The following is a 57,671-nucleotide window of genomic DNA, read 5'->3' on the forward strand; positions in this document are numbered from 1 at the left end:
GAAAGCCCCGGGCGGGTATAACTATCCGCTGGATGAAATTGGTGTTCCGTTTATTTTCATGAATGCGACTTCGAGTCTGCGCGACGTGATCACGATGCTGCACGAAGGCGGCCATGCGGTGCATTCTTTCCTGACGCGCGATCTGACGTTAAGCGCTTTCAAACATCCGCCATCAGAGGTGGCCGAGCTGGCCTCTATGTCCATGGAGTTGATTTCGATGGACTACTGGGACACTTTCTTCAGCGATGAAGATGAGCTGCGCCGTGCCAAGCGCACACATTTGGAGAGCGTACTCGAGACATTCCCGTGGGTAGCTACCGTGGATAAGTTTCAGCACTGGCTCTATGAACACCCTGAGCACAAACAGGAAGAACGTCATCAGGAGTGGCTCAACATTTTCGGGCGTTTCAATCACTTGGAGGTGAACTGGAGCGGGCTCGAGAAGTATAAGCCGTTCATCTGGCAAAAGCAGCTACACATCTACGAAGTGCCGTTTTATTATGTAGAATATGCCATGGCGCAATTAGGAGCGATAGCCGTGTGGAAGAACTATAAAGAAAATCCTTCGGAGGGATTGGCTGCCTACAAGCGTGCCCTCAGCCTGGGCTATACCGTCACGATCGGCGAGGTGTATGAAGCTGCGGGTATCAAGTTCGATTTCAGCACCGCGTATATCAAGAGTCTGGTGGACTTCGTGAAAGGCGAAATGGCAAATATATAAGGTATAGCTATACCTGATCACAAGGCCCCGTCGTTACCCGAGAGGTAGCGGCGGGGCTTTTGTATGCATATCCGGTTGTCGTCAGCGGTCTGGCAGGTATAGCTTCCTGTCCGTTTCGATTTTTGGGACTCCGACTACCAGTACCAGGAACTTTATCGTAGAGATTCCTATACCTGTTCACGAAGAAAAATGAACCTTCTTAATTGTTTGCTTCCCGTCGGGATTCTCTTGCTGTGCATCGCTACAGCCTGTTCCACCGCGCCAACTTCCGTTTCGCAATCGGATGCGCCTCTGTCGAATGCCGAGGTGGCGCGGGCAGCCGTGGGTACATGGGTCGGCACCATCCCCTGTGCCGATTGCCCGGGCATAGACTATACCCTGGATCTCAACCCGGACAGCAGTTACCGCGAGCGTATGGTGTACCAAGGCCGAAGCGCGACGCCTTTTGTGCAGTCGGGTACGTGGGGTGTAGGCAATGGCAGGGTGCAGCTGAACAAACAAGGCACAGGTAACAACCAGTTTGCCCTGGACGGTGAAGCGTTGTTGATGCTGGATGGCGACGGAAACCAGATTGAATCCTCTCTTGCCGATGCCTATCGTCTACGTCGGAGGAGCCCCGATGAACCGGAGGACAACCCAAGCCTGTGGCGCGAGAAGTACGAACGCGGTATCGACTTTGCGGCTGTTGGCAATGAGCCGTTCTGGTCGCTGGAGATTGACCTGGAAAAAATGATTGAGTTCCGGCTGCTGGACGAAGAAGATGGCAGCGTGCTGACGCCTATACCTGTCGCTGAGAAGCCTGAGACAGGGGAGGGGACGATCTACAGAGTACAGACCGTATCTGGGAATCTGGAAATCAAGTTGATGAAGGAAACCTGCATCAACACCATGTCTGGCCGTGAGTTTCCTTATACTGTAACAGTGTTGAAAAACGATATGGAATACAAAGGCTGCGGCATGTACCTTCGCGACTCCCGCTTAAATGGCACCTGGAATCTGGTTGAGCTGGAAGGAAAAGCTATTAAGCCCAAAGATGCTGAACAAAATCAACCTTCCTTGAACATAAATTTAGATGAAGGCAGGGTTTCGGGAAGAGCAGGCTGCAACAGAATAATGGGCACGCTTGAGCCAATCGGTGATAAAATCAATTTTAGTCCCATCACCGCAACGAGAATGGCTTGTCCGGATATGGAGCTGGAGAGCCAATTTTTGCTGGTGTTGAGTGACGCGGAGTTGAGGTATAGCGTAAGTGAAGAAAGATTAGAATTGTTGTTGGGAGGGAAGGCAGTTGCTGTTTTTGCGAGGGGAGCGTAAGTGGGGTATACCTATACCTTGCTGGCGTAGCTACTGGCTTTTGCAAGTATAGCATAATGAGTTGTTTTATAGCTTCGCCTGTGCAGCGGGCACTCACTTTTTTCCTTGACACTAATCGAGGGCCCCTTCCCCCAAAGTAAGCAATAAGGTCAAGACTCCCCCAAACTCGCTGAACGCTCAAACAGTGGGTAGTCGAAATGGTGCACCTGGCTGAGGTGATTTGTTTAATAACTTAAGGGGCAAGTTACTCTTGCTATACCTGTCAGTGAAATATGACACTCAAGACTAGGTTTATACCTTCAACTGGCAGTTACAAATTCCCCGCCTTGGATAAGGAGGGGTTAGGGGTGGTTGGACCCGGTATAGCAACACATGGACTGCTGCAGCTATGAAGATATACCTGTAATCCGGCTACTACAAAAAACTCCCCCTTCGAAGGGGGCAGGGGGATGTTAATCTTGCACGAGAATAATGGAAATCCGTGAGGGTAGGGGCCCTCTTAAATCCTCAAAATTCAGATTCAGAAAAAAATCGCCTGTCGTTTCCAACAGGCGACTTTTGTTTCTTTCTCAATATAATTACAACGGCTTAAACTGCTCAAACATCTGCCGGCAATCGTTGCAGTAGTGCATGGAGCGGCATAATGTTGGGCCGAAAGGTGTGCGCAGGTCGGTGTTTTCGCTGTCGCAATAGGGGCATTTCACATGTTCCAGAATGTCCAGATCGAGAATCAGGTCATACTTTGGAGGCGGCGCCAAGCCAAATTCCTTCAGGTGCTGACGCCCTTTCTCCGAAAGTTTGTTACTGTCCCAGGGCTGGTCGAAAGACATAATGACGGTATGGTCGGTGATGCCATGCTTGTCTAGCGTGCGCTCCACATCCTTTTTCATGTAGTCCATGGCGGGGCAGCCGGCAAAGGTAGGTGTCATGTTCACCGTCACGTGGCCTTCGTCAGAAATCTCCACGCCCGTGATCACGCCCAGGTCCACCAGCGACAATACCGGTATCTCGGGGTCTTTCACCTCCTCCAACAGGGTCAATATGTTTTCTTTCGTCAGTTCCATTTTTTTGCGTATCACGTAGCATGTATCAAGTATCACGAATCCCTAAAAGATTGCCCGAAGTAAAAAGTCGTGCTACGTGATACGTGTGTCGTGCTACGAAAAAACTACCACTCCGCAGTCGGATCTATCTTAAACACTTCGGCCATCTCGTCGAGAAGCGGCTGTAAGTACTCGGTGTGCTCACCGTTGCGACCGCCAAACTTTGGGTCAATCGTATGCAGATCTGGTAGCTTCAAATCAGTCTTTTCAATAACAGCCTGAATGCGCTTCAACCACTCGGCTTTCACGGCTTCCTCGCCAGCGTATACGCCAGACTCGATTAACTCTTGTTCGAACTTCGATGTCTCAAACATCCCTAATGCGTAAGGTATAGCTTCGGTCAAAGAAGACTGCAAACGCAGGATGGCTTCTTCTGTAGACGAACCCAGGTTCTTGATCCAGGTGTTGGCGTGCAGCACGTGGTATTTCACTTCACCTTTCAGCTTAGTAGCAACTTTGGCAATGGGTTCATAGCTCGACTGGCTCAGCATCTCGAAACGGATGATCTCGGCGTTGTCGTACAGGAAGTGACGGATCAAACTGAAGTCATACTCGCCGTTTGGCAGCTCCACCAACTGGCTGTTGTGAAACTGGTTGGCGTTACGTGTAAAGGCAACTGTGTCCGGGTCAGCTTCGCCAAGGTCCTGTAGCAAGGTATAGAACGCCAGGCTATGGCCTATTTTATCCTGCGCCATCGACGAGAAGGCAATGTCTTCTTCGAGGATCGGGCCGAAGCCGGTCCACTCGGAGTTGCGGTGGCCCAGTATCAGTTGGTCGTCGGCCAGTTTGTATAAAAGGTCTTTTATCGCGAGCTCGTTCATTAGGAGGTAGTCGTTTTGTGTTCTTCTTTATACTTTGTGATTTTGTCCATCACTTTGTAGGCGATGGCTTCGCGGTACTTTTTCTCAGGTATAGTAGTCCACATGTCCTTGTCCTCTTCCGCTGACTGTAGCACATGCTTCGATTTCATCACCCAAACATTCACAATCGGGCCTTTCTCGCCGAATTGTTTGCGTGCTTCCTGTAGTGCTTCCTGATAAGAAGTCGCCATTACGCGACCTACATGGGCATGCGCTTTGCCGCGTTTCTTGAGGTGAAAGATTTCGTAAGCCTCAGCTTCTTCGCTGCGCTCAGTCGGTTCTTCTACACGCATCATGTCGTACACATTTTCCTGGTCGCCTACATAGGGTGTCACCTGAATGTGCTCAGTGCGGACAATCCAAAGGCCTACGCAGGCAAAGCGGCGGCTATACTGCTCTTTTGCGAACAGGAAAGCCACGTCTTCGTTTGGCGCGTGAACCGGTCCGACATAGGTATGGGCGGCTCCGTCTTTTTTCTGATGAAAAGCCTCGTATGTTTCAAACTGGTCCAGTTCCTGCTTTGGCTCAATAGCGGTCGCCTCGCCTTCCGGCAGGTTCAGTCGGGTTACTCTCGGGTCTAATGATTTTAAGCTCATGCTTCGCTAATTATGAATCAAAAATTAGAAAATAGAAATGAAGACAAGCCTTTTGAGAGCCACATACTCCAAATCAATTTCTAATTCATAATTTCTAATTTGCTATTGGCTACGCCAATGGCTTCACGTATTTTGCTTTCGGGTTGAGGAGGGCTCTGCGTACCCAGGCACCACGCTCTTCGGCGGTACGGCGGACGGCAAGTCGCTCGGCGTTGCAAGGACCGTCCCCGTTGATTACCCGTTTGAACTCATCCCAATCCGGCTCCGTGTATTCCCACTGACCAGTTTCCATGTTCTTCTTCAGTTTCGGGTCTGGCACAGTCAGGCCAAGTTCCCAGATCTTTGGCACATACATGTCGAGGAACTGCTGACGGCACTCGTCATTAGAGGCCATCTTCACTTTCCAGCGCATAAGCGTTTCGGTGTGCGTACTCATTTTGTCCGAAGGACCGAAGAAGGTCATAATTGGAGGCCACCAGCGGTTAAGCGCGGCCTGGATCATTTCGCGCTGCTTGGGTGAGCCGGTTGCCATGTGAACCACGGCGTCGTGGCCATACTTCAGGTGGAAAGCTTCCTCTGCACAGATACGCTCCAGCGCCCGGGAGTAAGGACCGTACGAACCTTTGGCATTGGCCATTTGGTTCACAATCGCGCCTGCGTCAATGAGCCAGGAAATGATGTTGGAATCTGCCCAGGTAAAGGCGGGGTAGTTGAACACGTTTGAATATTTGCTCTTGCCATTGATCAGGTCAGTCAGCATTTGCTCGCGTGTTTTGCCCAGTGTTTCGGCAGCACTATATAATAACTGTGCATGACCTACTTCGTCCTGCACCTTGGCCATTTGGGCCATTTTGCGGCGGAAGCCGGGTGCGCGGGTAATCCACGTTCCTTCCGGCAGCGCACCAATAATCTCAGAGTGCGCGTGTTGCTCAATCATACGAATGAGTTGCTTGCGGTAGAGCTCAGGCATCCAGTCGTTCGGCTCAATTTTCTCGCCACGGGCGATACGCGCTTCAAACTCGGCCAGCTTTGCAGGATCTTCAGTCTGCAGGTTGTCGAATTTGGTAGCTTCAAAAACGTTTCCTCCTCCGTACATAATATTTTCAGTTTTAAGGTTTAGTAAAAAGGTGCCGGACTGTTAAGGTGGTCAGTCCGGCTAAGGTTAGGTATAGGTAAACTAGTTAAGGTTCGTCTTTAAACCATTCAGCAGCATGGCCGACAGGTTTCCGGATATTTCCGCAGGTTTCATTTTTCCTTCCGGCTTGTACCAGGTGTGAATCCAGTTCAGGCCTGAGAGTATCGTCAGCACGGCAAACTTCTCGTCCGGCACCTGAAACTCACCGCTGGCTATACCCTGGCGGATGATTTCGCGGAAGTAATTTTCGTACCGGTCGCGCAGGGCCAGAAAATCGGTATGGTAAGGTTCACTTAAGTGGCGCCACTCCTGCAGAAACACGGCAGAGGCCTCGGTATTACGTGTGAGTACCTGTACATGCGCCGAGATTGCGCGTTTCAGTTGCTCAGTAGCGCTGGCATCCTCGTCTTTCACCGCTTCAATCTCTCCGAAAAACTCTTCTGCCATCCGGAAGCATACCCGCTGCAGTATCTCCTCTTTGGAACGGATATGCGAGTAAATGCTGGCCGCCTCTATACCCAGGGCATTGGCCAGGTCACGCATGGATGTGGCCGAAAAACCTCTGCTCTTGAATAAGGCCGTAGCCGTCTGCTCTATCTGTTCTTTCCTGCTCACTGTATACTCCTTATATAGCTAACAACAAATGTAAACAACCTAACGTTCGTTAGCAAGTAATTTTTACGGAGTTTAAGCTCTTGGGTTGAGCTAATGTCCGGCTCCTATACCTTTTCCCCTTTACTTGAATCTAACAGAAGTTTGATTAATGACCGCAGGTTGTGTGCAGGAAAACCCGACTATTGCTTAAGAATTTGTACCTGTTTTGCTGAGACATTCACCTAATTTGCTTATCTTTTTCGAGCATTAGCAATTTGCTCGCGTATACCTGATACCGGCTTGCCGGCGCAAGAAAACTAATTTTAGAAGACATTACCATGACTGACACAACACAACCACCTATCACGCAAACCATGGATTTCGTGCGTTACGAAGTAAAGGAGCGTGTTGGGTATATCACCCTGACCAGATCTGAAAAGCGAAACGCACTGAACGCTGAAATGGTAACTGAACTGAAGCGCGCTTTTGCCGCCGCTGAAGACGACGAAACCTGCAAAGTAATTGTGCTGCGTGCCGAGGGCAAGGTGTTCTGTGCCGGTGCCGACCTCGAGTACCTGCAGCGGCTGCAGCAATACGATTACCACGACAACCTCGCCGACTCCACGCACCTGATGGAGCTCTTCCGTCAGATCTATACCTTAAAGAAAGTAGTAATAGCACAGGTACACGGGCATGCCATAGCGGGCGGCTGCGGACTTGCTTCCATCTGCGACTTTACCTTTACGATTCCTGAGGCTAAGTTCGGCTACACCGAAGTGAAGATCGGCTTTATACCTGCCATTGTTAAAGTGTTTCTGCTGCGCAAAATAGGAGAGGCCCGCGCCAAGCAGCTGCTGCTTACCGGCGACCTGATCTCGGCTGCGGAGGCACAGGAATATGGCCTGGTAAATTACGTGGTGACTGCCGAAGAACTGGAAGAGAAAGTATTTGGCTTCGCCCAGAAGCTCTGCAAAGAGAATTCACGCCAAAGCATGGAGGTGACCAAAGAGATGATAGCCCGTGTGCAGGAAATGTCTTTGGAAGAGGGCTTGCAGTATGCCGCCGAGATGAACGCCGTGGCCCGTGGCAGCGAAGATTGTCAGCGCGGTATCGATGCCTTTTTAAATAAACAGTCTCTGAGCTGGTAGATTTCTGTTAAGTTTTCAAAACCATTTGTTAAACTTGTTGTTTGATGAGTATGCTGATGGGTCTTGGAATCATGTTGATCACTTTTGTAGCGATGGAAGGCGTGGCCTGGGCCATGCACAAGTATGTGCTGCACGGTTTTCTGTGGTTTTTGCACAAGTCTCATCACACGCATCATAAGCACGCTTTTGAGTGGAATGACCTGTTTTTTGCCTATTATGGGACCCTCGCTATGCTGTTCTTTATTTTCGGCAGCGCGCCCATCGATTATAGGTTCTGGATTGGCGCAGGCATTACACTATATGGCGTGGCTTATTTCCTGATACACGATGTTTTCATCCACAGGCGCATCAGGCTTTTTGGTAATACGTCTAATGTTTACCTCAAAGCCTTAAACATGGCGCATAAAGTGCATCATAAGCACACGGCCCGCGACGGCTCAGAATCTTATGGTATGCTGTGGGTGGCACCCAAGTATTTCAGGTCCGCATACTCAATTCTACAAAAACGACAACAAGGGGAACAGACGTGGCGCAGTACACCATCAAAGAGCTAGAACACCTGTCAGGTATCAAAGCTCACACCATCCGCATCTGGGAACAGCGCTACAATGTGCTTTGTCCCCAGCGCACCGACACCAACATCCGATATTACAGCGACGCTGACTTAAAAACACTTCTGAATATCTCACTCCTGAACGAGCAAGGGTATAAGATATCTAAAATTGCCAGGATGAGCCCCGAGCAGCTAAAGCTGACGGTGCAGCAACTGGCCGAACAGGAGAGCACAACGCTTTCGCACCACATCAACAACATGGTTACGGCTATGATCGATATGGACGAGGAGCGGTTCGACAAATCATTCTCTACTGTAACCTTGCAACTGGGTTTTCAGGATGCCATGCTACAGGTGCTATACCCTTTCCTGCATAAGATCGGTATTTTGTGGCAGACCAATAACATAAGTCCTGCGCACGAGCACTTTGTGAGCAACCTGGTGCGGCAGAAACTGATCGTGGCCATAGACGGGCAAGTGGTGAAACGCACAGAAGATACACCTACCTATCTGCTATACCTGCCGGAAGGTGAGCTGCACGAGATCGCTTTGCTTTTTATGAACTACCTGATCCGGGCACACCATCATCAGGTAATCTACCTGGGCCAGAACCTGCCTTTCGAAGATCTGAAGCAAACCTACGAGCAATTGAAGCCCGCAATCATCTGCACAGTTCTGACAATAGTGCCAGAGCGGGAGCTCGTGCAGGAATACATTGAGCGGGTGGCAGTAACTTTTCCGGATGCGCGTATTTATTTCTATGGCTACCAGGCGCAGCATAGTTTTCTCAAGTACCCAAAAAATACGCACCGCCTGAGTTGCATCAGCGATTTTGAAGCAGTGTTGAAAAAAAATATTTAAAAGTTTAACAGGTCCCCGAGACAGGGATAGTTCAACAAAGAAGGTCAAATCCAATTGGGTTTGACCTTCTTTGTTGCCTAAAGTTCTAAAACCAAATTTTATATATAGTTCAATTTGTTTAAATAACTAAAAAAAATGTTAAACAAAACTTGACTTAAGTTTTAATACCTCGTATAATTGTTTAGCAATTTATTATAAAGATTAAACAATATGACGGCAATAGAATTTTCCAATCACATTCAGATGGCAGCTGGTTCGTTGAAGCCGGTAGCCATGAACCTGACCCGCAACGCCGACGATGCCAAAGATCTGGTGCAGGAAACGTTGCTTAAAGCGCTTTCTAACCGAGACAAGTTCAACAGTGGCACTAACCTGAAAGCATGGCTGTACACCATCATGCGGAACACGTTTATCAACAACTACAACAAGATAACCAAGCGCAGCAGCAACATCGACAGCACGGAGTATCTGCAGTACCTGAACACAGACGACAGTTTTGTGACAGTTAACAAAGGCACGGCGGCATTTGTGATGAGTGATATAAAAGCGGCAATTGCCAAATTAAATGAAGAGCATCGCACGCCTTTCATGATGTATTACATTGGGTATAAATACTTAGAAATAGCTGAAAAATTGAACATTCCGATCGGAACGGTGAAGAATCGCATTCACATTGCCCGCAAGGAGCTGAAGAAGTTGCTGCAGGTTTATGGCGACTAATTACAACTAATGCCGGGTTTTTTAGTAAATTTCTAGATGATGTCAAAAAAAGTAATCGTGATTGGTGCCGGCTTCTCTGGTCTTTCGGCTGCCACTAGCCTGGCTGACCAGGGCTACGAAGTGACGTTGCTCGAGAAGAACGCCACTCCCGGCGGGCGTGCCCGAAGCTTTGCAGAGGTAGGCTATACCTTTGACATGGGGCCAAGCTGGTACTGGATGCCCGACGTGTTTGAGTCTTACTTCAACAAGTTCGGCAAAACCGTTTCTGATTACTATGACCTCGTGCGGCTCGATCCGTCTTATACCGTGGTATTTGGGGAGGATGATTTTGTAGACGTACCTGCCTCGCTTGACGAACTGAAGGCACTCTTTGAGCAATGGGAGCCGGGTAGTGCCGCCCGTCTCGACAAGTTTCTGGAACAGGCTTCTTATAAATACGAGGTAGGTATAAACCAGCTCGTTTACAAACCCGGTCGCTCGGTGAGTGAGTTCATGAGTTTGCGCTTGTTGTTGGATGTGCTCCGCATGGATGTGTTCCAGTCCATACATGCGCACATCCGCCGCTTCTTTTCGCATGATAAGATTATCAAGCTGATGGAATTTCCGGTACTGTTCCTTGGAGCGCTGCCGCAAAATACCCCGGCACTTTATAGTCTGATGAATTATGCTGACATCAGCCTCGGAACGTGGTACCCGATGGGGGGCATGTATAAGATTATCGAAGGGATGGTGCAGCTGGCTGAGGAGAAGGGAGTCTCATTTCTGTACAACCAGGATGTGAAGAAGATTGAGGTGGAGCAAGGTATAGCCCGCCGCGTGCGAACTGCCACAGGTATATTCGAGGCCGATGTGGTGGTGGCCAGCGCCGATTACCATCATGTAGAGCTCCATCTGTTAGCGCCGGATTTACGGAGTTATACAAACGACTATTGGGATAAGCGTGTCATGGCGCCTTCCTGCCTGATTTTCTACTTAGGTATAGGCAAGAAGCTTGACAACCTGCGCCACCACAACTTGTTTTTCGACGAGGATTTTGGACCGCATGCGCACGAGATTTATACTGACCCGAAATGGCCTGCCAAACCGTTATTCTATGTTTCAGCGCCTTCAGTAACCGATGCCAGCGTTGCGCCGGAAGGTTGTGAGAACCTGTTTGTGCTGATGCCAGTAGCGCCCGACTTAGAAGATACCGAAGAATTGCGGGAGCGCTATTACGACCTGATCATGGACCGCCTCGAGCGCCTGACCAAACAGGAAGTACGCAGTGCCGTGGTATACAAGCGCAGTTACGCCCACCGCGATTTCATATCCGATTACAACGCTTTTAAAGGCAATGCCTATGGCCTGGCGAACACGCTCATGCAAACCGCCCTGCTCAAGCCGAGCCTCAAAAGCAAAAAAGTGAAGAACCTGTACTATACCGGTCAGCTAACGGTGCCTGGTCCTGGTGTACCGCCGTCGCTCATCTCAGGACAAGTGGTGGCTAAGGAAGTCGCGAAGGAGTATGCGCTGGCTACAGGCCAGCAAAAAGAAGTAAGCAAGTAACGCTCTCAACAGAACTATGGATTTATTTAAAGACACCTGCCTGAAGTGCAGCAAGCTGATTACGGAGGCGTACAGTACGTCGTTTACGCTCGGTATCAAGACGCTGCACAGCAAATTTCATGACCCGATTTATGCGATTTATGGTTTTGTGCGCTGCGCCGATGAGATTGTGGACACTTTTCATGACTTCGATAAAAGGAAATTGCTCGACCAGTTCAGCCAACAGACTTTTGAGGCCATTGAGCAAGGTATAAGCCTGAACCCGGTGCTGCATGCTTTCCAGTGCGTGGTCAATGAGTATAAAATTGACCGTGCCTACATTGAGGCGTTTCTGAAGAGCATGGCCATGGATCTGGATGATCACGTGTATGATCCGGCCCTTTACAAAGAGTACATCTACGGCTCGGCGGAAGTAGTGGGCCTGATGTGCCTGAAAGTATTCTGCGAAGGCGATGACGAACAGTTTGAGCGGCTGAAGAAACCGGCCTGCAGCCTGGGGGCGGCCTTCCAGAAAGTCAACTTCCTGCGCGACATGCAAAGCGACTTTAAGGACCGTGGCAGGGTGTACTTTCCGGCGGTGGATATCCATACCTTTAACAATGTGTGCAAAGCGCAGATAGAGGCCGACATCGCCAAGGATTTTGAGGATGCGTACGCCGGCATACTCGCTTTGCCGCGTTCGGCACGCATGGGCGTATACCTGGCCTACGTCTATTACCAGAAGCTTTTCCGGAAAATCAAAGGGCTGCCGGCAACCCATATCTTAAATGAGCGCGTAAGAGTACCTGATAACACAAAGTTTGCCTTACTTTTGGGCTCCTATGTCAGGTACCAACTAAACGCCATTTAACCACGTGAAGAATAGCTTACCAATACTTTTCGTTTTCCTGTTTTTAAGTTTTACAGCGCTGGCTGATAAATCCAAAGATTACAAATTGTCCGTACTGCGCGTGCAGTTTGTGGAGGCCAGCAAAGACAGCAAGGCCGGCCGCGATTTTTATAAGCTGATGAGTGAGTACGAGGACAACAATCCTGTGGTGCTGGCCTACAAGGCAGTGTCTGAGGCAATAATGGCCAAGCACGTCTGGAACCCTTACATGAAGATGAAGCATTTGCAGCAGTCTTCTGAAATATTTGAAGAGGCAGTGCAGCTGGATGCTTCTAGTCCCGAAATACGGTTTTTGCGCTTCACGGTAGAGCATTATGTGCCGCGCTACCTCAACCTGAGCAAGAACCTCGAAGCCGACAAAGCCAAAATTATCGCCGGTCTGGAACGTCACCCGAAATCCGGATTGTCTAACGACATGGCCCGCGACATCCGTGCTTTTATGCTGACAAAAGACCATTGCACCGAAGAAGAAAAACAAAGACTCAAACGCATACCGATTTAAACCTTGATGCCGCTATACCTATACCTGAACATTTTCACCATCCTGTTCCCGCTGCTGCTCTCTTTCGACAGGAAAGTGGCTTTTTACAAGAACTGGCCTTATCTGTGGCCGGCCATCCTGATCAACGCGGCGCTGTTCATGATTTGGGACGAACTTTTCACGCAGGCAGGTATATGGGGCTTTAATCCGGAGTATCTGGTAGGTATCTATCTCTTCAACCTGCCGCTCGAAGAAGTGCTTTTCTTTATCACAGTGCCTTACGCCTGCGTCTTTATTTACGAGTGCCTGAACGCCTACATCACCAAAGACTTGCTGCAGCCTTATGCCAAGGGCATCACCTTTGTGCTTATACCTGTGCTCTTGCTCCTGGCGGTTTTCAATCTCGAGAAACTCTATACCTCCATCACCTTTACTTTGCTGGCGGCCATGCTGGGCGCTCACTACTACTATTTCAATACCCAAAAGCTGGGGCGTTTCTATCTGGCTTACCTCGTGCACCTGGTGCCGTTTTTGCTGGTGAACGGTGTGCTTACTTACCTGCCCATTGTCTGGTATAACAATAGCCACAACCTAAATCTGCGCATTGTGTCTATACCTGTGGAGGACTCTATGTACTCTATGCTGATGCTTTTGCTCACGATTTCGATTTACGAAGGCTTAAAACAGCGTTTTGCTGTTAAACAATATCAACCTTTGGCTGTATAAAGGAATATGCGGAACCTTCAAGTCACCATCGATTCTAACTCAGGCTTTTGCTTCGGCGTGGTCTATGCCATTCAAATGGCCGAAGACCTACTCGACGAGCAGGGGTATCTCTATTGCCTGGGCGATATCGTGCATAACGACGTGGAGGTGGAGCGGCTGCAGAAGCGTGGCCTGCGCATCATCGACCATGACCAACTGCGGGAGCTGCGCGATGAAGCCGTACTGATTCGCGCCCACGGCGAACCACCTGCCACCTATCACATGGCTTTGCAGAATAACCTGACTTTAATTGACGCTTCCTGTCCGGTGGTACTTAAGCTGCAGAATCGCATCAAGACATCCTACGACAAAGACGAGCGCATCTTTATCTATGGCAAGCACGGGCATGCCGAAGTAATGGGCCTTTTGGGGCAGACGAGCAACAAGGCGGTGGTGTTCGAAAATCTGGACGAGCTGATGCAGCACGAGCTCCCGTCAAAAATTACGCTCTACAGCCAGACCACCAAAAGCACTAACAACTTCTACAATATCAAAGACACGCTCGAGCAAAAAGGCTACGAAGTAGATGCCAACGACACCATCTGCCGGCAGGTATCCAACCGCGACAAAGACCTGCGCAAGTTTGCTGCCCAGTTCGATAAGATTATCTTCGTGTCGGGCACCAAGTCGAGTAATGGCAAAGTGCTTTACCAGGTATGCAAAGACACCAACCCGGCTACCTACTTTGTATCGAAAGTAGAGGAAATTCAACCTGAGTGGTTTGCTGATAACGACACGGTAGGTATATGCGGCGCCACTTCTACACCGATGTGGCTGATGGAGGAAGTGCGCGATTTATTGCTGCGGGGAACCTTTTAGTCAGGTATAGCTTAGCTGCCACAAACAAGGAATAGCTAAAGCTTAAAGTTTCAGTAGTACAGGCGAATCCATCTTGGCAAATGCAGGTATAGCACGAGATAGGCGGCTGATTAAACCATCACGTAACATTGGTAATTAATCCCGTCCTTTGTCAAATTAGCTTTTGTCAAAAAAACCATGGCGAAGACAATCAAACGAGATAACAGAGGTATAGCGATCGCCGCCATCATCGTGGCGTGCTGGTTTGGCCTGCTCGTATACCTGCTGCGCTTCCCGGTTGATTTCGCCTCGCCACTGCCATACCTGTTTCTGTTGCTGCAGATGCACCTGTATACCGGGCTTTTTATTACCGCCCACGACGCCATGCACGGCGTAGTCGCTCCCGGCCGACCCAAACTGAATCGCTTTATCGGTACCGTTACCGCTTTTCTCTTTGCTTACAACTGGTACCCGCGGCTCTTGCCGAAGCATCACCAACATCACAAACATGTAGCCACTGAGGAGGACCCGGATTACCATCATGGTTCCTTCTGGCCCTGGTACTACAGCTTTCTGAAAAACTATATTACCTGGTGGCAAATCGTGCTGATGGCCATTACCTACAACGTGCTCCAGCTTTTTTTTCCGCTTGAGAATGTGGTGATGTTCTGGATGGTGCCTGCCATACTCGCTACGTTTCAGTTATTCTATTTCGGTACCTACCTGCCACACCGCGGCGAACACGCGCCTGATAACCGGCATAAGTCCGGCACGCAGTCCAAGAATCACTTCTGGGCCTTTGTGAGTTGCTACTTCTTCGGCTACCACTACGAGCACCACGACAAGCCCTACCTGCCGTGGTGGCAGCTCTATAAAGCGAAATCCTGAAGGGTTTTTGACAATAGACCATTAGATGGAGGACAAAAGACTTTAGGTATAGGAAAGGCCTACTTCTGGCAGTGCAGGAGTAGGCCTTTTCATATTTTGTAAACTTCGGGGATCAAAAAGAAGGTGTGCTCTTTTGTCCTCTGTCAAAAAAATCTTTTGTCTCAAAGAACCCTAGTGCGCGCCGGCTTCCTTGCGGCAGCAATCGTCTAGTTTGTTGTAGGCACGTGGTGTAGCGGGCTTGTCATCTGCATCGTAGCCGGTGTCGTTCACCGCTTTGCGGATCTTGTCTTCATTGGTCTTTTTCGGATCAAAGGATACTGTCAGCATTTTTGAATCCACATCCAGGTTCGATTTTTTAACGCCCTTCTCGTAGGCCATCGCTTTTTCCAGGCTCTTTTTGCACATATCGCACACGGCTGACGTCTTGATCTGGATTGTTTTCTCTTTGATATTCTGAGCCTGAGCGCCGAGCGTGGCAAAGAACATCACAAATACTACACTGAGGTTTCTGAAGATTTTCATAAGGAGATTTATTATTGGTGAATGTTAATGTATGATAATGAATTTTCTCTTTTAAAGCTGTTGGAGCTGTGCAAATGATGTGCCGCTACTCAATCTTGAAGCGTATACCTGCATAAATTACCCTGCCGGTGATCGGTCCCCACACCATGTTGGCATCGAAGGTCGGACCAAAAGGATTGTCAGCTCCTAAAATAGCATCTGGCTGTCGGAAGTTCAACAGGTTTTCGCCACCCACATAAATTTCCCAGAGCTTGAAAGCCCGCGATACCTGCCCGTTCAAGGTATAGAAAGCATCCGATTTCCGGACGTCCGCTTTCCCACCGTGGCCTTCCATGTAAGCCAGCGGCATCTGACCAAAAAACTGCGTGGTCAGGTCGGCACGCCACTTGTCGAAAGGAGTAGCAAAGCCGAGGTTCACAAAAAAGCGGTGCTGTGGGATCATGGGGCGCTGCTGCAAAACACCATTATAGGCAGTCTGCACATCAAAATACTTATAAGCCGTCTTCACGTCAAAGCCTTTCAGCATCTCGTACTGCAACTCCGCCTGGAAGCTGCGCGAGAAGGAGCGGCCTTGCAGATTATAGAACTCCACTTGGTTTGCACTGCTGTACATGTCGGCCACCACCTGGTTTTGAAACGTGGTATAGTAATAGTCGGTGATGAAAGCGCCCGGCCTGCCGCCCAACTCGAAGTACTGTGTAAAGGATCCGCCCACATTCCAGGCTTTCTCCGGCTCCAGCGCCTCCCGGAACGTAAAGACACGGTTGCTAACCAAAGCTGCCGTGTTCTCCGAAATCGGGTTAGCTACCCGGAAGCCTTTGCCTGCCGCCACCCGGAAAATGGTGTTGGGCGTGAGATCATATTTCACATTCAGGCGCGGGGTGAACACAGTGCCGTACAGGTTGTGAAAATCAGTTCTTGCGCCGGCCACAATGGTCAGGTTGTCAGCATTACTGAAAATGTATTCTGCGAAAATACTCGGCACGCGCTCCGTTCTTGCCAGCCTGGTCTGCTCCAGGCGTTCGGTATAGTCATCGTACAAAAAGCTGGCGCCTACTTTATAGGTATGGCCCGTGTGCCCGATGATGGACTGGAAAATGAATCGCAAATCACCGGTGTTCTGCTCTCCGTTGTACTGCCGTCGGCCATAAAGTGAGTTAAACTTATGGTGCACGCCTGAGGTGATGAAGCCCAGACTCTGGTATGGCCTGCCCGGGAAGGTATAAGAGGTCTTGTTAAAGAAAGAAAGGCGATCGGTCTCGGATTCGGTGCCATAATGCTGCGTCGGGCTCACGGCTTCACCTTTCACATAATCCATCTGTCCGCCCAGTTTTGTTTCGCGCAGCGCATTAAAACCAAACTCCGATACCCAGGTGTCGCCGTGCTTGTACTTCCACTTGTTGTACACGTTGTGGTGCGTACCCAGCGCCAGGTCCATGAAGCCGTCCTTGTTGCGGTCCACGCGGTTACCCAGGTGGTCGCTGTGCAGCATCAGGAGCGTGCTCCACTTCGGGCTCACCTGCGCCGACACGTTAAGGTTGGCATCGAACTTGGCCAGGCTGTTGCCATACATGTTGAAGTATAGGCGTTCGGTTTTCTCCGGATCCCGCAGCTTCACGTTCACCTGTCCCGAAATAGACTCGTAACCGTTGAGCACAGAACCCATCCCTTTGATAATGTCGATCGACTCGATGTAAGTGCCGGACAGGTAATTGAGGCGGTAAGGAGTAGACAGGCCGCGCAGGGCAGGCACGTTGTCGGTGGTGAGCAAGGTATAGGAACCGTCCAGCCCCAGCATCTGGATCTGTTTGGCGCCTGAAACCGCGTCGGTCGTCGTTACTTCCACAGAGGCATTTGTTTCAAAACTCTCGGCCAGGTTACAGCAAGCTGATTTCTCCAGGTCGCGGTTCGTGATGATCTGTGAATTGGTAGGCGTAAGGGCCGAGTAGCGTGTTTGCTGTCCCTCTACCACGACTTCTTTGAGAGAGCCGGTGGAAGTGAGCGCGACAGTGATACTGGTTTTGCCGCTGACGTCTATGGTATCCGGCTTATACCCCAGGTATGAGACTATGATCTGGGATGTAACAGCATCCGCCAGTTGCAGCGTGAAGTTACCAGCAGCATCTGTAGAAGTGCCTTTTGTGGTGCCTTTCCAGACCGCGCTGGCCCCGATCAAGGGGGAATTGTTCGTTTTATCGACCACTCTGCCTGTGAGTTGCTGGGCAGTGGCAGGGTAGAGGATGCTTATAAAGAGTGCGAGCGTGCTGAAGATGCGGTAGAGCTGCTGCGCAGGTATAGAGAAATACATAAATCGTAATCGCTTAAATTTTCAGAATGCAGGTATAGGCACAGGTATAAAAAGCAGTGCGGTTAGGGGCAAACTGAGAATCTAGACGATCAGGATGTGTAGGGAATGCAATAATTGGCGTCCGTAGAGCGGGGGCGAACTGTCGGAATAGGTGAGAATGCGCTGGTCGGTGGCAACAGTCGGTGACCAGGTGGCAAAAAGTGGCGTGAAATTGACCTTAAAGAAAACCGGAAGTTCGAGTGTAAAGCCCTTCAGCGAGGACACAGGCTCCAGCTTTTCGAAGGATAACGCTGTTGTGCAGCAGTCATCTTCATCTCCTTGCTGTTCATTATGTTCCTGCGTACCAGGCTTTTGGCAGCAACTGCCGTCCTGCTCCTGCGGGGTCGTCATCCTCAGGCACAGTTGCTCACTCAGGGCCACTCCAAATGAGCCGAGCAAAATGCTCAGGGTCAGCAGCAGTAAAACCGTATGGCGGATGGTCTGATTCACATCACAAATATACGGATAATCCCCCCACTTTTATCACAACCTTTATCCACTCGCGGGATTGTGCCCCACTTTGTCCCACATTCTCCACTTCGTCCCACTTTTGCTCAAAACATCTTGGAGCAGGGTCCGGCTATACCTGTTTTGAGTTTTAAGTAACTGTATTTCAGCAAGTTGTAATATAAGGGCTCTCGTATATTAACGAAAAGGCATATTTCCTGCAAATAAACTTATCCGCAAAATGAAGGTCTGAAATGTGGATAATGTGGATAAGTGGGGTGGATAACCATAATTTATCCACAAAGTGGTAAAAAGTGGGAGATTGTGGTTGCGAGCATTTGTTGTTTCGTTACATTTGTATACTCCGAAAACTCTACGGAGTCAACAGTCATATACATGAACTTCCTGTCTGGCGAATACGAATGCAAGATTGATCCGAAGGGAAGGTTGGTTTTACCTGCAAAGATAAAAACCAACTTGCCGGAGGCGTCGGGCAATCATGTTGTGCTGACAAGGGGTTTTGAACCTTGCCTTGTGCTCTACCCGAAATCGGAGTGGAAGACGATCTACGACAAGGTGGCGGGTCTGAACGAGTTTAATGAGGAGTACCGCCAGTTTCAGCGCAACTTTTTCCGTGGCAACACGGAGATCGAGCTGGACGGCACGGGCCGCTTTATCGTTCCCCGCACCATGGCCCGCTTCGCCGATCTGGAGAAGGAAGCGATTGTGGTGGGCCTTGGCAACCGTGTCGAGATCTGGAACCCGGACAGGTATGAAGATTTCCTGATCAAGGACCAGCAGAGTTTCTCGCAACTGGCCGAGAAGTTTTTAGGAGATAAACCGGCTGCAGAGCCTTTGATTTAATGGAGTACCACAGACCAGTCATGTTGCAGGAATGCATCGACGCGCTGGAAATCAAACCAGATGGCGTGTATGTGGATGTGACGTTTGGAGGCGGCGGTCACTCTAGGGTAATCGCCAGCAAGCTGACGACCGGTCAGCTTTACTCGTTTGACCAGGACCGCGACGCGGAGGAACAGTCGAAGAAGATCGAAAGTCCGGCTTTCACGTTTGTGCGCGCCAACTTCCGGGATCTGAAAAAGTACCTGCGCCTGTACAAAGTGAAAGAAGTGGACGGCATTCTGGCGGACCTGGGCGTATCGTCACACCAGTTCGACGAAGCCGAGCGCGGTTTCTCGACCCGTTTCGACGGTCCGCTTGACATGCGCATGGATCCGGAGTCAGGTATACCGGCAAGTGAGGTGGTGAACACCTATAGCCAGGAGCAGTTGCATAAGATCTTCGGCATTTACGGCGAAGTGAAAAACGCCAAGACACTGGCCGGTGTGATCGTGTCGCAACGTGCGCGCCAGCCGATCGAGACGATCGGGGAGTTTAAAAAAGCCATCAGTTCCTGCACCCCGCGCGGGAAGGAGAATAAGTACCTGGCGCAAGTGTTTCAGGCGCTGCGCATAGAAGTGAACGATGAGCTGAAGGCGCTCGAGGAAATGCTGGAGCAGGCGGCCGAAGTGCTTAAGCCGGGCGGACGACTGGTGGTCATGTCCTACCACTCGCTCGAAGACCGGCTGGTGAAGAACTTCATCGCCAAGGGCAAATTCTTCGGGGAAGTGGAAAAGGACTTGTTCGGCAACGAGAAAAAACCACTCGACGCCGTCAGTCGCAAGCCGATAACAGCCTCCGAACAGGAATTGCTTGAAAACAGCCGCTCACGCAGCGCCAAACTAAGAATCGCAGAGAAGAGATAGCGAATGTGGAAATAGATTTAACAACAGTGTCGTAACCCAAACTTAACTATGGCTCCTAACCTTATGACTAAGACAGCTGCCGCACCCAAAGGCAACACGCTGCGCGTGAAGCACGAGGAGGAGGCAAAGGCAAAGCCGGAGGTAAAGGCTAAAAAGAAGGGGTTCAGCCTGTTCAAGTGGCTGGACAAATACACCAATGTTGATTTTCTGTTTCAGGAAGGCGTGCCGACCAAGTACCTGCCGCACGTACTTTTCCTGACAGGTATAACGCTCTTCTACATCGGCAACACCCACTACGCCGAGAAGACCATCCGCAAAATTGCCAAAATCAAAGTAGAAACAGAAGACTTACGGGCGGACTATACCACCCTGAAGTCAGATTATATGGGCGCCAGCAAGCAGTCTGAAGTGGCGCGCAACGTGGCACCGCTGGGCCTGGTTGAAAGTTCATCTCCACCTTATCAAGTAGAAGTTGCGGAAGATGAATATTAAAAAGTCCATCGTACTGCGTGTACGGATCGTGTTTTTGCTGGTATGTCTTTTTGCCTGTGCTATCATGTACAAAATCGTACAGATACAGGTGCTGGACGGTACCAAGTGGAAACAGATCTCGAAGGAACGCCGCATCCGCTATCAACCGGTACCGGCTACCCGTGGCAATATCTACTCCGACAACGAGAGCATATTGGCCACGTCGCTGCCATTTTACCGCGTGGCCTTCGATCCGGCCATTGCCCAGGCAGAGACCTTCAACACAGGTATAGATTCGCTGGCCATGCTGCTGTCACGCTTCTACAAAGACGAGTCGCCGGAGTACTACCGCCGCAAGATCAAAAATGCGCGGCATGCCGGCAGAAGGTATATACGACTCAACAGCCGCCAGATCAACTACCAGGAGAAGAAACTAATGGCGAGTTGGCCGATCTTCCGGGCGGGCAAGAACAAGGGTGGCGTGATCTTCGAGAAGGTAGAGAAACGCTTCAAGCCTTTCGGGATGCTGGCCGAACGTACGATCGGTTTTATTAATGAGGATAAAAACGGCGCCGGGCTGGAGTATAGCTTCAACGGCGATCTGGCGGGCACCGACGGGGAGGCCCTTTTCGAGCGTATAGCGGGCGGTAACAAACCAATTTACGATGGTACGGAAGTGGCGCCGCAGAACGGGTACGACATCAAAACGACCATCGACATTAACCTGCAGGACGTGGCGGAAAACGCCCTTTATAAGGCTTTGGTGGAGAAAAACGCCGACTACGGTTGCGTGATCCTGATGGAGGTGAAGACAGGTGAGATCAAGGCAATGGCCAACCTGGGTAAAACCAAGGGAGGTTACATTGAAGACTATAATTACGCAGTTGGTAACCAGGGACGTACAGAGCCAGGCTCCACCTTTAAGCTGGCCTCGATGATGGCCCTGTTCGAGCATACTAACCTCGGACTGGCTGACACAGTGGATGCTGGCGACGGCAGGTACCGCATTAAGAACACGACCATGACCGACGTAAAAATCGGCGGGTACGGAAAGATTTCGATACAGGATGTCTTTGAAAAATCGTCTAACATCGGCATAGCGAAACTGATACAGGAAAACTTTGGAGACAACCAGCAGGCTTTTGTGGACTACCTGCACAAGTTCGGTCTGAGTAGCACGCTGGGTTTCCAGATGGACGGCGAAGCAAGGCCATATATTAAGAACACCAGCGACAAAACATGGTATGGCACAACGCTCACCTCCATGTCTATCGGCTACGAGATGAAGCTGGCCCCGCTCCAGACACTGGCGCTTTACAATGCCGTGGCAAACAACGGTGTGAAGGTGCAACCGATCATCGTGAAGGAGATTCGTCGCGCTGACCAGGTGGTACAGACCTTTCAGACGCGCGTACTGAACGAGCGCATTGCATCGGAAGAGACAATTAAAAAGGTGCGCACGATGCTGGAAGGCGTAGTGCAGAACGGTACTGCTAAAAATCTTAAAAATGCTGACTACAAAGTGGCCGGCAAAACCGGAACTGCCCGGAAGGTGAAAGACGGCAAGTATGTGAGACTGTACTCCACTTCGTTTGCGGGTTATTTTCCGGCCGACAACCCGAAGTACAGCTGCATCGTGATCATCGACAGCCCGAGAGGGGTGAATGTGTACGGTGGCGACGTAGCCGCGCCGGTGTTTAAGGAAGTGGCTGACAAGGCCTACGCCCGTGACCTGGCCATGCACCAGCCACTGCGCGCTCGAGTGGTACCAAACAAAGACAGCCTGCCACAGGTGAAAGCCGGCAGCTTCGATGACCTAAGCCTGATTCTGAATAAGATCGGTATCAGCAACCACTCCACAGCTACCAATGACGACGGGTGGGTACGCGTGACGCCGCAAATGCGCTCGCTGAAATTTGAGCCACACACGATAAGGGGCGGACAGGTACCGGACGTAACGGGCATGACGCTGCGCGACGCGCTCTTCATCCTGGGCAACCAGCACCTGAAAGTGAGTGTGGAAGGGATGGGTAAACGTGTTGTGAAGCAGTCGGTGCAGGCAGGCACTGAAATTAATAAAGAGACTAAAATTACAATTGTACTGAGCTAATGCAGCTACTCCAGGACATATTGAAAGACGTAACCGTGCTGGAGAGCCACGGCCCGCTGAACGTGCAGGTCGAGTCGATCACGTTCGACTCGCGCCAGGTACGTGAAGGGGTGCTGTTTGTGGCCATGCGCGGGGTGCAGGTAGATGGCCATGACTTCATGGCGAAAGCTGCGGATGAGAAAGCTGTTGCAATTGTTTGCGAAAAATTACCGGCAGAACTGGCCGAAGGTGTTACTTATATACAAGTAAAAAATAGCGGTCAGGCCTTAGGCTTGATGGCTTCTGCGCTTTACGGCCATCCTTCCCGCAAACTGAAACTGGTGGGCGTAACAGGCACCAACGGCAAAACTACTTCGGTGACCTTGCTGCACAAGCTGTTCCGCGAACTTGGTTATCATGTGGGTATGATCTCCACGGTACAAAACCAGGTCGACGAGGAGATTATACCTTCCACGCATACCACACCAGATGCTGTGTCGCTGAATGCCTTGCTGGACAAGATGGTGAAAGCCGGTTGTGCTTACGCTTTTATGGAAGTGAGTTCGCATGCCATGGTGCAGCAGCGTGTGGCAGGTATAGCTTTTGCCGGCGGCGTGTTCACCAACATCACCCACGACCACCTCGACTACCACGGCACCTTCGACGAGTACATCAAAGCCAAGAAATCTTTCTTTGATATGCTGCCAGCAGGGGCTTTTGCGCTGATCAATGCAGACGACAAGCGGGGCCCGGTGATGGTGCAGAACACCAAAGCCGACGTGCGTTACTTCTCGCTGCGTAAAATCACTGATTTCAAGGCTCGCCTGATCGACAACACACTGCAGGGCTTGCACCTGGAAATAGACGGACACGAGATCTGGGCGAAGTTGATCGGAGCATTCAATGCCTACAATTTGCTTGGTGCATACGGGGTGGCGGTGTTGCTTAATGAAGATCCTGTAGAAGCCCTTACTGTGCTATCGAGCCTGAATACGGCAGCGGGTCGCTTCGACTACATCGTGTCGGAGACGGAACAGATCACAGGTATAGTGGACTATGCCCATACCCCGGATGCGCTGGAGAATGTGCTGAACACAATTCAGCAAATCCGGACGCCGCTGCAAACGGTGATAACAGTAGTTGGCTGTGGCGGCAACCGCGACGCGACCAAAAGACCGGTGATGGCGGACATCGCCTGCCGCCTGAGCGACAAGGTGATCCTGACATCCGACAATCCGCGTTTTGAAGAGCCGCAAGCCATACTGGAAGACATGCAGAAAGGCGTGAAACCGTTAGACTTCAAGAAAACGCTGAGCGTGCTGGACAGGAGAGAGGCGATTCGCACGGCCTGCATGCTGGCCGGCAAAGAGGACATCATTCTGGTAGCTGGCAAAGGCCACGAGACTTATCAGGAAATAAAGGGCATAAAATACCCATTCGACGATAAACAGGTGCTGCAGGAGACCCTGCAACAGCTTGGTAAATAAGCTATAGAAAACAACAAAAGTACGAACAGACGCTAGATTAAATGCTCTACCATCTCTTTACATACCTTGACCGTGAATACGACCTTTTGGGGGCGGGTGTATTTCAATACATCTCCTTCAGGGCAGGTATGGCAACGCTTACTTCACTACTTATTGCAATGATTTTTGGCGGTCGTTTGATAAAAATGCTGCAGCGCAAACAAGTAGGCGAAAGCATCCGCGACCTCGGTCTGGAAGGGCAGATGGAGAAAAAAGGCACACCAACCATGGGTGGCCTGATCATCCTACTTGCTATCCTGGTACCAACCCTTTTGTTCGCCCGTCTGGACAATATTTACATCCTGTTGATGATCGTTTCGACGGTATGGCTCGGTCTGATCGGCTTTCTGGATGACTATATTAAAGTGTTCAAAAAGAACAAAGAAGGACTAGCTGGAAAATTTAAGGTGCTGGGTCAGATTGGCTTAGGAATTATTGTGGGTTTGACCCTATACTTTAGTGACGATGTTGTCGTAAGACAGTACATTTTCACCGATGGCTCTACCTCTGCCGTGAACGCCACGAGCAAGTGGGTGGACATCAAATCCATGATCACAACCATTCCTTTTCGCAAAAATAACGAGCTCGACTACTGTAATCTGTTCTCTTTCGCGGGTCCGCTTTTCGCAGGCTGGTCGTGCTACCTGTACATCCCATTTGTGATCCTGGTGATCACGGCCGTATCCAACGGTGCTAACATCACCGATGGCATCGACGGTCTGGCAGCGGGTACTTCGGCCATCATCGGCCTGACACTGGCGATCTTTGCATGGATATCCGGTAACACCATTTTTGCAGACTACCTCGACATCATGTTCATCCCGAACTCGGGAGAGCTGACCATTTTTGCCCTGGCTTTTGTGGGGGCCTGCGTGGGTTTCCTGTGGTATAACTCATACCCGGCGCAGGTGTTTATGGGCGATACAGGCAGTTTAGCCATTGGCGGTATCATTGCGGTGATGGCCCTGATCGTGCGCAAAGAGTTGCTTATACCTATCCTGTGTGGCATTTTCCTGATTGAGAACCTGTCGGTGATGCTGCAGGTGAGCTACTTTAAGTATACGAAGAAGAAATACGGTGAAGGCCGACGCATTTTCAAGATGTCGCCGCTGCACCACCATTACCAGAAAAATGGCTACCACGAATCCAAAATCGTTTCACGTTTCTGGATCGTGGGCATCATGCTGGCGATCTTGACATTGGCAACCCTTAAACTGCGATAGGCACTATGAAACTGGCGATACTCGGAGCGGGAGAAAGTGGCGTAGGGGCAGCATTGCTGGCCAAAGCGAAGGGGCTTAATGTGTTCGTTTCGGATATGGGGCAAATCAAGGAGGTATACAAAGCCAAGCTGGCAACAGCGGCTATACCTTACGAAGAAGGCACCCATACCTTCGAGCGTATTCTGGAATCGACCGAGATCATCAAAAGCCCGGGTATACCTGAGAAGGCGGCCATCATTCAGGAAGCGATCAAGCGCGGGATTCCGGTGATATCGGAGATCGAGTTTGCCGGCAGGTATACCGATGCGAAGTTCATTTGCATCACGGGCACCAACGGCAAAACGACAACTACCTTGCTCACTTATCACCTGCTCAAGAGCGCAGGTATAAACGTGGGGCTAGCCGGTAACATCGGCGAGAGTCTGGCTGAGAAGGTGATTGACAATAAACACGAGTACTATGTGGTGGAGTTGAGCAGTTTTCAGCTCGACAACATGTACCAGTTCAAAGCACATATTGGAGTACTGTTAAATATTACGCCAGACCACTTAGACAGGTATGGCTATGACTTAAACAAGTACGCCGCCTCTAAGATGCGCATTGCGCAGAACATGAGCGGCGCGGACTATTTTATCTACAACAACGATGATGATACTATCCGTAATGCGTTCGATTCTGCGTCTTTTGGCGGAACCACAATCCCATTCTCGCTCCAGGAAACGGAAGGTGCGAAAATACTATGTGAAGGAACACATGTTAAAGTAAACATCAGGTTCTTCGAAGGCGACATAGACGCCTCACGCTCGGCCCTGATCGGCAAGCACAACCAGTACAACACGATGGCCGCTGTGGCGGTCGCCAAGCTACTGGGCATGGAAGACAGCCAGATTGAAAAGGGGTTGGAAACCTTCGAAAATGCCGAGCATCGCTTGCAGGTGATCACGGTGTCGAGGGAAGTCACCTACATCAACGACTCCAAAGCGACCAACGTGGAAGCCGTGTACTATGCCTTGGAAGGTATAAAGCAACCGATCATCTGGATTGCGGGAGGTGTGGACAAAGGCAACGATTACAGCGTGCTGACCGGACTGGCCAAAGAAAAAGTGAAAGTGCTGGTTTGTCTGGGCAAGGACAACGACAAGCTGAAGGAGGCATTCGGGCGCATTGTACCGGTAGTGGTGGAAACCACTTCGATGGAGTATGCCGTGCGAATGGGCCGCCTGTTGTCAACGCCGGGCGATGTGGTGCTGTTGTCGCCGGCTTGCGCCAGTTTCGATTTGTTCAACAATTACGAGCACCGGGGGCAGCGCTTCCGGGAGGCCGTTGAGAAGATAGTTTTGAAAAAGTAAGATTTTTAATTTTTAGCCAAAGGTAATATGATCAAGCAGTGGTTACAGCGAAACCTGAAAGGGGACGCAGTGCTTTGGGGCATCGTGCTGATGTTCTCGCTTATCAGCATGGCAGTCGTGTATTCGGCTACCGGTACCCTGGCGTACAAGCAAAAAGACGGTAACACCGAGTACTTCCTCTTCAAGCACTCTTCGCTGATCTTCATTGGTCTGGCCTTTATGTGGCTGGCGCACAAGATCGATTACCGCTATTATTCCCGACTCTCACTGGTAGCGCTTATCCTGGCGGTTCCGCTGCTGCTCTATACCTTCTTCTTCGGTTCGAACATCAACGAAGCGTCACGCTGGATCACGATCCCGGTGATCAACCAGACTTTCCAGCCTTCAGATTTAGCGAAACTAGCCCTGATCTCATACCTGGCCAGTATGCTCTCCAAGAAGCAAAACAACCTGGATGACTGGAAGCGCAACTTGCTGCCGATCTTCGCCTGGACCGCTTTTATCTGCGCACTAATCGCCTTGACAAATACCTCCACAGCGGTGTTGCTTTTCATGACTAGTCTCTTGCTGATGTTCATCGGACGTGTGCCGATGAAATCGCTGGCAGTTTTTGTCATAGCGGGTGCCATGTTGGGTGGGGTAGGTTTGGCGGCAGGTCAGCGTCTGGGCACGGCCATCAGTAGGGTAGAGGCTTTCTTCGACGAGTCTGAAACCGCTTTCCAGCTAGAGCAATCCTACATCGCGATCGCTACGGGCGGCGTGGTGGGCAAAGGGCCTGGCAACAGCGACCAGCGCGATATTCTACCACACCCTTACTCTGACTTTATCTATGCGATCATACTGGAAGAATACGGTTTGCTGGGAGGGGTGTTAGTGCTCTTCCTATACCTGGCCTTGCTCTACCGGGGCCTGGTCACGGTCACGAAGAGCAACGGTGCCTTCGGAGGTTTGCTGGCAGCCGGTCTGAGTTTCAGCCTGGTGTTGCAAGGTATGATCAACATGGGCGTAGCCGTTGGGCTGGGTCCGATCACAGGTTTGCCGTTGCCACTCCTGAGTATGGGTGGTACGTCTTTGATTTTCACGGGTATCTCCATTGGCATTATTCTGAGTGTGAGCCGTACCGTGAAGGGGGAAGAATCATTTAATTCAACCGCTAAAGTGACGGCCAATGCCTAATCCACAGCGTCCATATCGCTTCATCATCAGCGGTGGTGGCACCGGCGGGCACATTTACCCAGCCATCGCCATTGCCAACCAGATCAAGGTGGTGCACCCTGATGCGGAAATCCTGTTTGTGGGAGCGATCGGGCGTATGGAAATGACACGTGTACCGGAAGCGGGGTATAAGATCGTGGGTCTCTGGATCAGCGGATTGCAGCGCCGCCTCACACTGGACAACCTCTCTTTCCCCTGGAAAGTGATCTCCAGTATCCGGATGTCGCACAAGATCATCCGTGATTTCAAACCGGATGCCGTGGTAGGCGTGGGTGGCTATGCGAGTGGTCCGCTGTTGTATGCAGCGACTTCTAAGAAGATTCCGGCCCTGATACAGGAGCAGAATTCTTATGCAGGTATAACCAACAAGCTGTTGGCGAAGCGGGTGCAGAAGATTTGCGTGGCTTACAACAACATGGATGCCTTCTTCCCGGCTGAAAAGCTGGTGCTGACAGGCAACCCGGTTCGGAAAGACATCATGCAACTAGAAGGCAAACGCCGCGAGGCCTTATTGCACTTCGGACTGACCTCTGAAAAGAAAACAATATTGGTGATAGGCGGAAGCCTGGGTGCCAGAACGATAAATCAAAGTATAGCCGCAGGTTTGCAGCAGGTCGCAGAGGCCGGTTATCAACTGATCTGGCAGACGGGCAGAGCATTTTATTCGCAGGCGCAGGAACTGGAGAAGCCGTTTGCCAGTGCAGGTATACGCGCTTTCGATTTCATCCGGCAGATGGATCTGGCCTATGCCGCTGCTGATGTGGTGGTGTCCAGAGCCGGAGCACTTTCGATTTCAGAGCTTTGCCTGGCCGGAAAACCGAGCATCCTGGTGCCTTCGCCGAATGTGGCTGAAGACCACCAGACTAAAAACGCCATGTCGCTGGTGCAGGAGCAAGCCGCCTTATTGGTGCGTGATGCCGATGCACAGCAACAACTTATACCTGCTGCATTGGAGCTGGCAGGAAACGAGGCAGAGCAACACCGTCTGTCGCAGAACATATTGAAACTGGCGCGGCCCAATGCCGCTGTCGATATTGTAAACGAACTGTTAAAGTTGATCAAGTGAGACTGGAAGATTATAGCTATATCTATTTCCTTGGCATCGGCGGCATCGGCATGAGTGCTATCGCCCGCTGGTTCAATGCCCGGGGGCTTCCGGTATGGGGTTACGACAAAACGCGCACCCCACTCACCGCGGCGCTGGAGCAGGAAGGCATCCGGGTACATTATGAAGATGATGTGAACCAGTTACCACAAGAAATACTGGTGAACAGGGAAGCTACTTTGGTGGTGCTCACGCCGGCTATACCTGCAGAGCATACCGAATGGGCTTACTTGAAGGAGCAGGGCTATACCATCAAAAAACGCTCAGAAGTGTTGGGCATTATCACGGGCTCGGCTTATACGGTGGCCGTGGCCGGGACGCATGGCAAGACAACCACTTCTTCCATCGTCACGCATTTGCTGCACGAAGGCGGCGTGGACTGTTCCGCTTTCTTGGGAGGTATAGCCACGAACCTGAACTCGAACTTGCTGATCGGAAAAGGAACGGCTGAGAAAGAGACGATCGTAGTGGAAGCTGACGAGTACGACCGTTCTTTCCTGACGCTATACCCGGACATCGCCATCGTAACCTCGGCTGACCCCGATCATCTCGATATCTATGGCGACAAAGAGGAAATGATCCGGACTTTTCAGAAGTTCATCAGTCAGGTGAAGCCCGGCGGTTACCTGATTTTGCACAGCGCTACCGATCCGCGATTACTTGAAAAAGTGCAGGACGGCGTACGGGTGATTCGCTACAGCTTGGATGAAGGCCAAAGCCATGTGCAACAGCTTGAGATACAGGGCTACAACTTTTGTTTTGACGCTGTAACACCCTTCGGTAACATAGCCCGTCTGAAACTGGCTTTGCCTGGATATCACAATGTGGAGAATGCGCTGGCCGCCCTCATAGCTGGTCTGATCATGGGTGTGTCAGAAGACAGATTGCGGGAGGCGATGGCGACCTATAGGGGGGTGAAGCGCCGCTTTGAAATCGTGTACGAAGGGCAGGGCCAGGTATACATCGACGACTATGCGCATCATCCGAAAGAGATCGATGCGTTCATGACATCTTTGCGTGCCATTTACCCAAATAAAAAGCTGACCGTGGTATTTCAGCCGCATTTGTTCAGCCGTACCCGCGACTTTGCCATTGAGTTCGCACAAAGTCTGAGCGCTGCCGACGAGCTTATACTGTTGGACATATACCCGGCACGGGAAAAGCCAATTGAAGGCGTGACATCAGAAATGATTTTGGGCCTTGTGAACGGCCCGAAAAAAATACTTTTGCATAAAGAAGACGTGACAGTCTATTTGTCCGAAAACACTGATTTTGAGGTGCTCGCAACAGTTGGAGCGGGTGATATTGATACGTTAGTGAAGCCTATAAAAAATATTTTAGAAAATAACTGATATGGGCTTGAATAGTAAAATAAAATCTTTAATTTTTGCATGTTGTAGCGTGGTTACCATGGCTGCGCTTGCAGGATTCGCTTCCTCTCGCCAAAATGAAAAAAAGTGTGAGAAAGTGTCAATAACAATTGATAATGAGTACAATAATTACTTTATTGGGGAAGAGGAAGTCAGAGACCTGCTGACCCGTGAGGGAGAGCGGAAACTGGAGGGTTTGCCTAACCAGCAGATCGACCTGAAGAACCTTGAAAAGCGCATTGAAGCGCACAGCTTTGTGAAAGAAGCAGAAGTGTTCAAAGCCCTAGACGGCAACATACAAGTAAGCATAAAACAGAACAGGCCTATAGCAAGAATTATACGACCAGATCAGGATGTCTACATCGACGCAGAGGGGAATATGCTGCCCCTTTCCGACAGATACACCGCTCGTGTCATACCTATTACGAAGACCCGGTCCAGCCGACCGTTCGGCCGGGATTTCTTCCAGGATTCTACAGGCCAGGCCTACCTTTCCCTGCTACGTTTCATCGAGAACGACCAGTTTTGGAAAGCCCAATTAGCCCAGATGCATATCGATGAGAAGGGCAAAGTATCTTTCCTGCCGCAGGTAGGGGAGCACACCATTGAGTTTGGAAAACCGGACGAAGCGGAACAGAAATTTAAGAAGTTGATGGTCTTTTATAAAGAAGTACTACCCGTGATGGGCTGGGAGAAATATAAGAGAGTCAACGTGGAATACGAAGATCAGATTATTTGTGAATAACATATACAGCATATGCAGAACGACAAAATTGTAGTAGGCTTGGACATCGGCACAACCAAAGTTTGCGCACTTGTTGGTCGGAAGAATGAGTATGGAAAGCTGGAAATTCTTGGGATGGGCAAAGCCATCTCGGAAGGGGTGGTACGCGGTATTGTCAGCAATATCGACAAAACCGTTGAAGCGATCAGGAAAGCAGTTCAGCAGGCCGAAGATCAGGCGAGCATCAACATCAAGGTAGTGAACGTGGGCATTGCCGGCCAGCACATCAAGAGCCTGCAGCACAATGGCAGCATCACGCGCCAGATGACGGACGATGAGATAACGGTAGACGATGTGAATCGTCTGACAAACGATATGTACCGTTTGGTGACACCTCCAGGCAGCGAGATCATCCATGTGATGCCGCAGGAGTACAAGGTGGACTACGAAGAAGGTATTACTGATCCGGTAGGTATGTCGGGTGTGCGACTGGAAGGCAACTTCCATATCATCACGGCACAGTCAAACGCGATCAGCAACATCAACAAATGCATCGCCCGTGCCGGACTGGAAATCGACAACCTGATCCTGGAGCCGCTTGCCTCGAGCATGTCGGTGCTCAGCGACGAGGAGAAGGAAGCGGGGGTGGCGCTGGTTGACATTGGCGGCGGCACGACTGATCTTGCTATCTTCAAAGACAATATTATCCGCCACACGGCAGTTCTTCCTTTCGGCGGCAACATCATCACCTCCGACATCAAGCAGGGTTGTATGGTGATGCAGAACCAGGCGGAGCAACTGAAGGTGAAATTTGGAAAGGCGATTGCTGACGAGGCGTCAGACAATGAGATCGTTTCTATACCTGGTTTGCGTGACCGTACGCCAAAGGAAATCTCTTTGAAGAACCTGGCTTACATCATTGAGGCGAGAATGGAAGAGATCGTGGAACTGATTTACTCAGAAATTGTTCGTTCAGGGTATAGCAACAGCCTGGCCGCCGGTATCGTGATCACGGGTGGTGGCGCGCAGCTTCAGAACCTGGTACAGTTGGTAGAGTACATCACCGGCATGGATACCCGCATTGGCTATCCGAACGAGCACTTGGGCAAGTCGAAGATCGATGCGGTGAAGAGCCCGATGCACGCAACGGGCGTTGGCCTGGTGCTGGCCGGCTATCAGTCGCTCGACCAGCGCGAAGAGAAGCATGTGGAAGTGCAGCAACCGGAAGTATACAATAAAGTAGTAACCAAGACTGCCAATAAAGAAGGCGGCAGTAAAAGATTGATCGACAGACTCAAGGGTCTATTGTCGGACGATATCGATTAGTTAGAAGCATAATTATTAGAAACCCATAATAGCAGGAGATTTTAGTATGACATCAATGTACAGTTTTGACCTGCCGTCTAGCGGTAAGTCCATCATCAAGGTGATTGGCGTCGGGGGCGGAGGCAGCAACGCGGTGAACTTCATGTACGGCCAGGGCATCAAGGATGTAGAATTCGTGATTTGCAACACGGATATGCAAGCCCTGAAAAGCAGCAGCGTACCCAACAGACTTCAGATTGGCCTGAACCTGACCGAAGGTCTGGGTGCCGGAGCTAACCCTGAAAAAGGAAAGCACGCCGCCCTAGAAAGCAAGGAGGAAATTCGTGAGCTACTCAGCAACGATACCAAAATGGTGTTCATCACTGCTGGTATGGGGGGTGGTACTGGTACAGGTGCTGCACCCGTTATCGCTAAAGTCGCTAAAGAACTGGGTATCCTGACAGTGGGTATTGTAACAGCGCCATTTGGCTTCGAAGGCAGAAAGAAAAAGATTGCGGCAGAAAACGGCATCAAAGAGCTAAGCGAAAACTGCGACACAATACTCGTTATCCTGAACGACAAGCTGCGTGAGATGTTCGGCAACCTGGCGATCCGTGAGGCTTTCGCGAAGGCCGACAACGTACTCACCACTGCCGCTAAATCTATTGCTGAAATCATTACCGTTACAGCCGAGATCAACGTCGACTTCGAAGACGTGAAAACGGTTATGAAAGATTCTGGAGCTGCAGTGATGGGTTCTGCAACGACAGAAGGCGAGGGCCGTGCGCTCCGTGCCGCTGAAGAGGCGCTTTCTTCTCCATTGCTTAACAATACTGATATCCACGGTGCTCAGAAAATCCTCCTTTCTATCATGTCTGGTGACCAGGCTGAATTGGAAATGGATGAGTTGACTGAGATCACAGAATATATTCAGGACAAAGCCGGCCAGGAGGCAGAGGTAATTTTCGGTCACGGTATCGACTCTTCACTGGGTCAGAGCATCCGTGTGACGGTAATCGCCACTGGTTTCGCCAGCAGCGCTGAGGCGATCATTGAGCCAAAAAAAACAGTATTTGACCTGGAAAGTCAAAAAAAAATAGAAGTAGCTGAGCCAGCCAAGCCGGAGCAGCCCAAAATGGTGAACTTCGTTCCTGAGCCAGTAGTAGCTCCCGTGGCTACCCCTCAGCCGCCACAGCCTGTGCAGCAGCAGTTCGAGATCCGTCGTCCGATGGTAGAGCAGCCGCAGCAGCCTGTGCAGCCTCAGGCCCCGCAGCAACAGCAGTTCCAGCAGCCGCAGGCACCTCAGCCACAGCAGCCGGCACAGCAGCAACCGCAGCGTCGCGTTTTTAACCTGGAAGGTTCTACTACACAAGAGTTCGGCAACGGTTTTGGTGCACCACAGCAAGAAGACTATGCCACTCGCGAAGCGAAACGTCAGGAAGCAGAGCGTGAGCTGATGCGGCAAAAAGCCATCGAGCGCCGTGAGCGCCTGAAGATGCTGAGCACCGACATGACGACGAGCGAAGCCATGAAAGAAAAGATGGATGTGCCTGCATACCTGCGCCGCAATGTGGCCCTTGATTCAGTGACGCATTCTTCTGAGCGCAACATATCCCGTTTCAACCTGAACGATGACAACGAGATACTGGGCGACAACCGCTTCCTGCATGACAATGTAGACTAATCATTTATCCTGTTTTCTAATAATGTAAAGAGCTCACCATTATGGTGGGCTCTTTTGCTTTATGCCTGATTTCGTTAAGGGCTATACTTGTCCTATTTCTATACCCATGCCTGGCTTTTACTTATACCTATACCTATTCTGGCTTATACTTATACCTGTGCTATGCCTATACCTGTCCTGTACTTATCTCTTCACTCAAGAATAGGCTCGATACAAAAAAGGGCGGTAAAAGCAGCAGCAAAAGGAGTTTCACAGCTGTCACTTTTGACGATCGATTTAGGCTATCGCATGACTTTCAGTTTCGCCCAAACAAACAGGTTGACGAGTATAAGCAGGGGATAAACGAGCAGGAATAAAATTGGAGCCTTGTCATTGTCTGTCCATACCTTATAAACCAGCAGCGCAACAGTGGTCAGGTTAATCGGTCAAACGAGCGAAAAAAGAGAGCACATGCTCAGCCGGTCTTAGGTTATAGCCTGCGTTTCAGAAAGAGATAAACTGATCGATCTGCTGATTCAGCAACTCCAGGTATAGCTCGTTTGTGATGGCGGTGCCATCGTAATTCTTCTCGAACTGGGCCAGGCGGGGCTTTAGCGCCAGCACATGCATGCCCAGGTAGTTGAAGATATCCGTCAGGTGGCTCATGGCCAGACCGCTGCCCTGCACCCCGGAGGAGAGGCCCACCAGTGCCGCTTTCTTGTTGCGGAAGGTATTGGGATAGGAGAGTCCATCAATAAAGGCCTTGAGCACACCTGGGAAAGAGCCGTTGTATTCCGGCACGATGAATACAAATTTCTCTGAATCGCCAATGACAGCGCTTAGCTCGTTAAAGGCTTGGTTGGTGCCAATGTTGTCATAGAGTGCAGAAGCCGTAAAGTCAGCCGGGAGGTCGGCAAGGTCGAGTATCTGGTTATCAATTTGGCGCTCGTCCAGCAACCTGGCGTATAAGTTGGCAACTGCTCTGGAGTTGGATGAAGGTCTGTTGGTGCCCGTTATTATGGTGATCATAGTGTCATATGGTGTTCTTCTGTAAACAGACGCTAAGCTTTACGGTTTGCAGAAAGGTATAGATGTCAGAATACAAATGCGAATATAAAAGCAAAAGGCGAGAACAGTTGCCTGTCTCGCCTTTTAAGCTTATTAAAATCAGGTTAACTATACGTTCTCAGAGCTTGCCTTCGCTCCCAGATATTCCATATTCATCATCGCGATGTTGTCCAGCGAAATACCCACCGGGCACTCAGCAGCACAGGCACCAGTGTTCGAGCAGGCACCAAAGCCTTCCACGTCCATCTGGGCTACCATGTTCTCCACTCTTGTTTTGCGCTCTACCTTGCCTTGCGGCAGCATCGCCAGCTGCGATACCTTCGCGCTCACGAACAGCATAGCCGAAGCATTCTTACAAGCCGCCACACAAGCTCCACAGCCTATACAGGTTGCAGCGTCAAACGCTTTGTCAGCGATCGTCTTAGGTATAGCAATCTCGTTTGCGTCAGGCACGCCACCTGTATTTACGGATACGTAACCGCCAGCCTGCTGAATACGATCGAAGGCAGAACGGTCTACGATCAGGTCTTTATGCACCGGAAAAGCAGCTGCTCTCCAAGGCTCGATCGTGATCGTGTCGCCGTGGTTGAAGTGACGCATGTGCAACTGGCAAGTTGTTGTGCCGCGCTCCGGACCGTGCGCACGGCCGTTGATGAACAGGCTGCACATACCGCATATACCTTCGCGACAGTCGTGGTCGAATGCTACAGGATCTTCACCCTTTACTAGCAATTCTTCGTTGAGCACGTCCAGCATCTCCAGAAAAGACATATCCGGAGATATGTTCTTTAGTGGATAGGTTACCAGCTGACCTGCAGAGTTTTTATCTTTTTGGCGCCAAATCTTCAATGTGAGGTCCATTGGTTTAGCATTTGGATTACTTCCAGCCATCTCTCTTTTTAATTACGAATTAAGAATTTACGAATGAGTTGATGATCAACAAGCACTCGTACTTATTCAATATCAATTATTTATAGCTGCGCTGTGTCAGCTTCACGTTTTCGAACTTCAGCTCTTCCTTGTGCAGCACCGGCTGGTTGCCAGCTCCTGTATATTCCCAGGCTGCTACATAAGCATAGTTCTCGTCGTCTCGCAGTGCCTCGTTCTCCGGTGTCTGGTATTCTTCACGGAAGTGACCACCACAAGACTCGTTTCTGTGCAGAGCATCGTCAACCATCAGTTCTCCCAGTTCCAGGAAGTCAGCTACACGGTGCGCTTTCTCCAGAGTCTGGTTCAGTTCTTCGTTTACGCCAGTCACTTTCACGTTCTGCCAGAACTCATCGCGTAGTTTGCGAATCTCCTGCTTGGCAAACTGTAAGCCTTCGGCGTTACGGGCCATACCGCAGTAATCCCACATGATCAGTCCAAGAGCCTTGTGGAAATCATCTACGGTGCGATTTCCTTTGATAGAAAGAAGACGTTGCGTAACGCTCATCACGTTCTGCTCAGCTTCCTTAAAGGCAGGGTGCTCAGTGCTCACCTTGTCGTAAGGCGTTTGTGCCAGGTAGTCACCGATGGTGTAAGGAATCACGAAATAACCGTCGGCCAAACCCTGCATCAGGGCCGAAGCACCGAGGCGATTAGCACCGTGGTCAGAGAAGTTACACTCGCCCGTTGCGTAGAGACCAGGTATGTTGGTCATCAGGTTGTAGTCGACCCAAAGGCCACCCATGGTATAGTGTACCGCAGGGTAGATGCGCATTGGACTTTCGTAAGGGTTCTCGTCTGTGATCTTTGCGTACATCTCGAAGAGGTTGCCATACTTGGCAGCAATGGCCGGCTGGCCTTCGCGTTTGATCGCATCAGCAAAGTCAAGGAACACGGCCAGACCTGAGGAACCTACGCCACGGCCTTCATCGCATACCAACTTGGCGTTGCGTGATGCCACGTCGCGTGGTACGAGGTTACCAAAGGCAGGGTATTTGCGCTCCAGGTAGTAGTCGCGGTCTTCTTCTTTAATATCGTTTATTTTGATTTCACCCTTGCGCAGGCGCTGGGCAGTCTCAACCGTTTTCGGCACCCATACACGGCCATCGTTACGAAGCGACTCGGACATCAGTGTCAGTTTCGACTGGTAGTCGCCGGATACAGGTATACAGGTTGGGTGAATCTGGGTGAAACAAGGGTTTGCGAACAAAGCACCTTTCTTGTGCGCTCTCCAGGCCGCCGTAGCGTTAGAGCCCATCGCGTTGGTAGAAAGGAAGAATACGTTGCCATAGCCACCGGTTGCCAGCACCACTGCGTGTGCACTGTGCGACTCGATCTTACCTGTGATCAGGTTACGAACCACGATACCACGCGCTTTGCCGTCCACCATCACGAGGTCTAGCATTTCGGTGCGTGGGTACATTTTTACTTTGCCGTAGGCTACCTGACGGTTCAGGGCAGAGTAGGCACCCAGCAACAACTGCTGTCCGGTTTGGCCACGCGCGTAGAACGTACGCGATACCTGTGCACCACCGAATGAACGGTTGGCCAGGAGACCGCCGTACTCACGGGCAAAAGGAACACCCTGCGCCACGCACTGGTCGATGATGTCAACAGACACCTGCGCCAGGCGGTACACGTTGGCCTCACGGGCGCGGTAGTCACCACCTTTTATGGTGTCGTAGAACAGACGGTAGATCGAGTCGCCGTCGTTCTGGTAGTTTTTAGCGGCGTTGATACCACCCTGTGCAGCGATGGAGTGCGCACGACGTGGAGAATCCTGGAAGCAGAACGCTTTTACATTATAGCCTAGTTCGCCCAGTGTGGCAGCAGCAGAAGCACCGGCAAGGCCGGTACCTACTACAATGATGTCGTATTTACGTTTGTTAGCCGGGTTTACCAGCTTCACATTGAATTTATGTTTATCCCACTTTTCAGCTAATGCGCCTTCCGGGATTTTAGAATCTAATATCATAGCAAGTATATTAGCTTAATTACAAGTTAACGAAGAAAAAGAAGTAAAGCGGGATGAGCGCAAAACCCAGGCTAATAAGCACTGAGAAAACCACACCGAAGGTTTTGATGAACGGCGTATACTTCTTGTGGGTCAGGCCCAGAGATTGGAACGCGCTCTGGAAACCGTGGATCAGGTGATAAGCCAATGCAATCATCGAGATAACATAAAGGCCTACGTAGATTGGGTTTTTGAATGCTTTTACTACTTCAGCGTACAGGTTTGTGTACTCAGCGTTTGGAACACCTTCGAGCTCTCCGAAGCGGGCCGGCACAAAGAAGTTCCACAAGTGCACCAGCAGGAACACCAGGATAATCGTGCCCAGCAGACCCATGTTGCGTGAAGACCAGGTAGAGTTCTCCTGCGGATGATTCTCAGCATAGCCAACAGGACGGGCGGCCTTGTTACGGCGCGTGAGCACGATCGCATCGTAGATATGGAACAGGAACCCAAGTACCAGCACTATTTCCATCGTGCGGATAACGGGGTTGTTAGCCATAAAATGGGAGTAGATGTTGAATGCCTCGCCTCCATCTTGGTAAAACAGCGTAAGGTTACCCACAAGGTGCACCACCAGGAAGGAGCACAGGAAAAGGCCTGTTACCGACATGATGATCTTACGTCCGATTGTACTGGAAAACGTTTTAGTAAACCAATTCATCTGTATTTGTTAGAAGGTTAAGTAATGAATGCTTTTTAATGCCCAAAGGTACAAGCGGAGCCTGTATAAAACAATTAAATAGCATATTTTGAATCAATCTAAATTGCAATGCGTAGGACTGAAAACCATATATTATAAACCCACTTTTCTCGCTTTTGTTGATAATAAAAAGGTAAAATTTCAGTTTTCATTTTACCTTTGTTCAGCGCCAAATCTAACTCTACGCTTATGCCAAATAGTTTACGCTTGAGCTGTTGCTTGCCTGGCCGCATAGTGCTGTTGGTATTGATGTTGTTGTTGGGGTATGCAAACGTGGCGCAGGCGACACACATCCGGGCTGGGGACATTACCGCCGTCAGGGACACAGGTCCCAATCCGAACCCCCGGAAGTTCTTTTTCACCATGGTGATGTACACCAAAACCTCCTCCACTGCAGATGACCCCAGGGTGTTCATCTCGATGGGGACAGGGGAGACCGTCACAGTGGAACGCCTGTCTGTCACCAACATCAAGCCGGATGTAGACCGCGAGGAATTTAAATGGGAGTATACCTTTCCGGCCAATGGTACCTATACCGTAACATGGGTGGGAGAGAACCGGAACGGGGGCATCCTGAACATGGCCGCCCCAACTGACCAGCTCACCTTTGCCATTTCTACAACTATCTCCATCAACCCGCTGCGTGGCCTGAACAGTACGCCTATTCTGCAGGTTGCCCCAATTGACGAAGCTACTGCCGGCGAGCGATGGGTGCACAACCCGGGAGCGATTGACGCAGATGGTGATAGTCTTGCTTACAAACTGATACAGCCCCAGCACCGCAACCAGGCAACTGGCCTGATCACGAACGTGCCCGGCTACCGCGATCCGCATACCGTTGACAACTGCCGTAATTCTACTAACACCGGACCTTCCACCTTCACCCTCGACCCCATTACAGGACAGCTCACCTGGGATGCTCCCTGCCGACTAGGAGAATATAACGTAGCCTTTGTAGTAGAGGAGTGGCGTACAACGGGTGCTGCTCCCGTATTGATCAGCACCGTGGTGCGCGACATGCAGATCCTGGTAGTAGATGCCCGTAACAAACCGCCGGTGCTCGTGCCCCGCGACACCTGTATCGTGGCCGGCGAAACGCTGAGCACCACCATTACCGCCACCGACCCGGATGGACATTTGATCAACCTGACTGTACCAGGTACAGGCGGTATATTGCCGCCGGCTACTTTCAGAGGGACTGTCAACCAGCCAGGCCGTGCAGCCGGACAGTTAGTTTGGAACACCTCCTGCAACGATGTTCGCGCCAACCCTTACCAACTTATTTTCAGAGCAGAAGATAATCCGCCGCCGCCCGCCAGGCAGTTGGCTGACCTGCAGCCATACCGCATTACGGTGATAGGGCCGGCTCCTCAGAACCTGCTGGCTACCGGAGAAGACCGATCTGTGCGCCTGACCTGGGACAGTTACATTTGTCAGAATGCCTCCACCATCCGCATTTACAGGCGGGAGGGACCGTCGGGCTGGCGGCCAGGGCCTTGCGAGACCGGCGTACCGGCCAGTGCGGGTTATACACTTATAGGCGAAGTAGGCAAAGACAAGACAGAGTTTTTAGACAATAACAACGGGCAGGGCCTGACTGCAGGAGCGGAGTACTGCTACGTGATCTATGCAGAGTTCCCACGGCCTGGCGGTGGCCAAAGTATCGCCTCGCTGGAAGCCTGCGTCGTGCTGGAGCGTGACATACCTTATATTACCAACGTAACAGTAGACCGCACCGACGGAACCAACGGACAGATCACCGTTCGCTGGACGCAGCCTGGTCCAGGTATAGAGCGTCTGAATGCTCCTTTCGAATACAGGCTATACCGCAAGGTAGGGCAGGAGCCGGGTGGAGCCTATCAGCAGGTGTTCTCTTCACGCAGACTGAGCGATACCGTGTTTGTAAACAGCGGATTAAACACCGAAGCAAATGCCTACCGCTATAAACTTGAGTTTTACAGCACCCGTACTGCGGGCGGGCCTACCCCGAACATGCTGCGCGACTCCACCTCCGCCTCCAGCGTGCGACTGGCAGCACAGGTACAAGGCACTGACGATGCAATTGCGGTTTCTCTGAACTGGACCTACAATGTGCCCTGGAAAAATGAGGTACTCGAACAACAGATTTTTAGGGTCGTGAATGGTGAGTTAGTGCAGGTAGGAAGCGTGACGGCTTCGGCCACCGGTGGTACCTTTGTGGACAATGGCACTGCCGCCGCACCGCTGGAGCGTGGGCAGACCTACTGCTACGTGGTGCGCACCCAGGGCACTTACCAGATAGAAGGACTACCGGAACCATTGCAGAACCTAAGCCAGGAAGTATGCGTGGAAACCCCACTCCTGATCTGTCCGCCGGAACTGACCCTGGATGTGCTGGACTGCGAGGCCTTCTTCGCAAATCCAACCAAGCCACCTTACCAGAATGTGCTCAACTGGGTGCCGAAGATAGGGGATGGCTGCACAGGCGAGATCGACTTCTACACCGTATACTTCAGAGGACCGGGCGAGACGGAGTATCGTGCCATTGCCACGACCAAAGAGACCACCTATACCCATACCGGGCTGGAGTCTTTTGCCGCCTGCTATTACGTGACGGCCACCAGCATGACAGGAGAGGAAAGCGAGCCAAGCAACGAAGAGTGTAAAGACAACTGCTTCTTCTTCCAGCTTCCGAACATCATTACGCCAAACGACGACGGCAAAAACGATGTGTTCAGACCGGATCCGAGAGCGGCGTTTATACGTTCCACTACCTTCAAGGTATTCAACCGCTGGGGCATGAAGGTATACGAAAGCAGTGCAGACCCGTATATCAATTGGCCAGGCACCGACAACGATGGTAAACGCCTCACAGATGGGGTTTACTACTACGAGGCCGAGGTTGACGTTATATCCATTGACCCTGAACGCAGCCGTAGTAAATACAAAGGCTGGGTAGAAATAGTACGCTAATGACAAACGAGGAACTGGACCGGCTGCAGGATTTGCCCATCGTATTTTACGATGGCACCTGCGGCTTTTGCCAGGCCAGCATACAAATCGCTTTGAAGTATAACACGCGGCAGAACCTGTATTTTGCTGCCTTGCAATCCGGATTGGTAGAGCAGCTAGTGCCGCAGCAGCTTGTGCCTGACCCCTTGCCCGATTCCATTCTTTTTCTTGAAAACGGCCAGCTCTATACCGAGTCAGAAGCCGCCCTTCGCATTGCCCGCCATCTCAATTTTCCATGGTCGGTGCTCTATTATTTTAGGTTTATTCCCTTATCTTTCCGCAATTTTGTGTACCGCTTCATCGCGAAACACCGCTACCGCATAGCAGGACGCAACGAAGCCTGCATGCTGCCTAGCCCCGAAGAAAGGGCCCGGTTTGTGGCATACTAAATTTGATTAATTGTTAAATTGTTGATGGTTAAATGGTTGTTGGGCTTTAGCTTGCCGAACGGCTGTCACCTGTATTGCTAACTTTTATACCTTGGTAACAGATATAAGTAGTGACAGGTACAGGCAGTAGTGAAAGTTGGCTATACCTTGAAACGCAATCAAGGCAGGTATAAATGGGACAAGACAGAAGCCACAATTAGGTCCTCAACCTTTCAGCAATTCAACCATCAACAAATTAGCAATTCAACAATCAGCAACTAACAATCAACAATAAGCATTAACATGAAAAAAGCATACGTTTTCCCGGGACAAGGTTCGCAGTTTGTAGGTATGGGCAAGGACTTGTATGAGCAGCACGAAAGTGCACGTCAGCTGTTCGAAAAAGCAAACGAAATCCTGGGATTCAACATTACAGAGATCATGTTCGGTGGCACGGACGAGGAACTGAAGCAGACCAGAGTAACACAGCCTGCTATTTTTCTGCACTCAGTAGCGCAGGCGGCCGTCGCCCAGGACTTCAACCCCGATATGGTGGCAGGTCACTCACTGGGCGAGTTTTCGGCTTTGGTTGCCAGCAAGGTGCTGAGCTTTGAAGATGGCCTGAGACTGGTGTATAAAAGAGCAATGGCGATGCAGGCAGCCTGCGAGGCGAACCCGTCTACCATGGCCGCTATACTTGGTCTGGACGATGCGAAGGTAGAAGAGGTGTGTGCTTCCATAGAAGGGGAAGTAGTAGTGGCTGCCAACTACAACTGCCCGGGCCAGCTGGTGATCTCCGGTTCAAATAAAGGTATAGAGATCGCTTGTGAGAAGATGAAGGAAGCCGGTGCCAAGCGTGCCCTGCCGCTACCAGTAGGAGGCGCTTTTCACTCGCCGCTCATGAAGCCGGCAGAGGTGGAACTGGCCAAAGCCATCAACGAAACAACCTTCAGCCAGGGCATCTGCCCGATCTACCAGAACGTAGACGCCATGCCGCACACCAATCCGGAAGAGATCAAGCAAAACCTGATCAGCCAGCTGACAGCCCCGGTTCGCTGGACGCAATCGGTACAGCAAATGGTAGCCGACGGCGCCACACATTTTGTGGAGTGCGGTCCGGGCAAAGTGCTGCAGGGATTAGTGAAAAAGATCGAACGTACTGCTGAGGTAAGTTCAGTAGAATAATACTTCGCGTGAAATTGAAAAAGACCATTGCGGCCGCTGCTGCAATGGTCTTTTTTTATGTAGAATGTCTGAAGTGATAAGGGTATCCAGGTATAGCTTACCGGCCATTCTCGTCCACGGCCAACGGCGTTACCCCCAGTCTGCTTAATTCGTCTGACAGTTTTAAAAGCTCATTTTTAATGACGTCACTCTGCTGTAACAGTTCTTCCGGGAGGCTGATCACACGGGACAGGTATAGGTTCTCTTTCAGATGAAGTTCCTGCATGAGCGTGTCCAGCAATTCCTGGTTCTGGCCTATATGGATGAGCGGCGAGAGTTCGATCTGCACGTTTTCCTGCTTCGGATTGATGATGTTCACCCTGAAAAAATAATCACCTACTTTGCCGAACAGGTAGGTGGAAATTTCTTTCACAATGGCATTATATCCTTCAACAGCACCGTTGAAATGTAGCGACGTGAAGGCGGGGAAATCATACAGGCGCTTTTTCTTCAGGAGCTTCTCATAGTTATTGAGCAACAGCAGGATAATGATGCCCACCGCTACCAGCGCCGCAACCAGGGCTTTCTCTGGTATCTGTTGGCTAAATGTTTCGAATGGTGCGCGCTGCCTGAACAGGACAGGTAGAAAAGTGAACGGAAATACCAGTATGAACACAACAAGAAAGCCCCGCAAAAGGCTCTTTTTTTCGTTGGTGATGATGGTGAGTAGGTCGTTCATATGCTAGTCAGAAGAGGCGCGCAAATGGCACATCGTGTCACGTATACTTCGCAAGTATAGTTACCTCACAATATAGATAAAATTTTGTTTATGTAGCTTAGCCTGTGTATAAAGTAAGGCATTTTCAGAAAAAATCATAGCTCGCCTGCAGGACGTTAGTCAGCGGCCGAAACAAAGAGGTGAACGGGGAGTTTATCCGGGCAATCCTGTAGGAGCTGTGTTACCGGCTGGTTGAGCACCGGGTGCATAAGCTGCGGGGCGATCTCGCTCAGCGGAAGGAGTGTGAACCGACGCAGGTGCAGCTGCGGATGGGGGATGGTCAGGCGCTGCGACTGCATGACCAGCTCATCATAGAACAGCATGTCGATGTCGATGACGCGGGCTCCCCAGTGCTCATGCCGGATGCGCCCCATTTCCTGTTCGATCTGGTTTATACCTTGCAACACTTGTTCCGGGCTGAGCGTGGTTTGTACTTCCAGCACCTGATTCAGGAAAGCGGGTTGGTCGGTTTTGCCCCAGGCGGCGGTTTCGTAGAGAGAGGAGCTTTCCACGATAGGCCCGATCTGTGCAGCAATCTGTTCGCGGGCTTGAGACAGGTATAGCGGGCGGTCACCGAGGTTGCCGCCCAGGAGCAGGTATAGCTTAGGCATGTTTGTTGAAAAAGGCAATGCTCAGGTCGGCAGCGGCTTTGGCGGCTGTGGGTAATGCTTGTTTTTCGTAAGGGTGTTGTCCTCCGAAAGAATGATCGGCGCCGGGTAGCAGGTGTAGTTCAGTGTCCGGTTTCCAGGTATGCAGGTCGTGGGCCATCTGCACAGGCAGGGTTTCGTCTTCCTCTCCATGCAAAATGAGCAAAGGCTGCTGCATTTTCTGAATCACTTTCGGGATTTCGAGTCGCTCCACATTGGCCAGGTAATCCTCCACGATCTGGTAGTAGAGCGGCATGCGTATACCTGTGCGGGCATTGGTCACCCACTGCACGCCCTCTTTTTTCCAGGATTCTTTTTCCAGCTCATCCCAGCGCTGGTCAAAATTATTGACGGCAGCCCAGGTAGCCACAGCCCGTACGCGGGTGTCTTCAGCGGCTTTGAGTATAACGGATCCGCCACCGCGGCTGTGGCCGATGAGGTAAATGCGGTCGAGGTTCATCTCGTTTTGTGGCAGCGGTCCTTCTTCGTCATGCACCAGATCGATGAGCGACTTCAGGTCCTCGAGTTCAATGCTGAAGTTGTTGCGGCCAAAGGCTTCCATGTCGTGCAGGTCCGAATCGTTGTCGATGCTGGTACCGTTGTGCGAGAAGTTGAATTTGATGAACACAAAGTCCTGATCGGCGAAGTAATCGGCCAGCAGGTTAAAGTGGCCCCAATCCTTAAAACCTTTGAAACCATGGGTGTAGATGACGACCGGTTTTCTGTTGCCGTCCTGGGTATAAGTGGCGTCAGCGGTGAAAGGACGCTCGTGCTCCGGGTATACCACGAAGTCTACTTTAAGTGTGTCTGCCATGGAAAGATGTACTGTGTTATCAGAAGGCAATTTAGTTATTTTAAGCAAGCGGCAAACCAGCACGAGGCTGTGCTGTTGGTAAAGTATACCAGCGCGCTTAACTTAGATTATTTAAACGCTGATATTGCTATACTTGTTTGGAAACGACCCCCACACCTAGTAATATTGCGGAATATCACATGAGCATTAGCCTAAAGGAAATACAAGCGCCCATTGCCCAGGAGATGGAGCTGTTCGAGAAAAAGTTCAGGACTTCGATGAAGTCTAAAGTACTGCTGCTCGACAAGATCATGAGCTACATCGTAAAGCGCAAAGGCAAGCAGATGCGGCCAATGTTCGTGTTCTTCATGGCCAAGCTTTTCCGCGGCGACGCCATCGGCGATGCCACCTACCGCGGAGCCGCTCTGATTGAGCTGCTGCACACCGCCACCCTCGTGCACGACGACGTGGTGGACGAGGCCAACTACCGCCGTGGTTTCTTCTCTGTCAACGCCCTCTGGAAAAACAAAATTGCCGTGCTGGTAGGCGACTACCTGCTCTCCAAAGGACTGCTGCTATCCCTGCAAAACGACGACTACGAACTGCTCAAGATCGTGTCGAATGCCGTGCGTGAGATGAGCGAAGGTGAGTTGCTGCAGATCGAAAAAGCGCGTCGCCTGGACATCGACGAAGCCGTTTATTTTGATATCATCCGCCAGAAAACTGCTTCGCTCATTGCATCCTGTTGTGCGGTTGGCGCTGCCTCGGCCGGTGCCTCCAAAGAGGACATTGAAAAAGCACGTTTGTTCGGTGAAAAAGTAGGCATTGCTTTCCAGATCAAAGACGACCTGTTCGACTATGGCACCGCTGAAATCGGCAAGCCTGTAGGTATCGACATCAAGGAAAAGAAGATGACCCTGCCGCTAATCCACGCCCTGCGCGAAGCTGACTGGATGACCCGCCGCCGCGTGATCTACAACGTGAAAAATAACAACGGTAACAACGAGCGCGTGCAGCAGGTGATCGACTATGTGAAAGGCTCCGGAGGTATACAGTACACCATCGAGGTGATGAACCAATACCATGCGGAGGCCCTGGCCATTCTCCATACCTTCCCAGCCTCCCCATCCCGCACTTCCCTGGAGGAACTCATTGCCTATACCATCGAAAGGGAAAAATAAATTGTTAAATTGTTGATGGTTAAATTGTTTTGACCATTCAATTATGACCTTGCGGTGCGCGCAGTTCCCGCGAGTTTCTGAGGTAACTCCTATACCTATACCTATACCTGTCTGACTAAGGCCGATCTGCATGGGAACCCCTGTGTCATTTCGAACGCTAGAGAGAAATCTGGAATAGTGCCTATACTCCAAAATAACTCAGATCTCTCATTTCATTCGAGATGACAAATGGGAAGCAGATATTTCTACCTGCTATACCTGGAGCGAAAATATCTGTAAATTTTGGAATGAAATCTGTAAGCTAAGTAGGCAGGAGCGTAAGTAATTTTGGAGCACGAAAAACTTATGAAGAATGAGTCTCAACACCAACACCTGGAACCGGTTGCGCTATACGGTATACCTGCCGATTTACGATCTTGTAGCTGACCGTATCTTCCGGAGGTATAGGAAGCGCTCCATCGAACTGTTGCAAGCCAAACCAGACGACGCCATCCTGATCGTTGGCGCTGGTACCGGCCTCGACCTGCCATACCTACAGGGCTATACCCGCATCACCGCCAACGACATTACCCCCGGTATGATCACCAAGCTAAAAGTTAGAGCTGAGAAACTGGGTATACCTGTCGACGCGCAGGTGATGGACGGCCAGCAGCTTGCATACCCCGACAACACTTTTGATGCCGTTATCCTGCACCTCATCATCGCGGTTATACCTGATCCTGTGGCTTGTATCCGAGAAGTGGAGCGTGTGCTGAAGCCGGGCGGAACGGTCATGGTCTTCGATAAGTTCCTGCCCGACGGACAGCAACCTTCACTACTACGCCGTCTTTTCAACCAGGTTGCCGGCACGCTCTTTTCGGATGTGAATCGCAGCATTGGGAATATTGTCAGCCACACCTCACTGCAGGTGGAACTGAACGAGCCGGCGGCTTTTGGAGGCACGTTCCGGCTTGTGCGGCTGAGGAAACTCGTTTAAATCCAGCTTTTCGGAAAGGATCAACAAGTGCTCACAAAACACAAAGGCCGCTACTGCACCAGTAGCGGCCCTTGCTATACCTGCCGATCAAACAATCAACAATAAACAATAAACAATTAAATCTCTTCTGCCAGCAGTTCGTCCATCGTTTTGTTAAAGTCGGCTACCCACTCTTCGTAATACTTACCTGTACCAGGACCTGAGAAACCGGTGTGGATCTTGCGCACTTTGCCCTGGCGGTCAATGTAGATGGTGGTGGGGAAGGAGAGGACGTGGTTAAGCGCCGGCAATGCCTGTGCGGCAGCCTCTTTGTCGGCCGGACCCGCATAGAGCAGGTCGTACTCGATGTCGAAGCGATCTTTCATCTTAGTCAGACGCGGCACGGCTTGCTCGTAGCCTTTGGTGCGCTCAAAACCTAGACCGATGATCTCCAGTCCGCGGTCTTTATTCTTGCTGTAATACGGCGCCAGGAACTGGGTCTCGTCCATGCAGTTCGGGCACCATGATCCCAGCAGTTGCACCAGCACCACCTTGCCTTTATACTTCTCGTCATTCAGCGATACCTTTTTGCCTTCCAGGTCAGGGAACGTGAACTCCAGCGACTCATAGCCTGGCTTCAGGAAAGTCAACTCATTGGCGTTAGCCAGTTCGGCGTCCTCGTTGCGTTCGGCAGTCCAGGTTTCGTAGTCGTAGAGGCCGGCAAAATACTCACCCTGCAACGTGCTGTCCGCACCCGGTGTGGCTGTGAACAGGTAGTCGTGGTTACCGTCAAAGGTCGACAGCTTCAGCTCATTGCCTTCCACCTGACCTTCCAGGTAACGGTAGTCGCCAGTTTGCGTGATGAATGTGCCGGTTACGTGATTGTCTTTCTGCTCAAACACACCGATAGCCGGGTAGGTTTTGCCATCTTTCTTTGTAAAAGTCACTTCCCACTTGCCGGTATAGTCAAAAGTAGCCGGAGCGGGATTTTCCTTGAAGCGGTTGGTTTTGCCATGCTCGGCTGTAAAAGGAACGGAGTAGGGCTTGGACAGGTCGTTGCGGGTGAAGCGGCCGGCCATTTTATCGCCGTCTACTTTCGCAATCAGGTCAGCGTCGAAAATGTGCAACCTGATCCGGAGCGAATCACCCTCCTGATGAAATTCATCCACCAGAATGCGTTCATCGGCGTTCACCAGGTATAGCACGGTCTTGCCATTCTGTTCTTCTGCTTCCATGATGAACGGAATCTCCTGGCCTTGGGCCTGGAGGGCAACCCGCCAAGAACCCGGTTTGATGGTGTTATCAGTAGATGTCATAGAGCCACAGGAGGTTAAAAGCTGCGTGAATGACAAAGCCAACAACAAAATCAGCCTTGCCGGGGTATTAAAACAAGTACGTATCATACGGCAAAATTACGAGAAGGAATCGTTAAATGCGAAACATGAGAACGAATAGCACAAGCGGTGGTGGAAATGTTATATTCATGACCGCTAATGTTGTGCTTAAACACTCATATTTCGTACATTTGTAAACTTCACAACGAAGCATTAAACATCATAACAATAGCAAAACTATGGCATTTGATTTAGGAATGATCAAGGCAGTGTATGCCGGGATGGCCGAGCGCGTGAATGCTGCCCGTAACGCAGTAGGCAGACCGCTTACCCTAACAGAGAAAATCTTGTACGCGCACCTTTTCGATGGCAACGCGACACAGTCTTTTGAGCGCGGCAAGACCTATGTGGACTTCGCTCCGGACAGAGTGGCTATGCAGGACGCCACAGCGCAAATGGCCTTGCTTCAGTTTATGCAGGCTGGCAAGCCGCAGGTGGCTGTGCCTTCTACGGTACATTGCGATCACCTGATCCAGGCTCGTGTAGGTGCTGACCAGGACTTGCAAGACGCTTATACTGAAAACAAAGAGGTATACGATTTCCTTGCCTCTGTTTCAAATAAATATGGCATCGGCTTCTGGAAGCCGGGTGCCGGTATCATCCACCAGGTGGTACTCGAGAACTACGCCTTCCCGGGCGGTATGATGATCGGTACGGACTCCCACACACCAAACGCCGGTGGTCTGGGTATGGTCGCGATCGGTGTGGGTGGCGCTGATGCTGTAGACGTAATGTCTGGCATGGCCTGGGAGCTTAAATTCCCGAAAGTGATTGGTGTAAAACTGACCGGCAAGATGAGCGGCTGGACTTCACCGAAAGACGTGATCCTGAAAGTTGCCGGTATCCTGACTGTGAAAGGTGGAACGGGCGCTATCGTAGAGTACTTCGGCGAAGGTGCTGAGTCTATGTCTTGTACCGGTAAAGGTACTATTTGTAACATGGGTGCGGAGATCGGGGCGACTACTTCAGTGTTCTCTTACGACGATAGCATGCGTGCGTACCTGCGCGCCACCAACCGCGAAGAAGTGGTAGAAATGGCGGACGAGGTGGCAGGCTACCTGCGTGCAGACGACGAGGTATACGCTGACCCGGCTGCTTTCTATGACCAACTGATCGAGATTGATTTGTCTACGCTGGAGCCGCATGTGAACGGTCCGTTCACACCAGACGCTGCCTGGCCGATTTCTCAGTTTGCTGCTGTTGTAAAAGAGCACAACTGGCCAGCTAAACTGGAAGTAGGTCTGATCGGTTCTTGCACTAACTCCTCTTATGAAGACTTGACCCGTTCGGCTTCAATTGCTGAGCAGGCGGTCTCTAAAAAACTGGTTGCACAGGCTGAGTTTACCATCACGCCGGGTTCTGAACTCGTGCGCTTCACAACAGCCCGTGATGGCTTGTTGGATACATTCGCTCAGATGGGTGGTGTGGTACTGGCAAACGCTTGCGGACCGTGCATCGGCCAGTGGGCCCGTCACACCGACGACCCAACTCGCAAAAACTCCATTATTACATCCTTCAACCGTAACTTCGCCAAGCGTAACGACGGCAACCCGAACACACACGCGTTCGTGGCCTCGCCTGAGATCGTAACTGCTTTCGCTATTGCTGGTGACCTGACTTTCAACCCACTGGTTGACAAGCTGATCAACTCCGATGGAGAAGAAGTAATGCTGGATGAGCCAAGAGGCATCGAATTGCCACCACAGGGCTTCGCCGTAGAAGACGCAGGCTATGTAGCCCCAGCCGAAGACGGTAGCAGCGTAGAAGTGGTAGTAGATCCGAAGTCTGACCGTCTGCAATTGCTGGAAGGCTTTAAGCCATGGGAAGGCACCGACCTGAAAGGTATGAAGCTGCTCATCAAAGCACAAGGCAAGTGTACGACTGACCACATCTCCATGGCTGGTCCTTGGTTGAAGTACCGTGGTCACCTCGACAATATCTCCAACAACATGTTGATTGGTGCCATCAACGCCTTCAACGGCGAAGCCAACAAGGTATACAACGACATGACACGTGGTTACGACACCGTGCCTGCTACTGCCCGTACCTACAAGGCTGCCGGCATCGGTACAGTAGTAGTAGGTGATGAGAACTATGGTGAAGGCTCATCCCGTGAGCATGCTGCCATGGAGCCGCGCTTCCTGGGTGTTCGTGCCGTTATCGTGAAGTCATTCGCACGTATCCACGAAACCAACCTGAAGAAGCAGGGTATGCTGGGTCTTACGTTCGCCAATAAAGCCGACTACGACCTGATCGAGGAAAAAGATACGATCGATATCCTGGGTCTGGAGGATTTCAAACCGGGTCAGCCGCTGAAAGTGGTGTTGACGCACAAAGACGGTTCTCAGGATGCCTTCATGGTAAACCATACCTACAACGAAGGACAGATCGAGTGGTTCAAGGCTGGTTCAGCCCTTAACCTGATCCGTTTGCAGCAAAAGCAGTCAGCTAACGGTTAATTAGCAGTTACCTGCCCATAATAGAAACGCCCCGCTCGAAAGAGCGGGGCGTTTCTATTATGGGCAGGTATAGCTTGTGCTAAGGTATAGCTCCGGTTATGGTCTGATGATCAGCAGGCGACTCGTCGTGGTATTGTTTTCGTACGTCAGCTGAACAATGTAAAACCCTTCTGCCAGACCGTTCAGGTCGAAAATGGCCTCGTGCGGCATACGGCTGCGTAATTTCGGACTAACCCGCCGTCCCATGGCATCCGTCATGAACAGGATGAGTGGGGCGTCCGCCTTCGGCAAAGCAATATGCAGTTCGTGCACAGCCGGGTTCGGGAATACTTGGAAATGGGGGGGCGGGGGAATTATTGTTTCGACTTGCTTGATCTCAATCCGCCGCGTAACAGTGTCTTCACCACAATCAGAAGCATTCGAGACAATCAGGGAAACATTATAGTTGCCAGGCAGTTCATAGGTATAGCTAGGATGCTGCTCTGTGGAGGTGTCTCCGTTGCCAAAATTCCACCGCCAGCTGCTGCCATGCTCGCTTTCATTGCGAAAGTCGATGCTCTTGCCGGGTTCCATTTGTTCTTGTGGCTGCACGATGCTAAAGCCAGCTATGGGAGAATCGGCCACTAAAATCTGGAAAGGTACCAGTGGACTGTCAAACAAGGAGTCGGCGTTGCAAACGTATAGGATGGTGCTCGTGTCAAGTGCGGCGATTTTGAAGTTGCTACCTGCGCCCAGGAGCTTTGTTTTGGCTTCGTCAGCAAAAAACTTGAACTGTTTGCCGCCCGCTGGCGCCAAGCTGATCGAAGCGCCCACGCACACTGTATCGCTGATAGCCAAAGGCGCTGGCCCGGCTTTCATGACCTGGTATTTTGTGAGCGCAGCTCTGGCGTTCTGTTGAAGCTGCTCCAGATCATCGCCGGCCACAATGGCAAACGAAACCAGTTGGCTCTGGCCCGGCGCTAATTTGTTGGCCGTAGTGCCCACGACATGGGCCACATCATTACCGTAGCCGCTGCCCCAGGCTTTCTTCCTGGCCACGCCACCTGACAGCGCTTTGTATTTTTCATGCGTGCTAAAGCCATCGGCAATCGCAAAGGTAGAGGAGCCCCCGGACAGGTTATCGATCGCGTAATAGGAAGGAGGGGTGACCGAAAGCAGACTTATACCTGCATAAGGCGATGCCTGTCCCATGTTATAGACGAATCCCATTTTCAGCGTTTCGTCCCAGTCGGCTACGTTCATGTAGGCATCCGTTATATTCCAGTCAGCGAACAGGCCGGCATGGAGCGTTTCGATCGTGTCTGGCGTGACATTGCGAATGCGGTACTCTAAAATAATATAGTCGGCGTCAGGCGACTCGCTCCAGGCCATGCCTTTGTAGCTCACTTGCACGCCTGCCTGGGCCGGAGCCGGGAATTTGTCGCGCATCACGCCACTGACTTCCTGATCCGCATCTTCTGTGTTATGGCGCAGCCGGGCAGATTTCACTGATACAAAGTCATTGTCCGTTTGCCAGCTGGCATTGCGCACATTATCCGATATACGGTCCGGGGCAGCTGCGACTATTAACCCTCCTTCAAAAATCATGGAAGTGCTGCCCTTGTACATAATGCCGATGCCCTGTCCGAAATTATACCCGTTATACCCGAGGTTGCCTTTGCTGTTCAGGGTGATGTGCAGGTTGTTAGCCGTCAGGGTAAGGTAATCCGGGTTGACAGGCAGCTGGTAGTATTGAAAATCCTGGTACACGCCGTCTGTAAACCCGACTCTGAAAGTAGCCTGGGCATTGTGAGGCGCATCCGGGAGCACCACGAACCGGAATGGCTTGCTGTGGTTGTTAGTTGTCGCCAACGTACCCATGGCGCCAATGTTGAGTTCATTATCATCCAACACCTTGATAAAAGGCGAGGTTGAGGTGAGTGTTAACTTGAGGGCAGTAGTAGGGTCGAGATAATTCATCACACTCAGATGAATCAGCAGCGTGTCGCCGATCTGAGCCACCTTATTATCGACGACATTGAAAGAAGTACAACGCACTGACTTTGCCTGAACGTCCCGAAGCGCTCTTTTCACATTCAGGCGGCCTTTGCCGAGTAATTCATGGTATGCAGTATTGCCAGGCAGGTGGTAAACATCGTCGGCTGTAGCACGAAGCCGCTGGATAACCTGCACCGCATTGAGGTGTGGCATGTGAGAGCGTAGCAGTGCGGCGGCACCTGCCACGAGCGGGGACGCCAGCGAAGTGCCGGTGTCGGAGCCATAGGAGTTGTCGCGGCTGTAGGTGGTGCTGTAAATGCTCTGGCTAGGCGCTGTCAGGCTAATCCTGTAGTTCCAGGTATGGCCGTTTGTCTTTACATCGTTATGCGTGCCGCCTACCGCCAGCACGTTGTCGTAGGCCGCCGGGTATATGTTCACAAACGCATTGGTATTGCCGGCCGCAGCCACGATCACCACATCTTTCTCAAGCGTTGCATAATTGATGATGTCCTGCTCAAACTTAGAAAATCCTGTACCTCCCCAGGACAGGTTGATGATACTGCAGCCCTTGTCCGCTGCATACACAATGGCCTCGTAGCCGCCGAAACTGCCATACGAAGTAGACGGGAAAACCTTGATCGGCATAAACTTGGCATTGAAGCCCACTCCAGCTATACCTACGCCGTTGTCCGCCTCGCCAATCGCCACACCTGCCACCTTCGTGCCGTGCCCTTTGTAAGGAGAGTCATCCGTTAGAATATTGTCCTTGTCGCCAAAATCCCAGCCATAGAAGTTGTCGATCAGTCCGTCGCCGTCGTTGTCAATTCCATCGAAGGGATCATCGTAATTATACCTGATCTTGTTTTTGATGTCTTCGTGCGTAAAGCGGAAACCTGAATCCAGCACACCTATCACGATATTGGTATCGCCCTTTTGTATGGCCCATGCGCCATAGGCCTGTATGTTTTTCAGGTAGGCCTGCGAGGTTTTGGTGGAGTCGGCAGAGGGGTCGTTGGGCTGGTAGAGGGGTACCCGCTCGTAGAGCGGCTCCACGTACTCTACCATACCGGTTGCCAGCAGGGCTTGCTGCACGGCTTCCAGATTGTGCGAAGGGTCGTATTTCAATTCGTATATAAGCGAGAGATCCACATGGGCTTTCCGGGCGAAAGGGGAGGGGGTTTTATCCGGAAACTTCTGCTCCACTGATTTGGCTCCTACCTTTTGCAAAGCATTTTGCATGGGGTTTCCGGCAGCCATACGCAGCTGGTTGCCGGACTGTGGCTTCAGCTTGTAGACGACAGTATGCGGTTTAGTCGTTGTTCCTATACCTGCTGGAGCGGACAGATGCTGCGCAGCCAACAAGGACGAACTCAGGACTAGAAACAGGAAAGATAGTATGCAGCGGTAAACCACTGGCCCTGGGGTAAACATTAAATCATATTAAACTATTAGGTGAATACAACCTCTGCCTGAGCAGGGAGAGGTATAAAGTAAAGCGCATACAGCACGGCGAAATTTAAAGATGCTTCCCGAGCTTAATAAAAAAATACGTAACTTTCCAACAATTGATTCTAATATATGTGTTTAATTATATAAAATAAATACTATGACCTCGGATTTGAAAAATAAACATCTTCCTATTCTAGAAAACGCTGTGAAAGCCTTGCACGAGCGTCGTTTTTTTGCCCAATATCCTGAAAACCCGATGCCTGATATTTACGGCGAAAATGCTGATAAAGAAGGTCGTGAGAGGTATAAGCAGCATCTTAACAACAAGTTTACAGAATTGGTGCATGATGGAGCTGAAAATTGGACAGGTCAGGAGGAATCGCCTTACGAACAGCAGCCATTAGGTATAAAGTACCCTTACTTCAGTGCAGAAACGCTGGTGGAGCGTGCTGATGAGGCTTTCCACCAGTGGCGCAAGGTAAAACCGGTTGATCGCGCTGCTATCCTGGTGGAATCGCTGGAGCGCATGAAGGAGCGCTTCTTCGAAATTGCCTACGCAACGATGCACACCACGGGCCAGGCCTATATGATGTCATTCCAGGCGTCGGGTCCGCATGCGGCCGACCGTGCTTTGGAGGCGATCGCGGCAGGTTACGAAGAGCAGACCCGCTTTCCGGAGCACATGGAGTGGGAGAAGCCAATGGGCAAGTATAACCTGAAGCTGAACAAGAGCTGGCGTGCCGTACCGAAAGGTATAGGCCTGGTGATCGGCTGCTCTACCTTCCCGACCTGGAACACTGTGCCGGGCATGTATGCAAGCCTTGTTACCGGTAACCCGGTTATCGTGAAGCCGCACCCGAAAGCAGTCCTGCCTATCGCGATCGTGGTATCGGAAGTGCAGAAGGTGCTGGTAGAAAACGGCCTGAGCCCCTACATCTGCCAGTTGGGAGTAGACGCGGATGACCGTCTGATCACCAAAGAACTGGCCGAGAATCCGAAGGTAAAACTGATCGACTACACAGGTGGTACGGAGTTCGGCAACTATGTGGAGAGCCTGCCAGGCAAAGTGACTTTCACAGAGAAAACAGGCGTGAACTCAATCATCCTAGATTCGGTACAGGACATTGACAAAGTGGCCCAGAACCTGGCTTTCTCACTTAGCCTGTACTCCGGACAGATGTGTACGGCTCCACAGAACTTCTTCGTGCCGGAAACCGGCGTGAAAGTGGGTGAGGAGATGATGCCGTACGAGGAAGTAGTGAAGAAACTGGCCGATGCCGTAACGGGCCTGGTGAACAACCCGAAAGCCGGACCACACATACTGGGAGCTATCCAGAATCCGGCCACAGCAGAGCGTGTGAAAGAAGCAGCCAGCGTGAAAGGCAAAGAAGTGCTGAGCACCTGCGACATCAGCAACCCGATGTTTGCCAACGCCCGTATCTGCACGCCGGTTATTTATGAAGTGGATGCGACAGAGAAAGAAAGCTTCAGCCGCGAACTGTTTGGCCCGATCGCTCTTGTCATCAAAACAAAGGACACAGACCAGTCGATCGAATTGGCAAAAGAGATGGCTATGAATTACGGTGCAATCTCCTGCGGTGCCTATACCACAGATGAAGAAACAAAAGAGAAGATCATGGATGAGATGAGTCTGGCGGGCACTCCGGTGAGCTTTAACCTGACGGGCGGCATCTACGTGAACCAGAACGCAGCTTTCTCTGATTTTCACGTGACTGGCGGTAATCCGGCCGGTAACGCTTCATTCACAAATCCCGAGTATGTGATCAAGCGCTTTACTTGGGTAGGCTTCCGTGAGCCTGTGGCTGGATAGTCTGAGGTCGAAATAAAAACAAAAAGCCCCGGTGCTATACCTAGCACCGGGGCTTTTTGTTTTTATTTGAAAAGGTTGTCCATGTCCTTTTTGAGGTTGTCGAGGCCGTCTTTCAGGCCCTGCCATTTGCTTTGACTGTCCTCCTGGTCGCTCAGTTTGTTGGCGATCAGTTCGCGTTTGGCTTCCAGTGCGGCAACATGCTCGTGGTAGGTATGGTTTGAGTCTGCAGCCGTGGCGTTTGCGCGGGCCTTCAGGGTTTTGATCTTGCTGTCAAGTTCTTCCAGACTTTTCTCGATTTCCTCGCGTGTCAGGTTATTGGGCGCACGCATGTGTTCGGGTTTCAGGTTGTAAGTATCCATATCTTTCAGTTCAGGTTCAATGTAAAGCGATACCACTTACAGGTATCACTCTAGATACTTGAAAAGGCTTGAAAAGGATGTATAAAGGCAAGTGTTGATATGCTCTGGATGTTTTTTGTTGCTTATTTAGAAAATATCTAAATAAGTCTTTTGTCTTATAGATATGGTGTTTACTTTTGCATCACTTTTTAGAATGAATCTAATTAAAGCTAAATGCAACGCACACTTACCATCATCTTTGCCTTTGTGCTGCTAGCACATCAGGCATTTGCGCAATCCACAGGCCGTATTGAAGGCCGCATCCAATCCGAAAGAGGCGATGGTATAGCCGGCATCAGCGTAGGGCTGGAGGGCACCTCTTACGGCTCCACCACAGATGATGAGGGCAAGTTCCTGATCAAAAACATACCGGCTGGTAACTACACGCTGGTTGCCTCAGGTATAGGCTACACCCTGCAAAAGCAGTTGCTGGAGGTAACAGGAGGAAAGGCTTCTTTTGTAAATGTGGACCTGGCCTCGTCGT

Annotated in this window: 51 protein-coding genes (2 of these 51 cut by a window edge); 33 read left to right on the plus strand and 18 right to left on the minus strand. The window is 50.9% G+C overall.

From position 1 onward, the window contains the following. Together AC4QZR_RS15255 and AC4QZR_RS15260 are read left to right on the plus strand one after the other, a co-directional pair. Nucleotides 1-721: the end of a M3 family oligoendopeptidase gene (locus tag AC4QZR_RS15255; RefSeq protein WP_494481699.1), read on the plus strand. The gene continues 992 nt to the left of window position 1, outside the view; the window shows 721 of its 1,713 coding nt (coding positions 993-1,713); its start codon lies off the left edge, out of view; it ends in the stop codon at nt 719-721. 189 nt (nt 722-910) lie between these two features. Next, a complete protein-coding gene (locus AC4QZR_RS15260; RefSeq protein ID WP_494481700.1) occupies nt 911-2,035 on the plus strand; it encodes an META domain-containing protein in 1,125 nt (374 codons plus the stop codon). A gap of 578 nt (nt 2,036-2,613) precedes the next feature. Here the strand turns inward: AC4QZR_RS15260 and paaD are convergent. From paaD to AC4QZR_RS15285, 5 genes are all read right to left on the minus strand, one after another. Next, the gene (paaD, locus tag AC4QZR_RS15265) at nt 2,614-3,099 is read right to left on the minus strand and encodes a 1,2-phenylacetyl-CoA epoxidase subunit PaaD (protein ID WP_494481701.1); all 486 of its coding nucleotides are present in this window, start codon (nt 3,097-3,099) and stop codon (nt 2,614-2,616) included. Between the two features lie 104 nt (nt 3,100-3,203). Further along, entirely contained in the window at nt 3,204-3,959 is a 756-nt protein-coding gene (paaC, locus tag AC4QZR_RS15270; RefSeq protein WP_494481702.1) for a 1,2-phenylacetyl-CoA epoxidase subunit PaaC, read from the minus strand. After that, nucleotides 3,959-4,594, minus strand: coding sequence for a phenylacetic acid degradation b (locus tag AC4QZR_RS15275; protein WP_494481703.1), 636 nt, complete (start codon nt 4,592-4,594; stop codon nt 3,959-3,961). Before AC4QZR_RS15275 ends, paaC begins: the two co-directional genes overlap by 1 nt. 109 nt (nt 4,595-4,703) lie before the next feature. Continuing rightward, nucleotides 4,704-5,690 (minus strand): 1,2-phenylacetyl-CoA epoxidase subunit PaaA, encoded by a 987-nt coding sequence (paaA, locus tag AC4QZR_RS15280; protein WP_494481704.1) that lies wholly within the window; start codon nt 5,688-5,690, stop codon nt 4,704-4,706. A gap of 81 nt (nt 5,691-5,771) precedes the next feature. Then, a complete protein-coding gene (locus tag AC4QZR_RS15285; protein WP_494481705.1) occupies nt 5,772-6,344 on the minus strand; it encodes a TetR/AcrR family transcriptional regulator in 573 nt (190 codons plus the stop codon). Between the two features lie 353 nt (nt 6,345-6,697). Between AC4QZR_RS15285 and AC4QZR_RS15290 the strand changes: the two genes are divergently transcribed. The 10 genes from AC4QZR_RS15290 to AC4QZR_RS15335 all read left to right on the plus strand — a co-directional run bounded on the left by AC4QZR_RS15290 (nt 6,698) and on the right by AC4QZR_RS15335 (nt 14,971). Next, complete coding sequence (locus AC4QZR_RS15290; protein WP_494481951.1) at nt 6,698-7,471, plus strand: enoyl-CoA hydratase/isomerase family protein; 774 nt, start codon at nt 6,698-6,700, stop codon at nt 7,469-7,471. 44 nt (nt 7,472-7,515) lie between these two features. Then, nucleotides 7,516-8,025, plus strand: coding sequence for a sterol desaturase family protein (locus tag AC4QZR_RS15295; protein WP_494481706.1), 510 nt, complete (start codon nt 7,516-7,518; stop codon nt 8,023-8,025). After that, the gene (locus tag AC4QZR_RS15300; protein ID WP_494481707.1) at nt 7,998-8,885 is read left to right on the plus strand and encodes a MerR family transcriptional regulator; all 888 of its coding nucleotides are present in this window, start codon (nt 7,998-8,000) and stop codon (nt 8,883-8,885) included. The genes AC4QZR_RS15295 and AC4QZR_RS15300 overlap by 28 nt, the downstream gene beginning before the upstream one ends. Before the next feature lie 210 nt (nt 8,886-9,095). Beyond that, the gene (locus AC4QZR_RS15305; RefSeq protein ID WP_494481708.1) at nt 9,096-9,605 is read left to right on the plus strand and encodes an RNA polymerase sigma factor; all 510 of its coding nucleotides are present in this window, start codon (nt 9,096-9,098) and stop codon (nt 9,603-9,605) included. 36 nt (nt 9,606-9,641) lie between these two features. Continuing rightward, entirely contained in the window at nt 9,642-11,150 is a 1,509-nt protein-coding gene (crtID, locus tag AC4QZR_RS15310; RefSeq protein WP_494481709.1) for a bifunctional phytoene desaturase/3,4-desaturase, read from the plus strand. A 16-nt stretch (nt 11,151-11,166) separates the two neighbouring features. Next, a complete protein-coding gene (locus AC4QZR_RS15315; RefSeq protein ID WP_253405115.1) occupies nt 11,167-12,000 on the plus strand; it encodes a phytoene/squalene synthase family protein in 834 nt (277 codons plus the stop codon). A gap of 4 nt (nt 12,001-12,004) precedes the next feature. After that, nucleotides 12,005-12,541: a hypothetical protein gene (locus AC4QZR_RS15320; protein WP_494481710.1), complete on the plus strand. Its 537-nt coding sequence runs from the start codon at nt 12,005-12,007 to the stop codon at nt 12,539-12,541. A gap of 6 nt (nt 12,542-12,547) precedes the next feature. Beyond that, nucleotides 12,548-13,246, plus strand: coding sequence for a lycopene cyclase domain-containing protein (locus AC4QZR_RS15325; protein ID WP_494481952.1), 699 nt, complete (start codon nt 12,548-12,550; stop codon nt 13,244-13,246). A 6-nt stretch (nt 13,247-13,252) separates the two neighbouring features. Continuing rightward, nucleotides 13,253-14,104: a 4-hydroxy-3-methylbut-2-enyl diphosphate reductase gene (locus AC4QZR_RS15330; protein WP_494481711.1), complete on the plus strand. Its 852-nt coding sequence runs from the start codon at nt 13,253-13,255 to the stop codon at nt 14,102-14,104. Nucleotides 14,105-14,281: 177 nt separating this feature from the next. Continuing rightward, entirely contained in the window at nt 14,282-14,971 is a 690-nt protein-coding gene (locus AC4QZR_RS15335; RefSeq protein ID WP_494481712.1) for a fatty acid desaturase, read from the plus strand. Nucleotides 14,972-15,142: 171 nt separating this feature from the next. Here AC4QZR_RS15335 and AC4QZR_RS15340 read toward each other — a convergent pair whose 3' ends face one another. The 3 genes from AC4QZR_RS15340 to AC4QZR_RS15350 all read right to left on the minus strand — a co-directional run bounded on the left by AC4QZR_RS15340 (nt 15,143) and on the right by AC4QZR_RS15350 (nt 18,290). After that, nucleotides 15,143-15,493, minus strand: coding sequence for a heavy-metal-associated domain-containing protein (locus AC4QZR_RS15340; protein ID WP_494481713.1), 351 nt, complete (start codon nt 15,491-15,493; stop codon nt 15,143-15,145). Nucleotides 15,494-15,578: 85 nt separating this feature from the next. Beyond that, complete coding sequence (locus tag AC4QZR_RS15345) at nt 15,579-17,801, minus strand: TonB-dependent receptor (RefSeq protein ID WP_494481714.1); 2,223 nt, start codon at nt 17,799-17,801, stop codon at nt 15,579-15,581. 81 nt (nt 17,802-17,882) lie between these two features. Beyond that, nucleotides 17,883-18,290 (minus strand): hypothetical protein, encoded by a 408-nt coding sequence (locus AC4QZR_RS15350; RefSeq protein WP_494481715.1) that lies wholly within the window; start codon nt 18,288-18,290, stop codon nt 17,883-17,885. Nucleotides 18,291-18,683: 393 nt separating this feature from the next. Here AC4QZR_RS15350 and mraZ point away from each other — a divergent pair, with 393 nt between their 5' ends. The 13 genes from mraZ to ftsZ all read left to right on the plus strand — a co-directional run bounded on the left by mraZ (nt 18,684) and on the right by ftsZ (nt 34,114). Further along, on the plus strand, nt 18,684-19,151 hold the full coding sequence (gene mraZ, locus AC4QZR_RS15355) for a division/cell wall cluster transcriptional repressor MraZ (protein ID WP_253405141.1): 468 nt from the start codon (nt 18,684-18,686) through the stop codon (nt 19,149-19,151). Continuing rightward, nucleotides 19,151-20,053: a 16S rRNA (cytosine(1402)-N(4))-methyltransferase RsmH gene (gene rsmH / locus AC4QZR_RS15360; protein WP_494481716.1), complete on the plus strand. Its 903-nt coding sequence runs from the start codon at nt 19,151-19,153 to the stop codon at nt 20,051-20,053. The genes mraZ and rsmH overlap by 1 nt, the downstream gene beginning before the upstream one ends. Before the next feature lie 63 nt (nt 20,054-20,116). Next, complete coding sequence (locus AC4QZR_RS15365; protein ID WP_371927359.1) at nt 20,117-20,545, plus strand: FtsL-like putative cell division protein; 429 nt, start codon at nt 20,117-20,119, stop codon at nt 20,543-20,545. Then, nucleotides 20,535-22,634 (plus strand): penicillin-binding protein, encoded by a 2,100-nt coding sequence (locus tag AC4QZR_RS15370; RefSeq protein WP_494481717.1) that lies wholly within the window; start codon nt 20,535-20,537, stop codon nt 22,632-22,634. The genes AC4QZR_RS15365 and AC4QZR_RS15370 overlap by 11 nt, the downstream gene beginning before the upstream one ends. Further along, on the plus strand, nt 22,634-24,100 hold the full coding sequence (locus AC4QZR_RS15375) for a UDP-N-acetylmuramoyl-L-alanyl-D-glutamate--2,6-diaminopimelate ligase (RefSeq protein ID WP_494481718.1): 1,467 nt from the start codon (nt 22,634-22,636) through the stop codon (nt 24,098-24,100). The genes AC4QZR_RS15370 and AC4QZR_RS15375 overlap by 1 nt, the downstream gene beginning before the upstream one ends. Before the next feature lie 41 nt (nt 24,101-24,141). Then, on the plus strand, nt 24,142-25,362 hold the full coding sequence (gene mraY / locus AC4QZR_RS15380; protein ID WP_494481719.1) for a phospho-N-acetylmuramoyl-pentapeptide-transferase: 1,221 nt from the start codon (nt 24,142-24,144) through the stop codon (nt 25,360-25,362). 5 nt (nt 25,363-25,367) lie between these two features. Further along, nucleotides 25,368-26,711 (plus strand): UDP-N-acetylmuramoyl-L-alanine--D-glutamate ligase, encoded by a 1,344-nt coding sequence (gene murD, locus AC4QZR_RS15385; RefSeq protein ID WP_494481720.1) that lies wholly within the window; start codon nt 25,368-25,370, stop codon nt 26,709-26,711. Between the two features lie 27 nt (nt 26,712-26,738). Continuing rightward, nucleotides 26,739-27,887 (plus strand): FtsW/RodA/SpoVE family cell cycle protein, encoded by a 1,149-nt coding sequence (locus AC4QZR_RS15390; protein WP_494481721.1) that lies wholly within the window; start codon nt 26,739-26,741, stop codon nt 27,885-27,887. After that, complete coding sequence (murG, locus tag AC4QZR_RS15395; protein WP_494481722.1) at nt 27,880-28,992, plus strand: undecaprenyldiphospho-muramoylpentapeptide beta-N-acetylglucosaminyltransferase; 1,113 nt, start codon at nt 27,880-27,882, stop codon at nt 28,990-28,992. The genes AC4QZR_RS15390 and murG overlap by 8 nt, the downstream gene beginning before the upstream one ends. Further along, nucleotides 28,989-30,383: a UDP-N-acetylmuramate--L-alanine ligase gene (gene murC, locus AC4QZR_RS15400; RefSeq protein WP_494481723.1), complete on the plus strand. Its 1,395-nt coding sequence runs from the start codon at nt 28,989-28,991 to the stop codon at nt 30,381-30,383. Before murG ends, murC begins: the two co-directional genes overlap by 4 nt. A gap of 115 nt (nt 30,384-30,498) precedes the next feature. Further along, on the plus strand, nt 30,499-31,146 hold the full coding sequence (locus AC4QZR_RS15405) for a cell division protein FtsQ/DivIB (RefSeq protein ID WP_253405163.1): 648 nt from the start codon (nt 30,499-30,501) through the stop codon (nt 31,144-31,146). Nucleotides 31,147-31,158: 12 nt separating this feature from the next. Further along, on the plus strand, nt 31,159-32,451 hold the full coding sequence (ftsA, locus tag AC4QZR_RS15410) for a cell division protein FtsA (protein WP_494481724.1): 1,293 nt from the start codon (nt 31,159-31,161) through the stop codon (nt 32,449-32,451). Nucleotides 32,452-32,497: 46 nt separating this feature from the next. Then, on the plus strand, nt 32,498-34,114 hold the full coding sequence (gene ftsZ, locus AC4QZR_RS15415) for a cell division protein FtsZ (RefSeq protein WP_253405167.1): 1,617 nt from the start codon (nt 32,498-32,500) through the stop codon (nt 34,112-34,114). Nucleotides 34,115-34,597: 483 nt separating this feature from the next. On the opposite strand, the gene AC4QZR_RS15420 is transcribed toward ftsZ, so the two are convergent. The 4 genes from AC4QZR_RS15420 to AC4QZR_RS15435 all read right to left on the minus strand — a co-directional run bounded on the left by AC4QZR_RS15420 (nt 34,598) and on the right by AC4QZR_RS15435 (nt 38,763). Beyond that, complete coding sequence (locus AC4QZR_RS15420) at nt 34,598-35,122, minus strand: NADPH-dependent FMN reductase (RefSeq protein WP_494481725.1); 525 nt, start codon at nt 35,120-35,122, stop codon at nt 34,598-34,600. Nucleotides 35,123-35,269: 147 nt separating this feature from the next. Further along, nucleotides 35,270-36,022 (minus strand): succinate dehydrogenase/fumarate reductase iron-sulfur subunit, encoded by a 753-nt coding sequence (locus AC4QZR_RS15425; RefSeq protein WP_253405171.1) that lies wholly within the window; start codon nt 36,020-36,022, stop codon nt 35,270-35,272. Nucleotides 36,023-36,128: 106 nt separating this feature from the next. Beyond that, complete coding sequence (locus tag AC4QZR_RS15430; RefSeq protein WP_253405174.1) at nt 36,129-38,063, minus strand: fumarate reductase/succinate dehydrogenase flavoprotein subunit; 1,935 nt, start codon at nt 38,061-38,063, stop codon at nt 36,129-36,131. Nucleotides 38,064-38,082: 19 nt separating this feature from the next. Then, entirely contained in the window at nt 38,083-38,763 is a 681-nt protein-coding gene (locus AC4QZR_RS15435; protein ID WP_494481726.1) for a succinate dehydrogenase cytochrome b subunit, read from the minus strand. 258 nt (nt 38,764-39,021) lie between these two features. On the opposite strand from AC4QZR_RS15435, the gene AC4QZR_RS15440 reads away from it, so the two are divergent. The 3 genes from AC4QZR_RS15440 to fabD all read left to right on the plus strand — a co-directional run bounded on the left by AC4QZR_RS15440 (nt 39,022) and on the right by fabD (nt 43,346). Then, on the plus strand, nt 39,022-41,754 hold the full coding sequence (locus AC4QZR_RS15440; RefSeq protein WP_494481727.1) for a T9SS type B sorting domain-containing protein: 2,733 nt from the start codon (nt 39,022-39,024) through the stop codon (nt 41,752-41,754). Further along, on the plus strand, nt 41,754-42,182 hold the full coding sequence (locus AC4QZR_RS15445; protein ID WP_494481728.1) for a thiol-disulfide oxidoreductase DCC family protein: 429 nt from the start codon (nt 41,754-41,756) through the stop codon (nt 42,180-42,182). Before AC4QZR_RS15440 ends, AC4QZR_RS15445 begins: the two co-directional genes overlap by 1 nt. 282 nt (nt 42,183-42,464) lie before the next feature. Beyond that, a complete protein-coding gene (fabD, locus tag AC4QZR_RS15450) occupies nt 42,465-43,346 on the plus strand; it encodes an ACP S-malonyltransferase (RefSeq protein ID WP_494481729.1) in 882 nt (293 codons plus the stop codon). A 97-nt stretch (nt 43,347-43,443) separates the two neighbouring features. Here fabD and AC4QZR_RS15455 read toward each other — a convergent pair whose 3' ends face one another. From AC4QZR_RS15455 to AC4QZR_RS15465, 3 genes are all read right to left on the minus strand, one after another. Continuing rightward, on the minus strand, nt 43,444-44,064 hold the full coding sequence (locus AC4QZR_RS15455; RefSeq protein WP_253405184.1) for a hypothetical protein: 621 nt from the start codon (nt 44,062-44,064) through the stop codon (nt 43,444-43,446). Nucleotides 44,065-44,219: 155 nt separating this feature from the next. Next, the gene (gene folK / locus AC4QZR_RS15460) at nt 44,220-44,714 is read right to left on the minus strand and encodes a 2-amino-4-hydroxy-6-hydroxymethyldihydropteridine diphosphokinase (RefSeq protein WP_494481730.1); all 495 of its coding nucleotides are present in this window, start codon (nt 44,712-44,714) and stop codon (nt 44,220-44,222) included. Beyond that, a complete protein-coding gene (locus tag AC4QZR_RS15465) occupies nt 44,707-45,564 on the minus strand; it encodes an alpha/beta hydrolase family protein (RefSeq protein ID WP_494481731.1) in 858 nt (285 codons plus the stop codon). The genes folK and AC4QZR_RS15465 overlap by 8 nt, the downstream gene beginning before the upstream one ends. A 179-nt stretch (nt 45,565-45,743) precedes the next feature. Here AC4QZR_RS15465 and AC4QZR_RS15470 point away from each other — a divergent pair, with 179 nt between their 5' ends. Both AC4QZR_RS15470 and AC4QZR_RS15475 read left to right on the plus strand, forming a co-directional pair. Then, a complete protein-coding gene (locus tag AC4QZR_RS15470; RefSeq protein ID WP_494481732.1) occupies nt 45,744-46,724 on the plus strand; it encodes a polyprenyl synthetase family protein in 981 nt (326 codons plus the stop codon). A 352-nt stretch (nt 46,725-47,076) separates the two neighbouring features. Further along, a complete protein-coding gene (locus AC4QZR_RS15475; RefSeq protein ID WP_494481733.1) occupies nt 47,077-47,700 on the plus strand; it encodes a class I SAM-dependent methyltransferase in 624 nt (207 codons plus the stop codon). Between the two features lie 116 nt (nt 47,701-47,816). On the opposite strand, the gene AC4QZR_RS15480 is transcribed toward AC4QZR_RS15475, so the two are convergent. Then, nucleotides 47,817-48,995 (minus strand): peroxiredoxin family protein, encoded by a 1,179-nt coding sequence (locus tag AC4QZR_RS15480; protein ID WP_494481734.1) that lies wholly within the window; start codon nt 48,993-48,995, stop codon nt 47,817-47,819. Nucleotides 48,996-49,252: 257 nt separating this feature from the next. On the opposite strand from AC4QZR_RS15480, the gene AC4QZR_RS15485 reads away from it, so the two are divergent. After that, the gene (locus AC4QZR_RS15485; RefSeq protein ID WP_494481735.1) at nt 49,253-51,532 is read left to right on the plus strand and encodes an aconitate hydratase; all 2,280 of its coding nucleotides are present in this window, start codon (nt 49,253-49,255) and stop codon (nt 51,530-51,532) included. A gap of 96 nt (nt 51,533-51,628) precedes the next feature. On the opposite strand, the gene AC4QZR_RS15490 is transcribed toward AC4QZR_RS15485, so the two are convergent. After that, nucleotides 51,629-54,871, minus strand: a complete 3,243-nt coding sequence (locus tag AC4QZR_RS15490) for a S8 family serine peptidase (protein WP_494481736.1) — start codon at nt 54,869-54,871, stop codon at nt 51,629-51,631. Nucleotides 54,872-55,115: 244 nt separating this feature from the next. On the opposite strand from AC4QZR_RS15490, the gene paaN reads away from it, so the two are divergent. After that, the gene (gene paaN, locus AC4QZR_RS15495; RefSeq protein WP_494481737.1) at nt 55,116-56,789 is read left to right on the plus strand and encodes a phenylacetic acid degradation protein PaaN; all 1,674 of its coding nucleotides are present in this window, start codon (nt 55,116-55,118) and stop codon (nt 56,787-56,789) included. 62 nt (nt 56,790-56,851) lie between these two features. Here the strand turns inward: paaN and AC4QZR_RS15500 are convergent, their stop codons facing one another. Then, entirely contained in the window at nt 56,852-57,148 is a 297-nt protein-coding gene (locus AC4QZR_RS15500; RefSeq protein WP_494481738.1) for a sll1863 family stress response protein, read from the minus strand. Nucleotides 57,149-57,361: 213 nt separating this feature from the next. Here AC4QZR_RS15500 and AC4QZR_RS15505 point away from each other — a divergent pair, with 213 nt between their 5' ends. After that, nucleotides 57,362-57,671, plus strand: the 5' portion of a protein-coding gene (locus tag AC4QZR_RS15505; RefSeq protein ID WP_494481739.1) for a TonB-dependent siderophore receptor. The gene runs 2,021 nt beyond the window's last position; the window shows 310 of its 2,331 coding nt (coding positions 1-310); its start codon is at nt 57,362-57,364; its stop codon lies beyond the right edge, outside the window.

The sequence above is a fragment of the Pontibacter sp. YIM B11418 genome (genome assembly GCF_059278805.1).

Coding starts and splice junctions, on each gene's coding strand:
- AC4QZR_RS15260 (WP_494481700.1), top strand. CDS start 911: ATGAACCTTCTTAATTGTTTGCTTCCCGTCGGGATTCTCTTGCTGTGC.
- AC4QZR_RS15470 (WP_494481732.1), top strand. CDS start 45,744: ATGAGCATTAGCCTAAAGGAAATACAAGCGCCCATTGCCCAGGAGATG.
- AC4QZR_RS15365 (WP_371927359.1), top strand. CDS start 20,117: ATGACTAAGACAGCTGCCGCACCCAAAGGCAACACGCTGCGCGTGAAG.
- AC4QZR_RS15445 (WP_494481728.1), top strand. CDS start 41,754: ATGACAAACGAGGAACTGGACCGGCTGCAGGATTTGCCCATCGTATTT.
- AC4QZR_RS15330 (WP_494481711.1), top strand. CDS start 13,253: ATGCGGAACCTTCAAGTCACCATCGATTCTAACTCAGGCTTTTGCTTC.
- AC4QZR_RS15325 (WP_494481952.1), top strand. CDS start 12,548: ATGCCGCTATACCTATACCTGAACATTTTCACCATCCTGTTCCCGCTG.
- AC4QZR_RS15340 (WP_494481713.1), bottom strand. CDS start 15,493: ATGAAAATCTTCAGAAACCTCAGTGTAGTATTTGTGATGTTCTTTGCC.
- mraY (WP_494481719.1), top strand. CDS start 24,142: ATGCTCTACCATCTCTTTACATACCTTGACCGTGAATACGACCTTTTG.
- AC4QZR_RS15455 (WP_253405184.1), bottom strand. CDS start 44,064: ATGAACGACCTACTCACCATCATCACCAACGAAAAAAAGAGCCTTTTG.
- AC4QZR_RS15295 (WP_494481706.1), top strand. CDS start 7,516: ATGAGTATGCTGATGGGTCTTGGAATCATGTTGATCACTTTTGTAGCG.
- AC4QZR_RS15305 (WP_494481708.1), top strand. CDS start 9,096: ATGACGGCAATAGAATTTTCCAATCACATTCAGATGGCAGCTGGTTCG.
- fabD (WP_494481729.1), top strand. CDS start 42,465: ATGAAAAAAGCATACGTTTTCCCGGGACAAGGTTCGCAGTTTGTAGGT.
- AC4QZR_RS15290 (WP_494481951.1), top strand. CDS start 6,698: ATGGATTTCGTGCGTTACGAAGTAAAGGAGCGTGTTGGGTATATCACC.
- AC4QZR_RS15375 (WP_494481718.1), top strand. CDS start 22,634: ATGCAGCTACTCCAGGACATATTGAAAGACGTAACCGTGCTGGAGAGC.
- AC4QZR_RS15485 (WP_494481735.1), top strand. CDS start 49,253: ATGGCATTTGATTTAGGAATGATCAAGGCAGTGTATGCCGGGATGGCC.
- crtID (WP_494481709.1), top strand. CDS start 9,642: ATGATGTCAAAAAAAGTAATCGTGATTGGTGCCGGCTTCTCTGGTCTT.
- murG (WP_494481722.1), top strand. CDS start 27,880: ATGCCTAATCCACAGCGTCCATATCGCTTCATCATCAGCGGTGGTGGC.
- paaA (WP_494481704.1), bottom strand. CDS start 5,690: ATGTACGGAGGAGGAAACGTTTTTGAAGCTACCAAATTCGACAACCTG.
- AC4QZR_RS15475 (WP_494481733.1), top strand. CDS start 47,077: ATGAGTCTCAACACCAACACCTGGAACCGGTTGCGCTATACGGTATAC.
- AC4QZR_RS15480 (WP_494481734.1), bottom strand. CDS start 48,995: ATGACATCTACTGATAACACCATCAAACCGGGTTCTTGGCGGGTTGCC.
- AC4QZR_RS15425 (WP_253405171.1), bottom strand. CDS start 36,022: ATGGACCTCACATTGAAGATTTGGCGCCAAAAAGATAAAAACTCTGCA.
- mraZ (WP_253405141.1), top strand. CDS start 18,684: ATGAACTTCCTGTCTGGCGAATACGAATGCAAGATTGATCCGAAGGGA.
- AC4QZR_RS15370 (WP_494481717.1), top strand. CDS start 20,535: ATGAATATTAAAAAGTCCATCGTACTGCGTGTACGGATCGTGTTTTTG.
- AC4QZR_RS15420 (WP_494481725.1), bottom strand. CDS start 35,122: ATGATCACCATAATAACGGGCACCAACAGACCTTCATCCAACTCCAGA.
- AC4QZR_RS15390 (WP_494481721.1), top strand. CDS start 26,739: ATGATCAAGCAGTGGTTACAGCGAAACCTGAAAGGGGACGCAGTGCTT.
- rsmH (WP_494481716.1), top strand. CDS start 19,151: ATGGAGTACCACAGACCAGTCATGTTGCAGGAATGCATCGACGCGCTG.
- AC4QZR_RS15465 (WP_494481731.1), bottom strand. CDS start 45,564: ATGGCAGACACACTTAAAGTAGACTTCGTGGTATACCCGGAGCACGAG.
- ftsA (WP_494481724.1), top strand. CDS start 31,159: ATGCAGAACGACAAAATTGTAGTAGGCTTGGACATCGGCACAACCAAA.
- AC4QZR_RS15275 (WP_494481703.1), bottom strand. CDS start 4,594: ATGAGCTTAAAATCATTAGACCCGAGAGTAACCCGACTGAACCTGCCG.
- AC4QZR_RS15500 (WP_494481738.1), bottom strand. CDS start 57,148: ATGGATACTTACAACCTGAAACCCGAACACATGCGTGCGCCCAATAAC.
- ftsZ (WP_253405167.1), top strand. CDS start 32,498: ATGACATCAATGTACAGTTTTGACCTGCCGTCTAGCGGTAAGTCCATC.
- paaN (WP_494481737.1), top strand. CDS start 55,116: ATGACCTCGGATTTGAAAAATAAACATCTTCCTATTCTAGAAAACGCT.
- AC4QZR_RS15430 (WP_253405174.1), bottom strand. CDS start 38,063: ATGATATTAGATTCTAAAATCCCGGAAGGCGCATTAGCTGAAAAGTGG.
- paaC (WP_494481702.1), bottom strand. CDS start 3,959: ATGAACGAGCTCGCGATAAAAGACCTTTTATACAAACTGGCCGACGAC.
- paaD (WP_494481701.1), bottom strand. CDS start 3,099: ATGGAACTGACGAAAGAAAACATATTGACCCTGTTGGAGGAGGTGAAA.
- murD (WP_494481720.1), top strand. CDS start 25,368: ATGAAACTGGCGATACTCGGAGCGGGAGAAAGTGGCGTAGGGGCAGCA.
- AC4QZR_RS15345 (WP_494481714.1), bottom strand. CDS start 17,801: ATGTATTTCTCTATACCTGCGCAGCAGCTCTACCGCATCTTCAGCACG.
- AC4QZR_RS15315 (WP_253405115.1), top strand. CDS start 11,167: ATGGATTTATTTAAAGACACCTGCCTGAAGTGCAGCAAGCTGATTACG.
- AC4QZR_RS15335 (WP_494481712.1), top strand. CDS start 14,282: ATGGCGAAGACAATCAAACGAGATAACAGAGGTATAGCGATCGCCGCC.
- folK (WP_494481730.1), bottom strand. CDS start 44,714: ATGCCTAAGCTATACCTGCTCCTGGGCGGCAACCTCGGTGACCGCCCG.
- AC4QZR_RS15435 (WP_494481726.1), bottom strand. CDS start 38,763: ATGAATTGGTTTACTAAAACGTTTTCCAGTACAATCGGACGTAAGATC.